Annotated in this window: 54 protein-coding genes and 1 tRNA gene (2 of these 55 running past the window's edge); 34 read left to right on the top strand and 21 right to left on the bottom strand. The window is 54.3% G+C overall.

Annotated elements, in window-relative coordinates; genetic code table 11:
• Positions 1-772, top strand: partial view of a carbamate kinase gene (gene arcC / locus ACNT1W_RS18255; RefSeq protein WP_419245973.1) — the 3' portion only. The gene continues 155 nt to the left of window position 1, outside the view; only the last 772 of its 927 coding nucleotides appear in the window; the start codon falls outside the window, past its left edge; its stop codon occupies positions 770-772.
• Positions 773-873: 101 nt separating this feature from the next.
• A complete protein-coding gene (locus ACNT1W_RS18250) occupies positions 874-2253 on the top strand; it encodes a sodium:solute symporter (protein WP_112362540.1) in 1380 nt (459 codons plus the stop codon).
• Positions 2254-2261: 8 nt separating this feature from the next.
• On the opposite strand, the gene ACNT1W_RS18245 is transcribed toward ACNT1W_RS18250, so the two are convergent.
• Complete coding sequence (locus ACNT1W_RS18245) at positions 2262-2822, bottom strand: TetR/AcrR family transcriptional regulator (RefSeq protein WP_026142447.1); 561 nt, start codon at positions 2820-2822, stop codon at positions 2262-2264.
• 185 nt (positions 2823-3007) lie between these two features.
• Here ACNT1W_RS18245 and ACNT1W_RS18240 point away from each other — a divergent pair, with 185 nt between their 5' ends.
• The 3 genes from ACNT1W_RS18240 (at position 3008) to ACNT1W_RS18230 (ending at position 5865) form a co-directional block, all read left to right on the top strand.
• On the top strand, positions 3008-3790 hold the full coding sequence (locus ACNT1W_RS18240; RefSeq protein WP_261277543.1) for an SDR family NAD(P)-dependent oxidoreductase: 783 nt from the start codon (positions 3008-3010) through the stop codon (positions 3788-3790).
• Positions 3791-3850: 60 nt separating this feature from the next.
• Entirely contained in the window at positions 3851-4870 is a 1020-nt protein-coding gene (locus ACNT1W_RS18235; protein WP_419245972.1) for an NADP-dependent oxidoreductase, read from the top strand.
• Between the two features lie 95 nt (positions 4871-4965).
• A complete protein-coding gene (locus tag ACNT1W_RS18230; RefSeq protein WP_419245971.1) occupies positions 4966-5865 on the top strand; it encodes a LysR family transcriptional regulator in 900 nt (299 codons plus the stop codon).
• On the opposite strand, the gene ACNT1W_RS18225 is transcribed toward ACNT1W_RS18230, so the two are convergent.
• From ACNT1W_RS18225 to ACNT1W_RS18215, 3 genes are all read right to left on the bottom strand, one after another.
• Positions 5840-6646, bottom strand: coding sequence for a substrate-binding domain-containing protein (locus tag ACNT1W_RS18225; protein ID WP_419245970.1), 807 nt, complete (start codon positions 6644-6646; stop codon positions 5840-5842). The two genes, ACNT1W_RS18230 and ACNT1W_RS18225, sit on opposite strands and share 26 nt — an antisense overlap.
• A gap of 15 nt (positions 6647-6661) precedes the next feature.
• Positions 6662-7957, bottom strand: a complete 1296-nt coding sequence (locus ACNT1W_RS18220; protein WP_026142446.1) for an MFS transporter — start codon at positions 7955-7957, stop codon at positions 6662-6664.
• Between the two features lie 305 nt (positions 7958-8262).
• Positions 8263-9186, bottom strand: coding sequence for a LysR family transcriptional regulator (locus ACNT1W_RS18215; protein WP_419245969.1), 924 nt, complete (start codon positions 9184-9186; stop codon positions 8263-8265).
• 101 nt (positions 9187-9287) lie between these two features.
• On the opposite strand from ACNT1W_RS18215, the gene ACNT1W_RS18210 reads away from it, so the two are divergent.
• Positions 9288-9899 (top strand): NAD(P)H oxidoreductase, encoded by a 612-nt coding sequence (locus ACNT1W_RS18210; protein ID WP_112362535.1) that lies wholly within the window; start codon positions 9288-9290, stop codon positions 9897-9899.
• A 68-nt stretch (positions 9900-9967) separates the two neighbouring features.
• Here the strand turns inward: ACNT1W_RS18210 and ACNT1W_RS18205 are convergent, their stop codons facing one another.
• The 5 genes from ACNT1W_RS18205 to ACNT1W_RS18185 form a co-directional block, all read right to left on the bottom strand.
• Positions 9968-10999: a methionine synthase gene (locus ACNT1W_RS18205; RefSeq protein ID WP_026142445.1), complete on the bottom strand. Its 1032-nt coding sequence runs from the start codon at positions 10997-10999 to the stop codon at positions 9968-9970.
• A gap of 28 nt (positions 11000-11027) precedes the next feature.
• Entirely contained in the window at positions 11028-12005 is a 978-nt protein-coding gene (locus ACNT1W_RS18200) for a DUF1852 domain-containing protein (protein WP_419245968.1), read from the bottom strand.
• A 283-nt stretch (positions 12006-12288) separates the two neighbouring features.
• The gene (locus ACNT1W_RS18195; protein WP_419245967.1) at positions 12289-13179 is read right to left on the bottom strand and encodes an oxidoreductase; all 891 of its coding nucleotides are present in this window, start codon (positions 13177-13179) and stop codon (positions 12289-12291) included.
• A gap of 20 nt (positions 13180-13199) precedes the next feature.
• A complete protein-coding gene (locus ACNT1W_RS18190) occupies positions 13200-13325 on the bottom strand; it encodes a hypothetical protein (RefSeq protein WP_017893393.1) in 126 nt (41 codons plus the stop codon).
• Between the two features lie 124 nt (positions 13326-13449).
• The gene (locus ACNT1W_RS18185; RefSeq protein ID WP_419245966.1) at positions 13450-14394 is read right to left on the bottom strand and encodes a GIY-YIG nuclease family protein; all 945 of its coding nucleotides are present in this window, start codon (positions 14392-14394) and stop codon (positions 13450-13452) included.
• 428 nt (positions 14395-14822) lie between these two features.
• On the opposite strand from ACNT1W_RS18185, the gene ACNT1W_RS18180 reads away from it, so the two are divergent.
• Positions 14823-15539: a hypothetical protein gene (locus ACNT1W_RS18180; RefSeq protein WP_419245965.1), complete on the top strand. Its 717-nt coding sequence runs from the start codon at positions 14823-14825 to the stop codon at positions 15537-15539.
• A 202-nt stretch (positions 15540-15741) separates the two neighbouring features.
• Here ACNT1W_RS18180 and ACNT1W_RS18175 read toward each other — a convergent pair.
• The 3 genes from ACNT1W_RS18175 to dpiA form a co-directional block, all read right to left on the bottom strand.
• A tRNA-Asn gene (locus ACNT1W_RS18175) sits at positions 15742-15817 on the bottom strand.
• Positions 15818-15930: 113 nt separating this feature from the next.
• On the bottom strand, positions 15931-19020 hold the full coding sequence (locus tag ACNT1W_RS18170) for a beta-galactosidase (protein WP_419245964.1): 3090 nt from the start codon (positions 19018-19020) through the stop codon (positions 15931-15933).
• Between the two features lie 314 nt (positions 19021-19334).
• Positions 19335-20021: a two-component response regulator DpiA gene (gene dpiA, locus ACNT1W_RS18165; RefSeq protein WP_261277534.1), complete on the bottom strand. Its 687-nt coding sequence runs from the start codon at positions 20019-20021 to the stop codon at positions 19335-19337.
• Positions 20022-20360: 339 nt separating this feature from the next.
• Between dpiA and citC the strand changes: the two genes are divergently transcribed.
• The 11 genes from citC (at position 20361) to ACNT1W_RS18110 (ending at position 29933) form a co-directional block, all read left to right on the top strand.
• Positions 20361-21434, top strand: coding sequence for a [citrate (pro-3S)-lyase] ligase (gene citC / locus ACNT1W_RS18160; protein ID WP_419245963.1), 1074 nt, complete (start codon positions 20361-20363; stop codon positions 21432-21434).
• Positions 21431-21739: a citrate lyase acyl carrier protein gene (gene citD / locus ACNT1W_RS18155; RefSeq protein WP_012145888.1), complete on the top strand. Its 309-nt coding sequence runs from the start codon at positions 21431-21433 to the stop codon at positions 21737-21739. Before citC ends, citD begins: the two co-directional genes overlap by 4 nt.
• Positions 21723-22643, top strand: a complete 921-nt coding sequence (citE, locus tag ACNT1W_RS18150) for a citrate (pro-3S)-lyase subunit beta (protein WP_017893387.1) — start codon at positions 21723-21725, stop codon at positions 22641-22643. Before citD ends, citE begins: the two co-directional genes overlap by 17 nt.
• Positions 22643-24148, top strand: a complete 1506-nt coding sequence (gene citF / locus ACNT1W_RS18145) for a citrate lyase subunit alpha (protein WP_012145886.1) — start codon at positions 22643-22645, stop codon at positions 24146-24148. The genes citE and citF overlap by 1 nt, the downstream gene beginning before the upstream one ends.
• Positions 24149-24152: 4 nt before the next feature.
• The gene (citX, locus tag ACNT1W_RS18140) at positions 24153-24701 is read left to right on the top strand and encodes a citrate lyase holo-[acyl-carrier protein] synthase (RefSeq protein ID WP_135344124.1); all 549 of its coding nucleotides are present in this window, start codon (positions 24153-24155) and stop codon (positions 24699-24701) included.
• Complete coding sequence (gene citG, locus ACNT1W_RS18135) at positions 24679-25563, top strand: triphosphoribosyl-dephospho-CoA synthase CitG (protein WP_419245962.1); 885 nt, start codon at positions 24679-24681, stop codon at positions 25561-25563. The genes citX and citG overlap by 23 nt, the downstream gene beginning before the upstream one ends.
• Positions 25564-25592: 29 nt before the next feature.
• The gene (locus ACNT1W_RS18130) at positions 25593-27056 is read left to right on the top strand and encodes an anion permease (protein WP_259189855.1); all 1464 of its coding nucleotides are present in this window, start codon (positions 25593-25595) and stop codon (positions 27054-27056) included.
• Positions 27057-27206: 150 nt separating this feature from the next.
• Positions 27207-28436: a bifunctional glucose-1-phosphatase/inositol phosphatase gene (gene agp, locus ACNT1W_RS18125; protein ID WP_012145882.1), complete on the top strand. Its 1230-nt coding sequence runs from the start codon at positions 27207-27209 to the stop codon at positions 28434-28436.
• A gap of 117 nt (positions 28437-28553) precedes the next feature.
• Positions 28554-28844 carry a nucleotidyltransferase family protein gene (locus tag ACNT1W_RS18120; protein ID WP_112362513.1) on the top strand — a complete coding sequence of 97 codons (291 nt, stop codon included), beginning with the start codon at positions 28554-28556 and terminating at the stop codon, positions 28842-28844.
• Complete coding sequence (locus ACNT1W_RS18115) at positions 28841-29203, top strand: DUF86 domain-containing protein (protein WP_112362512.1); 363 nt, start codon at positions 28841-28843, stop codon at positions 29201-29203. The genes ACNT1W_RS18120 and ACNT1W_RS18115 overlap by 4 nt, the downstream gene beginning before the upstream one ends.
• On the top strand, positions 29190-29933 hold the full coding sequence (locus tag ACNT1W_RS18110) for a 4'-phosphopantetheinyl transferase family protein (protein ID WP_165366737.1): 744 nt from the start codon (positions 29190-29192) through the stop codon (positions 29931-29933). Before ACNT1W_RS18115 ends, ACNT1W_RS18110 begins: the two co-directional genes overlap by 14 nt.
• Positions 29934-29967: 34 nt before the next feature.
• On the opposite strand, the gene rarD is transcribed toward ACNT1W_RS18110, so the two are convergent.
• A complete protein-coding gene (gene rarD / locus ACNT1W_RS18105; RefSeq protein WP_112362510.1) occupies positions 29968-30852 on the bottom strand; it encodes an EamA family transporter RarD in 885 nt (294 codons plus the stop codon).
• A gap of 140 nt (positions 30853-30992) precedes the next feature.
• On the opposite strand from rarD, the gene alkB reads away from it, so the two are divergent.
• Positions 30993-31640, top strand: a complete 648-nt coding sequence (gene alkB, locus ACNT1W_RS18100; protein ID WP_012145879.1) for a DNA oxidative demethylase AlkB — start codon at positions 30993-30995, stop codon at positions 31638-31640.
• On the opposite strand, the gene ACNT1W_RS18095 is transcribed toward alkB, so the two are convergent.
• Positions 31623-32558: a LysR family transcriptional regulator gene (locus tag ACNT1W_RS18095; protein WP_207213191.1), complete on the bottom strand. Its 936-nt coding sequence runs from the start codon at positions 32556-32558 to the stop codon at positions 31623-31625. The genes alkB and ACNT1W_RS18095 overlap by 18 nt on opposite strands.
• A gap of 84 nt (positions 32559-32642) precedes the next feature.
• Here ACNT1W_RS18095 and ACNT1W_RS18090 point away from each other — a divergent pair, with 84 nt between their 5' ends.
• Positions 32643-33272: an alanyl-tRNA editing protein gene (locus tag ACNT1W_RS18090; RefSeq protein WP_419245961.1), complete on the top strand. Its 630-nt coding sequence runs from the start codon at positions 32643-32645 to the stop codon at positions 33270-33272.
• Between the two features lie 17 nt (positions 33273-33289).
• Here the strand turns inward: ACNT1W_RS18090 and ACNT1W_RS18085 are convergent, their stop codons facing one another.
• Positions 33290-33538 (bottom strand): hypothetical protein, encoded by a 249-nt coding sequence (locus ACNT1W_RS18085; RefSeq protein WP_012145876.1) that lies wholly within the window; start codon positions 33536-33538, stop codon positions 33290-33292.
• A gap of 175 nt (positions 33539-33713) precedes the next feature.
• Between ACNT1W_RS18085 and ACNT1W_RS18080 the strand changes: the two genes are divergently transcribed.
• From ACNT1W_RS18080 to ACNT1W_RS18045, 8 genes are all read left to right on the top strand, one after another.
• Positions 33714-35339 (top strand): TIGR04028 family ABC transporter substrate-binding protein, encoded by a 1626-nt coding sequence (locus ACNT1W_RS18080; RefSeq protein WP_135344129.1) that lies wholly within the window; start codon positions 33714-33716, stop codon positions 35337-35339.
• A 10-nt stretch (positions 35340-35349) separates the two neighbouring features.
• Positions 35350-36294, top strand: coding sequence for an ABC transporter permease (locus ACNT1W_RS18075; RefSeq protein ID WP_017893376.1), 945 nt, complete (start codon positions 35350-35352; stop codon positions 36292-36294).
• On the top strand, positions 36291-37181 hold the full coding sequence (locus ACNT1W_RS18070) for an ABC transporter permease (RefSeq protein ID WP_419245960.1): 891 nt from the start codon (positions 36291-36293) through the stop codon (positions 37179-37181). The genes ACNT1W_RS18075 and ACNT1W_RS18070 overlap by 4 nt, the downstream gene beginning before the upstream one ends.
• Positions 37178-38851, top strand: a complete 1674-nt coding sequence (locus ACNT1W_RS18065; RefSeq protein WP_419245959.1) for a dipeptide ABC transporter ATP-binding protein — start codon at positions 37178-37180, stop codon at positions 38849-38851. Before ACNT1W_RS18070 ends, ACNT1W_RS18065 begins: the two co-directional genes overlap by 4 nt.
• Complete coding sequence (locus ACNT1W_RS18060) at positions 38841-39887, top strand: putative FMN-dependent luciferase-like monooxygenase (protein ID WP_419245958.1); 1047 nt, start codon at positions 38841-38843, stop codon at positions 39885-39887. Before ACNT1W_RS18065 ends, ACNT1W_RS18060 begins: the two co-directional genes overlap by 11 nt.
• Positions 39884-41002: an alkylhydroperoxidase domain protein gene (locus ACNT1W_RS18055; protein ID WP_419245957.1), complete on the top strand. Its 1119-nt coding sequence runs from the start codon at positions 39884-39886 to the stop codon at positions 41000-41002. Before ACNT1W_RS18060 ends, ACNT1W_RS18055 begins: the two co-directional genes overlap by 4 nt.
• Positions 41003-41264: 262 nt before the next feature.
• Complete coding sequence (locus ACNT1W_RS18050) at positions 41265-42173, top strand: sugar glycosyltransferase (protein WP_115184319.1); 909 nt, start codon at positions 41265-41267, stop codon at positions 42171-42173.
• Positions 42151-43317 (top strand): O-antigen ligase family protein, encoded by a 1167-nt coding sequence (locus tag ACNT1W_RS18045; RefSeq protein WP_419245956.1) that lies wholly within the window; start codon positions 42151-42153, stop codon positions 43315-43317. The genes ACNT1W_RS18050 and ACNT1W_RS18045 overlap by 23 nt, the downstream gene beginning before the upstream one ends.
• Here the strand turns inward: ACNT1W_RS18045 and ACNT1W_RS18040 are convergent.
• Complete coding sequence (locus ACNT1W_RS18040) at positions 43303-44403, bottom strand: glycosyltransferase family 9 protein (RefSeq protein ID WP_129939738.1); 1101 nt, start codon at positions 44401-44403, stop codon at positions 43303-43305. The two genes, ACNT1W_RS18045 and ACNT1W_RS18040, sit on opposite strands and share 15 nt — an antisense overlap.
• Before the next feature lie 147 nt (positions 44404-44550).
• The gene (locus ACNT1W_RS18035; protein WP_012145866.1) at positions 44551-45186 is read right to left on the bottom strand and encodes a flavodoxin family protein; all 636 of its coding nucleotides are present in this window, start codon (positions 45184-45186) and stop codon (positions 44551-44553) included.
• Between the two features lie 121 nt (positions 45187-45307).
• Between ACNT1W_RS18035 and ACNT1W_RS18030 the strand changes: the two genes are divergently transcribed.
• The 3 genes from ACNT1W_RS18030 (at position 45308) to ACNT1W_RS18020 (ending at position 47305) form a co-directional block, all read left to right on the top strand.
• Positions 45308-46189, top strand: a complete 882-nt coding sequence (locus tag ACNT1W_RS18030; RefSeq protein ID WP_115184321.1) for a LysR substrate-binding domain-containing protein — start codon at positions 45308-45310, stop codon at positions 46187-46189.
• 87 nt (positions 46190-46276) lie between these two features.
• Positions 46277-46864, top strand: coding sequence for a nitroreductase family protein (locus ACNT1W_RS18025; RefSeq protein WP_112362496.1), 588 nt, complete (start codon positions 46277-46279; stop codon positions 46862-46864).
• 153 nt (positions 46865-47017) lie between these two features.
• Entirely contained in the window at positions 47018-47305 is a 288-nt protein-coding gene (locus tag ACNT1W_RS18020) for a DUF2623 family protein (RefSeq protein ID WP_017893365.1), read from the top strand.
• Positions 47306-47376: 71 nt separating this feature from the next.
• On the opposite strand, the gene ACNT1W_RS18015 is transcribed toward ACNT1W_RS18020, so the two are convergent.
• The 3 genes from ACNT1W_RS18015 to ACNT1W_RS18005 form a co-directional block, all read right to left on the bottom strand.
• Entirely contained in the window at positions 47377-47976 is a 600-nt protein-coding gene (locus ACNT1W_RS18015) for a hypothetical protein (RefSeq protein ID WP_115184322.1), read from the bottom strand.
• An 18-nt stretch (positions 47977-47994) separates the two neighbouring features.
• Positions 47995-48291, bottom strand: coding sequence for a hypothetical protein (locus tag ACNT1W_RS18010; protein WP_129939739.1), 297 nt, complete (start codon positions 48289-48291; stop codon positions 47995-47997).
• A 243-nt stretch (positions 48292-48534) separates the two neighbouring features.
• Entirely contained in the window at positions 48535-50973 is a 2439-nt protein-coding gene (locus ACNT1W_RS18005; protein WP_419245955.1) for a penicillin acylase family protein, read from the bottom strand.
• Between the two features lie 514 nt (positions 50974-51487).
• Here ACNT1W_RS18005 and ACNT1W_RS18000 point away from each other — a divergent pair.
• The 3 genes from ACNT1W_RS18000 to ACNT1W_RS17990 all read left to right on the top strand — a co-directional run bounded on the left by ACNT1W_RS18000 (position 51488) and on the right by ACNT1W_RS17990 (position 56373).
• Positions 51488-52102 (top strand): TetR/AcrR family transcriptional regulator, encoded by a 615-nt coding sequence (locus tag ACNT1W_RS18000; protein WP_012145859.1) that lies wholly within the window; start codon positions 51488-51490, stop codon positions 52100-52102.
• 75 nt (positions 52103-52177) lie between these two features.
• Positions 52178-53287: an efflux RND transporter periplasmic adaptor subunit gene (locus tag ACNT1W_RS17995; RefSeq protein WP_017893361.1), complete on the top strand. Its 1110-nt coding sequence runs from the start codon at positions 52178-52180 to the stop codon at positions 53285-53287.
• The gene (locus ACNT1W_RS17990; RefSeq protein WP_419245954.1) at positions 53284-56373 is read left to right on the top strand and encodes an efflux RND transporter permease subunit; all 3090 of its coding nucleotides are present in this window, start codon (positions 53284-53286) and stop codon (positions 56371-56373) included. The genes ACNT1W_RS17995 and ACNT1W_RS17990 overlap by 4 nt, the downstream gene beginning before the upstream one ends.
• Before the next feature lie 162 nt (positions 56374-56535).
• Here ACNT1W_RS17990 and ACNT1W_RS17985 read toward each other — a convergent pair whose 3' ends face one another.
• Positions 56536-56912: the final stretch of an MFS transporter gene (locus ACNT1W_RS17985; RefSeq protein WP_419245953.1), read on the bottom strand. Its footprint extends 814 nt past the window's final position; only the last 377 of its 1191 coding nucleotides appear in the window; its start codon lies off the right edge, out of view; it ends in the stop codon at positions 56536-56538.

Raw genomic sequence — 56912 nt, 5'->3', positions numbered from 1 at the left:
ACAGGTAGGATTATTAGCACTGCAGTCTGAGTCCTACGCCGATAAAGTTGAGCCCTATCCTTTTGATGTTTTGGGCGCGGAAAGCCAGGGGATGATTGGTTACATGCTGGAGCAGGAGCTACGTAATCATATGCCCGGCAGGCAGGTTGCCTGTTTGCTGACTCAGGTAGAGGTTGATATCAACGATCCTGCAGTCAAACAACCCAATAAATTTATTGGGCCGGTCTATAACGAAGGACAGGCCAAAAAATTAATGCAGGAAAAAGGCTGGATAATAAAACCGGATGGTAAATATTACCGCCGCGTTGTTCCCAGCCCACAGCCATTGGCGATCGTCGAAATTGAGACATTACGCACGCTGGTAAACAATGACGTGATTGTTATTGCCGGCGGCGGTGGCGGTATCCCGGTCACCATCCTCAGTTCGCAAAGCCGTGGGCTGGAGGCCGTTATAGACAAAGACCGTTGCTGCAGCCTGATGGCTCAGCAGCTGGATGTTGACTTACTGATTATCGCGACCGACGTCAGCAGAGTTTTCACTGATTTTGGCACGGCGGACAGCAAAGCAATTAAAGCCGCTAATCCACACGCACTGCTTGAAATGGATTTTCCGGCAGGTTCAATGTGGCCCAAGATCCAGGCTACGTGTGAGTTTTCTATCAATAGTGGCAGATCGGCAGTGATCGGATCGCTGGAGGATATTGTTGATATGGTCGATGGACGGGCGGGAACCTTGATCAATAAAGATATTGATGGCGTGGCGTTTCACTGACGAGCACCTTAAAGCTCGTTGATTACACATGGGTGTACCAGATATTGGCACCGCGGCTATTCCGGGCCATCAGCCAAAGCGACATGGCAAAGGAGACAATTGTGGTTATTGATCTCTCCCTCATTGGGCTTTACTTGTTATTGGTGTTAGGCGTGGGGTGGCTGGGCTGGAAGCGCGCAAAAACGCGAGATGATTATGCCGTGGCGGGCAGGCGTCTCGCGCCGTTGATGTTCACCGGGACTATGGCCACGACGGTACTTGGCGGTGCGGCAACCATGGGCAGTATGGGACTCGGCTATCAATATGGTATCTCTGGGTTATGGCTGGCAACTAGCCTGGGAATGGGGCTCATTGGTCTGAGCTTGTTTCTGGTTACCCCGTTGTTGAAACTCAATTTGCACACCGTAACTCAGGTTCTGGCAATCCGTTATCGTCCCCGTGTTCGTTTGTTGGGAGCGGCTATTATGATGGTCTATGACCTAATGGTTGCGGTTACTTCCATTATCGCCATAGGCAGCATTATCGAGGTTTTGTTGGGCATCCCCTTTCTGTATGCCATCTGGATCGGTGGCGGGGTGGTGGTTATTTATGTTTTTCTGGGGGGGATGTGGTCATTAACCATGACTGATATTTTTCAGTTTATTATGATGACGGTCGGAATACTTTTTATCTTAATGCCTGCCAGTATTATTCATGCCGGTGGTTGGCAAAATATGCAGGATATTTTACCCGAGGGTTTCTTCTCTCTGAACAATATTGGCTTACCGAATATCGTTACTTATTTTTTAATCTACTGCCTGGGAATGTTTATCGGGCAGGACATCTGGCAACGCATGTTTACCGCACGAAGTGCCGGCGTTGCTCGCTGGGGAGGCTTCGTCGCCGGGGTTTATTGTATTGTCTGGGGCGTGATGGGGGCAGTTATCGGCATGAGTTGTCGGGTGTTTTTGCCCGATATTGGCAACCCGGATGCCGTATTCATGAGCGCCGTACAGACGGTGCTTCCCGTAGGCCTTCGGGGGATTGTCATTGCTGCTTCACTCGCGGCACTCATGTCTACAGCCAGCGCCTGCATGATGGCGACCTCAACCCTGTTTGTTTATGATATTTATGCCGCTTTATTTAAGAAAGAAAAATGTTCAATTAAAACAGATCGCTGCGCAACCCTAGCCTTTGGTTTCACTATACTGATCATCGCCAGTTTGATTGGCGATGTTATTACTGCGCTGACTGTCGCTTATACCATTCTGGTTGGCGTGCTGTTGGTCCCCCTGATTGGAGCCATTTGTTGGCAAAGGTCTTCAACCACCGGGGCGATATCGGCAATGGTGTCCAGTGCTGTCATCATCATCTATTTTATGGCCAGATACGGAATGCAGGCTAACAGTGTGACCTATTACGGGCTGTTGGCGAATCTGGTGACCTTCGTGACAATAAGCCTGTTATGGCCTGATTTTCGGACACCAACCCCGCAGAATTAATCGGAAACTCAATTCTCGTGGGCTTCCTTACTGAGAATTCGGGAGCGGCAAACGTCCAAAATCTCATCTGCCAGCGCGGAGTCATCAGGGCAGGCGCGGGACAGCACCAGAGCACCGACAAGATGTGCGATGGTATCGATCAGGTCGGCACGCGTTAAGTCACCCTCGCCATTTTCATTGGCTAACAGAGCCAGCTGACGTTCAATGCCAGCCGCAAACGTCGCCTTAATCGATTCAGATTGGCGCGCCGTATCAGTACCTAGTGCCGACATCACACAACCCTTGCCCATATCATCACGATGCTGACGGGAGAGATAGTTTTCAACAAATTGTTCCCGGTTCACACCCGCCGTATTTTCTGCGGATTGCGTAAAACCACAGCTCATCGCCTCCGCCATCAAATCAGCCTTGGAAGCAAAGTGCTTATAGAACCCGCCATGAGTTAAACCTGCCGCAGACATCAGCTCTGCTACACCCACGCCGTCATAGCCTCGCTCACGAAACAACGCTGAAGCTGTTTCAACAATACGTATTCGGTTTGCACGAACCTGCTCTTTAGAAACCCTCATTGCTCTGCCTCTTCTCCTAAAACTCATGTCGTAAGTATACATTGATGATGATCGTAATCAAACGGATTGACTTTTTAGATTACGATCATCATCATTACGATAGTCCCGTTAGCCACCGCAATCAGGGTTCTACAGACATCGCAGTTTGCGAATTTTATTTACTCATTGATAAAGAAGGGTATTTCATGACCAAACCAACAGTTCTGATTACAGGCGCTTCCACAGGCATTGGCGCCGTATACGCTGAACGGTTCGCACGCCGGGGCCATGACCTGGTTCTGGTCGCCCGCGACAAGACAAAACTTGATAGCCTTGCCGAGCAGTTGAGACAAGAAAGCGGTATTGCCGTCGACGTTCTGCCTGCTGACCTCACGCAAGCGGATGATTTAGCGGCTGTTGAAGCTCGTTTACGTGATGACACGCGGATAGGCATTCTTATCAATAACGCGGGTATCGCGCAGTCGGGCAGCTTTATAGAGCAGACGTCTGATTCAATTGAGCAGCTTATCGCGCTTAATGTGACGGCTTTAACCCGACTGGCTAATGCTGTGACGCCACGGTTTGTGCTGGCCGGCGAGGGCGCTATCGTCAACATCAGTTCCGTCGTCGGGCTCGCCCCTGAATTTGCAATGTCGGTTTATGGCGCAACCAAAGCCTTTGTCCTGTTCCTGTCTCAGGGCATGAATATTGAGCTGTCGCAGAAGGGGATTTATGTTCAGGCAGTGCTCCCTGCCGGGACTTATACGGAAATTTGGCAACGTGCAGGTATCGACACCAACGCTTTGCCCCAAATGATGGAAGTGGGCGAATTGGTTGATGCAGCCCTGGTTGGGTTTGATCGGCGTGAACTCGTTACCATCCCACCTTTGCAGAATGCCGCACGTTGGGACAACCTCGATGCTGCGCGTCAGACCCTGCTATCGGATATCAAACAAGATGAAGCCGCAGAGCGATATAAAACCCTTTAGACAATAAAGGGTCCTGCTCAGAACAATCGTTCAGCTGCCTGCACGGCAGGGGAAAAATAAATGAATAATAAGACGATGAAAGCCTTCACGTTTAAGCGTTACGGTAAATCTCCTGAATTAGGGTTTGATAACGTAGATTATCCTTCGCTCAAGGCTAATGAAGTCTTGGCTAAAGTTTACGCTGTGGGCCTAAATCCAATCGACAATATGATCCCAACCGGAATATTTAAGCCGGTTCTGCATTTTAAGCTTCCCGCAACATTGGGTAGCGATCTGTCTGGGGTTGTTATTGCCGTGGGAAGTCGCGTGACTCGTTTTTCCCCAGGCGATGAAATCTTCGCCAGCATCTTCGATACGGGAACGGGGTCTCTTGCCGAATTTGCCGTGGTGCCTGAGAGCGCTGTGGCTATAAAACCGGCAAATCTGGATTTTGTGCAGGCGGCTTCGCTCCCTATGGTTAGCCTTACGTCCTGGCAAGCTCTGACCGAGCGTGTCAGGCTACGGCCTGGTCAGAAGGTTTTCATCCCGGCAGGTTCTGGAGGAATAGGCACCGTTGCTATCCAACTGGCGAAGCAATTGGGCGCAACCGTGGGGACGACAACCAGTACGGGCAATATCGAATGGGTGAGGAGCCTGGGGGCTGACGAAGTCGTTGACTATAAAAAAGAAGAGTTCGAAAAAGTATTGGCTGGCTATGATGTGGTACTTGGCACCACCAGGGGAGATATGATTGAAAAATCCACCCAGATCCTTAAGCCTGGAGGAAGTATTGTTTCTCTCGTCGGGCCGTTAGATGTCAAATTTGCGCGGGCTAGAGGGTTAAATTTCTTTCTGACTTTTATCTTCAGGCTTATGAGCCGCAATATTATGCGTCTTTCAAAAAAGCGGGGCTTGACCTATACGTTTCTATTCGTTCGGCCAGAAGGTGATCAACTCAGCCAGATAGGTAAACTGGTAGAAACCGAACAAATCAAACCCGTGATCGACAAGGTATTCCCCTTTGCTCAAACAAAGGAGGCGCTTGCCTACCTTGCCCAGGGACATGCAAAGGGAAAAGTGGTTATCAAGATGCAGGATTAATTCCTTATTCTATGCTGCCGTGTTGCCGTTGTCGGATAAGTGGCTATCATCTTTCCTTTAAACCCTTGCCGCTGCCGAAAGGATTGCCTGTCACTATGCCCGTAAATTTTGATCTCAACGATCTCTACGCCTTCCGCGCGTTGGTTGAATACGGCAATTTTCGGCTTGCCGCGGAGTCCATCTGCCTTTCTCAGTCAGCATTGAGCCGCAGGATAGAGAAGCTGGAATCCGCGCTGGGCATTAAGCTGTTCGATAGAACCACCAGACGTGTCACGCTAACCCTTTATGGACAGACCTTCGCCGAGCGTTCAGATCAACTATTGATGAACGTTGAGTTGGTATTAGCAGATATCAATAAAGTCAGTCAGGACAGAACGGGCCTGGTCACCGTCGCCACGGTGCCTTCAGCGGCCTACTACTTCATGCCCGACGTGATTCGCCGCTTCCAGGCTCGCTATCCCCGCGTACGCGTTAAGCTTATCGATAGCAGTGCAGGCAATGTCATCGAAGCGGTTACCAGCGGGCAGGCCGACTTCGGCATCTGTTTTGCGAGAAACCTGCAACCCAATATCGAATTTTTGCCGTTGATTGGGGATGTTTATGTGGCCGCCTGCAGGTGCGATCACCCTCTGGCCACTAAAAAAAGCCTGACCTGGCGCGAGTTTTATCAGCAGGATTATGTGGGGCTGGATAAAACCTCCGGCAACCGCAATCTGCTCGATCAGATGCTGGCGCATATCATCCCTGAGCGTCCCAGCCTCTGCGAAACCCGCCATGTGACGACCCTGCTGGGCATGGTTGAGGCGGGTATCGGCATTGCCGCCGTACCCGCTATGTCTATGCCGGGATCGGATCATTCGGTGCTGACTCACCTGCCGCTGACCGACCCGGTTGTCAAGCGCACCGTCGGCCTGATCCGGCGCAGCGGACGTATGCAATCCTATCTTGCCGCTGAGCTGGAAAAATTGATCACTGAACAGTATCACTCTGCCTAGCCGGTTGTTCAGCCTTCACGGTTCTCATCCCGGTGGTGCGAATGGTTTTTTGCGCCTGCGGGGAAGACAGGAAATCCAGTAGCGCTTTGCCTTCCTGACGGTGTTCGGCTTTGGCAGTGACCGCACCGGCAAAACGGGTAATGTACTGGACATTGTCAGGCAGTTCGCCAATAAAGGTTACGCCCGGGACAGGGAGCAGTTCACTAACCTGCTGGAAACCTAGCGCATATTTTCCTTTTGCCACCTCGGATGCCACCGGAATGCGTTCAACCTTATGCGCTTTCTCCTTCACCTGGTCTTCAATACCCAGTTTTTGGAACAGCTGGCTGCTGACATATCTGCCGCTGGCACTGTCAGAATAGGCAATGGATTTAGCCTGCAGCAGGGTATTACGCAGCTCTGCATCATTTTTGATATTGGGTTTAGGGTCACCTTGTTTGACCACCATGCCAATCGGCGAGTCGGCCAGTTCCACGCGCGAACCCGGCTGGATCCAGTTATCCTTTTCCAACTTTTTTAGCGCATCGCCCACCATAATCACCACGTCGGCATTTTCGCCGCGAGCCAGGCGTGCTGGGATCGCCTGGGGCGTATTACCCATCGAGGGGCCGGACACCAAAATGATTTTGTCGCCACTCTTTGCTTCAAACTGTGGCGCCAGTTTTTCCAGTGCGGCTTTAAAGCCACCTGAAATCATGACGGTCACTTCTTTAGCTTGTACTCCCGTGCTGACAGAGAAAATCATCAACGTGGCGAGCAATGAACGATAGATTTTTTGCATGACGCAATCCCTGATTTAAGCGGCTGTTTGTAAAGATAATGGGCTGCGACGGTACAGATAGAATGTCGCCAGCAATGCACATAGCGCAGCAAAACTCATCCAGTAGCCGGGGGATGCCTTATCGCCGGTGTACTCGATCAGTGCGGTAGAAATGACCGGTGTAAATCCGCCAAAGACAGCGGTCGCCAGGCTGTAGGCCAGTGAGAAACCGGCAACCCGGACCTCCGTCGGCATGATCTCGGTTAACGCCGGGATCATGGCACCGTTGTAGAGCCCATAGATGAAGGAGAGCCATAACAGCACCGTGAGCATCATGGAGAAACTGGGGGCTTCAGCAAGCAGGCCAAGTGCCGGATACGCAGTGACCAGTGCCAGCAGGGCCATGGTAATCAGGACCGGTTTACGACCAAAACGGTCTGACAGAGCGCCCCCAACCGGCAGCCAGAGGAAGTTGGATATCGCTACCAGCAAGGTCACCAGCAGGCTGTCAGAGGCGCTTAGCATCAGCACTTTTTTACCGAACGTCGGTGCATACACGGTGATCAAATAAAACGCGGTGGTGGTCATGGCGACCATCAGCATGCCGGCAATAACCACCTGCCAGTTTGCCAAGAGGGTTTTAAACACCTCGCGCATCGCCAGGTGGTTGCGACGGGCGTTAAACTCCTGGGTCTCTTCCAGTTTGCGACGCAGGAAAAAGATGAAAGGGACAATCAGGCAACCGAACAGGAAAGGCAGACGCCAACCCCATTCGCGAATGGCGCTTTCTTCCATGACGGCATTCAGGGCGAAACCCATCGCCGCAGCCACCATAATGGCCACTTGCTGGCTGCCAGACTGCCAACTGGTGTAAAAGCCTTTACGGCCAGGGGTGGCAATCTCGGCCAGGTAAACGGATACGCCACCCAGTTCAGCACCGGCTGAGAAGCCTTGCAATAAACGGCCGCCCAGCACCAGCAACGGCGCCCAGATCCCGATCGTCTGATAGGACGGAATGAGTACAATCAGGAAGGTCCCGGCGGCCATGATCGACAGGGTAACAATCAGCCCTTTACGTCTGCCGACTTTATCAATGTACGCACCCAACACGATTGCACCGATAGGACGCATCAAAAAGCCCGCGCCAAAGACCGCGAAGGTCATCATCAGCGAGGCAAATTCACTGCTGGCCGGAAAAAAGGTATGGGCGATGTAGGTGGCATAGAACCCGAACAGGAAAAAATCAAACTGCTCCAGAAAGTTGCCAGAGGTAACTCGCAGTATCGCGCTGATTCTGGCCCGGCGGGTCATGGGGGCGTTAGAGGAATGCATCTTAATCTCCAGTTTGTCATTGACGCTTTTACTGCGCCTGTTTCTGCAGACTGGATCAGGTCAATAAAGTAAATAAGCGCAATAAACGCATCAGCTGATGCGTTTGCCGCATGAATCAACGTTAACAATTGAATGCGATAAGCTGTAACGGGTCGTTAACAATGATTCCCCTGCGCTGACTTGTTCGCTGGACGCTAAAACTTCATGCGCGTTTTGTGACAAGCCTCATACAGGGGAAAGGACCGAAAAATGCTGAGAGGGAGATACAGGAGGGAGCTCATAGGTTGGTAAACTCACTGCCGCGATCAGATTTGCTTATCCTGATGACTATTTTCAGCCGATCTCTGCGTCTCTTTCATGTAGTCAATAAAAGCGCGTAATGGGCCGGACATATATTGGCGATTAGGATAATAGAGTTGCAGGGATGGGCGTTCGGGGAGCCAATCGTCCAGGACCTTGGCGAGCTTGCCGCTTTGCAGATGTTCTTTCACCTGTTCGTAATAGAGATAGCCCAGCCCGGCTCCGCGCAGAACCGCCTCAAGCGCTGAATCCATATCGTCGAGCATGATATTCCCAACCGGAGCCACTTCAAGTTTCCCTGATGGGTTTTCAAATTCCCAGAGATAAGGGCGGCCGCTCTGGAAACGAAAAATGACGCTTTGGTGATGAATCAGCTCGCACGGATGCGTCGGTGCGGGATGATGCTTAAGGTATTCAGGCGTGGCGACCACCACCAGTTTGATTTTCGGCCCGATAGGGACGGTAATCATGTCTTTTTCTACCCGGTTATTCAGGCGGATCCCGGCATCGAACTCCTGTCGGACAATGTCCACCAGCTTGTCATCGGTGGTGATCTCCACTTTTATGTCCGGATATTTGCGGCTAAATCCGGCGATTATCGGCAACAGAAAGAGACGTGAGGCCAGGCGTGAAGTATTGATTTTCAGAGTGCCCATTGGGGCATCGCGAAAGCAATTCATTTCGTCGAGTATGGTATTGAATTCATCAAACACCGGGCGCAGCCGTTCAAAAAGGGTTAATCCCGCTTCAGTCAGCGCCACGCTGCGAGTAGTGCGATTGAATAAACGGACCTTTAATCTCTGCTCCAGCTGCTTGATGGAATGACTCATGGCGGAGGCGGATAACCCCAGCTCATCACCCGCCTCCCGAAAACTTTTGTAGCGTGCGACGGCAATAAACGAAGCAAAGTCTGAAAAGTTCGGCTGCATTAGTGAATTTTCCTCAATAACCCATCTCAAATACTACGTTTTACACAACTATCCTGCGGCCGTAAAGTAATAGTTCTTTCACGGATAATTAGGGTAATTATATGAAATTAAATAATATTTACTTTATCTGGGCCCATCCGCGTCCCGATTCTTTAACCGCGCAGGTGGTGGGTGAGATGCAGAGCGAAGCGGCGCGTCAGGGCTACAATGTTTCCAGCCTTGATCTCTACCGCAGCCATTTTGATCCGATACTCAGGGTGGAAGATGAGCCGGACTGGGATAATCCGCAGAAAACCTATTCTGAAGAAGTGCATCGGCTTTTCAATGAGCTGGAGGATAAGGACACACTGGTTCTGGTGTTCCCCGTATGGTGGTATGCCTTTCCGGCAATGCTTAAAGGTTATCTGGAACGCGTCTGGAACTATGGTCTGGCCTACGGCGCAGGGAGTGGCCTGAAGGATAAAAAGATCCGCTGGCTGGCTTTGGTGGGCGGTTCACAGTCAGGATTCATTAAGTACGGCTGGGAAAAGAACATGACCGATTACATTAATGGCAGCATGGCCTATCTGGGTGTGGAGGATGCAAGGATCGATTTTCTCTATAATACGATTGGCGTGGAGGAGGGGATCACCGACGGTGAAGCCCACTACCAAAAACTGTTCGCCGAAGCGCGTGAGGTTGTCAGTTCTCTGAGAGCAACCAGTGAAGCCTGAGCACTAGCGCCTGGCTAAAATACCAAAAGCAGACTTCCGGAGAAGCCTGCTTTTCTAATTTGGCGGGGTTATTTAGCGGCGAGTTCTCTGCGGATGATTTCCGCGCCTGCGCTTAACGCATTGAGCTTGCCTGTGGCTACCCGACGAGACAACGGGGCCATGCCGCAGTTGGTTGAAGGGTAGAGCTTGTCGGCGTCAACAAACTGCAGTGCCTTGCGTAAAGTATTGGCGACTTCCTCCGGTGTTTCTATGGCATTGGTTGCCACGTCAATGGCGCCTACCATTACTTTTTTACCGCGGATCAGTTCAAGCAAGTCCATTGGAACATGCGAGTTATGACATTCCAGTGAGATTATATCGATATTGGATGTCTGCAGTTTGGGGAAAGCTTCTTCATATTGCCGCCATTCTGACCCCAGCGTCTTTTTCCAATCGGTATTGGCTTTGATGCCATATCCATAGCAGATATGCACGGCCGTTTCACATTTAAGCCCTTCGATGGCTCTTTCTAAAGCGGCGATCCCCCAATCATTCACTTCATCAAAGAAAACATTAAATGCCGGCTCATCAAACTGGATAATATCGACACCGGCCGCCTCTAACTCTCGGGCTTCCTGGTTGAGAATTTTAGCGAATTCCCAGGCCAGTTTTTCGCGGCTTTTATAGTGGCTATCATAAAGCGTATCTATCATCGTCATTGGGCCTGGCAGGGCCCATTTAATCGGCTGCTTGGTTAGCTGACGTAAAAACCGGGCGTCTTCAACAAACACCGGCTTTTGACGGGCCACCGCACCGACGACTGTCGGTACACTGGCATCATAGCGATTACGAATTCTGACCGTCTGCCGTTTTTCAAAATCAACGCCGCTCAGGTGCTCAATAAAGGTAGTTACAAAGTGTTGGCGCGTTTGTTCGCCATCACTGACAATATCAATGCCTGCCCGTTGTTGATCTTCCAGGGACAAGCGCAGGGCATCTTGTTTACCCTCAATCAGTTCCTCATCCTGCAATTTCCAGGGTGACCAAAGTGTCTCTGGTTGTGCCAACCAGGAAGGCTTGGGTAAGCTGCCGGCAGTCGAAGTAGGTAATAATATTTTCAAAATGGATGACCTTTTATTTTTTGGTTAATCAAAGCGCGCAGTGAGCAGACCATTGCTCAAAAATAGTCTTATAGGGTTTGATAAAGTGTTCTTCAGTAAATTTCCCCTGCTCAATAGCCAACTGGCTACGCTCTTCACGGTCATAAACAATTTTTGTTAATGAATGATCCTGGTGATTCAGGGCCGGCTGATAGTATTGTCCGGCTGCAGAGTTTGCATTGTAAATCTCAGGGCGATAAATCTTTTGGAACGTCTCCATCGTGCTGATGGTACTGATAAGTTCAAGAACGGTGTAATCACTAAGTAAATCACCAGAAAAATAAAATGCCAAAGGCGCAACGCTATTTTTCGGCATAAAATAGCGGACCTGCAGGCCCATTTTGCTGAAGTATTTTTCAGTCAAAGAAGAATCGTTTTGCTGGTATTCAATGCCTAATACAGGATGCTGATTCCCAGTCTGGTAATAGGTGTCTTTACTTGAAACACTTAAACATATTACCGGTGATTTTTTAAAGTTATCTTTGTACTCATTTGAATTGACGAAATATTTAAATATATTCCCGTGCAAGTTGCCAAAGTCATCTGGAATGCTAAATCCGGCTTGGTTATTATTGTGCTCTAACAGCAACACACTGAAGTCATAATCTCGCACGTAAGAAGAGAAATTATTCCCTACGATACCTTCAGTGCGCTTATTGGTCTTTTTGTCAATAATGTTGGTTTTTAATATCTCAATGACGGGGAAGCTATGGTCATTGTTTTTAATATTCATCTCAACGGAAATGATTTCAAGTTCGACAGAATAACGATCGCCTTTGGGGTTATCCCAATGCGCCAGGGTATTGAAACGATTGTCAATCATCACCAGAGTATTGCGCAGGTTCTCCTGACGGTTCTTGCCTCTGGCCAAATTGGCAAAATTGGTCGTGATGCGCGTATTTTCTGAAGGGTTATAGTTTTCATCGAAACTACTGCTCTTGATAGTAAATGTAAAATCTTTGTTCATCGTGATCTTGCACCCTGATTTCTGGTATGAAAACTGAATCTAACTTTTTGATTTACCAGAAACTACTGGGTTTCTCATTCGTCAGTCTTCATGTTGTCAGTAAGTTAACATTGCATCTTTTATGCCAGAGCCACGGAATGAGTGAAAGCGACTTAATTTCATTACCACATGAGGCATATTCATGATCTGGGGTGGGGAGGGGGAAAGTGTCGGTAGTGGGGGCATTGACGGGTCAAAAAGCTTTGAGAAACGCCCCCTACAAACGCCGTTGGTGTTTACTGCTTCAACCCGGCCCTTCGCTTCCTGCCGCTAACAAAGGAACAAGGATGTCGCTAATGGGGGTAGGAATACCCTGCGCATGGCCATAACGCTGCACGACGCCGTTGCGTATCTCCCATTCCAGCGGGCGATTGGCCTGGCGATCGGCGAGAATGGAGGTACCCAAATCCGCAGGCGCACGATGAAAACCGTCAACGATCTCCTGTGGAACGTTATCGCTAAGTACCGCACCTTCGGCTCGTGCGACAGACAGACATTCATGCAGATAAGCCAGTGCCAGTTTCGTGATATCCCCGCGTGAGAACATTCCCGCACGGCGGTTTGCAAGAACCATCAGGCCCGCGACCGCATTCTGCAATAGTTTGCGCCAGGCGATCGAGAGGAAATCGGATGACAACTCAACGCTGCAGCGGCTACCGCTGAGCGCATCAACGACCCGTTTTACCTGCGGCACATCCGGGAGTGTCAAACGCGGTTTAGCCCGCAGGCGGACAGAGGAATCTGGTTCGCGCTGTGCCGGGAACCATACGACCGAAGGCAGTACCGTTGCTCCGTTAACATAGGGTTCCAACAGAGTTTTCTGTTCGACACCGTTTTGCAGCGCACACACGACAGTGTTTTCATCGCATAACGCGGCAAGCCAATGGGCGCTCTCAGCCACCTGGGTCGTTTTCACCGCCACAAAGACCAGATCGAAGGGTTGGGTGCTGGTCGGCGGCCTGCTCAATACCGGACCAGGAACCACCACTTCACCTTCATCGTGACGCAGAATTAATTGTGGGTGCGCGGTGCGCCCGCAAAGTAGTGGCGTGCGGCCGATTTCGTGCAATGCAGCAGCGATAGTGGTACCAATCGCACCGGGACCAATCAGAGCAATAGTAGGGGAGTCAGGCATTTCAAGTCCTCCTGTTATCGTCAATCCATCAACAGCGTGCCGGTAGCACTCACCGTGCTCGCCAGTATTTTGCTGAACGTGAGTATTTCACCGAGAAACAGATAACCCAGGACTGCGGCAAACAGCAAGCTGATTTCGTGTCGCACCGATAGCCAGAACGAGCATCAAAAAGTCGGCTCAAAGCGAGATTGTGTTCAAAGAGCTTTAACAGTCTGCTCTGTGCCAAGAACGGACGTTGCTTGATGAGTTTATTTCAGTCAATATGCTACGTCACAACCATCCGACGCTCTCTCGCCACTTATTATTGGTAATTTTATCATTTTCGCTTATTTTTTTAGAGATTGAGCGAGGTTCTCTTCCAAGGTAATCAGATATTTCTGTTGGGGACAGATCAAAATCTACTAGCATGACTCTTAGTTTTTCCATCTCTTTTAAAGTCCAAGGTTTGCCATGGTTTTTATAAAGAGAGATCTTATAGTCCCAAACCTCTCGCCTTTTCTGATTTTTATTTACCCTTTGAGAAATTTCACTTTCAAATTGTGAAAAAAACTCTTTACTAAAGTTGCTATCAGTCTCTTTAGTGTACAAGTTGCTAAAAATAAGTTGGGATGCCAGGTCCACATCGGGAGAATCGATAATAAAATCTCTAATCTTTTCTAAATGGGGGTGTTCAATTTTTCCTAAAATACTTAAGGGTTTAACATTAAAAAAACCTCTCAGATCAAAAGCTTTAATAATTTTTGTCTGGATTACACTTTCAATTCTAGTTGCATTTGAATAACAGTAATTAGCCATTGGAAGGGCCCATACTTTCAGTTGAGGGATATATGTTTCAAATGCAATGCTCTTCCAAGTGGCATCAAAATCCTGGTTTTTTGCTAATATATTCTTAGGTGTATCAAAATGTACTGTTGTTGATGCCCATATTTTATAGTCCTTTGCTAGTGATTTGTAGTATTTTATATGGTTGTGGATTTTATAACTTGACATAAAACGATACACGTCATCATTGTGACCTGCATTGTAAATTGTTCGGTTTCCTCTCAGGTAACCTTCAAAATGTTCATTTATCCTTCGCCCTACATTACAACTCACCCCAACATAGACAACGCGATTAAAAAGCCCTTGATGAACGATAAGATAAACTCCACTACAGCCAGACTTCCTAGCATCTGATATGGAACCTAAAAATCTCCATTCCATTTTAAAATCCATCTTTGTACTAAAAATTTTTATTTATCACTATTTGATTAAAATATCAACAAATTAAGTTAAAATTAGAGAGGTTTTATAGCTTTTCACAGTTTTATTCACTATGGTCACTGATTATATAATGTAGTGGCGCACTTAATTTGCCCACCTAAACAGAGGTGACATACTCCTCGTTGATTAACACACAAAAATGTTATTAATGCCCTTGGCAGTAATAAATTATGAACTTCCACACTTCGCTCATAGCAGTCATCATGCATCCAAGGCCACTCAGCGTCGTGCAAAAAGCAGACTTAGCTATACCCACGGTACTCAAGTTGCAGTCTCAGGAAGTCAATGTCAAACTAACGATGCCTTGGGTCTGAGTTGATATTTTTCACCTAGAAGTTAGCTTAGTATATCTAAACACGCAGATAAATATGGAGGGGAAAATGGAGTTTAAATATACCTTTATAGGTGTTGTGCTTCCTGAACGTGCACAAATGTCTTATAGCTTCTCTCTAAAAATAAATCTAATCAGCGGTAGTGAGGGGGTATTTGAGTGTTCAATTGTAAATAATCAGTTGCTTGCAATAGTGCGTTTAGAAGAGAATGTTGATATTATGACTTTGAGAAATATCACTCATAACATTATTCAGAACTATCTTTCTCTATTGGGTTTTTATTCGGGTGTATATTATGACATTAAGGTTGACCGGGTTTATAACGACGATCTCTCTGTGGATTATGTATATGGTGTTGCAAATACAGACATACAAGAATTTTGGGGTGCCGTAGACTTATTCGTAACACTTAATGAAGGTTTACCTAAGACTTATGGTCAAGCAGGCGTGTTACTTAGTCGAGCTCTTAATGACTTGATGAGCGCTTTGAGAAATGCTGATGATGCTGCATTTTACTGTTATAGAGCAATTGAAAGTTTAAAAAATCACAATTCACTTTTGAAAAATATAACTATCAAAGAAGAACGTTATCATTGGAAATCGTTTAGAGAAACATCTGACTGTTCACGAGCTGAAATTGATGAAGTAAAAATATTTTCTGATGATTTGAGGCACGGAAAACCAGTTGCCATGACTGCAGATGAGGTGAAGCATGTTTTGGTGAAAACATGGGGAATAACTCGTAAATACTTTAATAAAATTTAGCCCCAGTCAACGGTAGTACTATGATATTAATTGAGTGAGTATTTATGGGTATACTTACTTTGGGAGGAGATCATCATGGTTTCGGTAGTCAAGCCGTGGCCTTTAATGTTAAAGCCCATGTCCGTTTCTCGCTCGTAGCAGCCATCCACCAAAACAAAAGCAAAAAGCCCGCTTAAGTTTCCTTAAGCGGGCTTTTCTAATATGGCTCCTCTGACTGGACTCGAACCAGTGACATACGGATTAACAGTCCGCCGTTCTACCGACTGAACTACAGAGGAATCGTTTGAACGGCCGGAATCATAACGGGGTGTTGGCAGCATGTCAAAGGCGGATTACGCATTCTGTGACTGTTTGCTTACAGAATGCGCAACCCGTTGAGCTTTTGGCAGATTTAGCTCCGTTCTGCGCGTTTTAGACGCAGTTGATAATGGTAATGGCTGCCGCTGAGCAGGTAGTCCTGATTAACGCTCGGGCTCCAGGAGTCGTCACCGCCCACCCCCATGTGGAAACCGTCCAGGCTGAGCCAGGTACCGGCTTCCGGTTGCAGCAGGTGCTGGTGGCTGCATTCCATCAACTGGCGCAGGCCGTAGCGGCTGAGCGAAAAGTGGAACCGTCCGTCGATGTGCCAGCCACCGTACTGCAGGCTGCGGGTCTCGCAGCGTAGCCCGTTCTCGCCGGGGAAGATATACGGCGTGTGCAACGCTTCCAGCGGCTGCTGCCAACGCCCAAATTGCGCGGCGAGGCGGCGGTCCGGGTAATTCTCATGTGGGCCCAGCCCCAACCATTGCGCCTGTGGATGAATTTCTTTCAGTTGGCAGCTCAGGCCAATACGTGCCGGTGGCGGCAGACTGGCGGCAATATCGACGTCGACGCTGATGCTGACGGCGCCCTCGCTGTCGAACAGCCACTGTTTGCGACTGCGCAGCAGCGTTTGCCCATCGGCTTCGAACAGGTGTTCGCTCACCACCCGCACGCCGTCGCTCAATTGATCGGCCTGCAACAGCGTGCAGCGCTCCTCCAGCCGATACATGCCCGCCAGCTTCCAGCGTTCTACCCAGGCGTTGGGATCGATGCGCTCGACTTCGCTGATGCCGATGTCGTTATCCAGCGGCGCACGGATAAAGTTATCGCGCAGTGGCGTCAGCAGTTGAGAGTGGTCATGTTGCCACCATTGGCTCAGGCAGCCGTCGTGGCGCGTAAACTGCCAGCGTTGATGGCCACGGGTTATGTCGATAGTTTGGTTATTTTGGCTCAGCTGTGGCGCTGAACCGGCCACTGCTGGTGGTGCAAAATGCAGCGTGCGTGGCACCAACCATTGGTCCCAGGCGCAGCGATGGTTGGCTTCGGACCAGTCGGTGGCCAGCGGTTGCACCACTTCGACATTCAGCCACAGTTCGCCGGGTTGATGGAGCATCGGCAAGCGTTCGAGCAGTGGGAAGCTGGCGCTACTCTGCGGTAGCAGGTTGAGATCGAAGCTGCCGCTGGCGCGCTCCGTGCCATCGAGTTCCAGCCGCCAGTTCAGCCGTTCATTATCGGTTTGGCGGAACAGATACTCGCTGTTGACGGTCAGCGTCAGCGTTTCGGCGTCGAAGGTAAACTGGAAAAATTGCTGTGCGCGTTGCGCTTCAAACAGCGCTGGGTGGGGTGTGCGGTCGGGGAATACCAGACCGTTAAGGCAGAATTGTCGATCGTTCGGCGTGTCGCCAAAGTCGCCACCGTAAGCCCAGTAAGGGTTGCCGTTTTCATCACTGCGGGTCAGTGCCTGATCGACCCAGTCCCAGACGAAGCCACCCTGCAGGCGCGGATACTGACGGAAGGCCTGCCAGTAGCGGTCAAAACCCCCGAAGCTGTTGCCCATCGCATGAGCGTATTCACACAGGATCAGCGGGCGATGCTCATCCGGCAGGCCGATCCACTTTTTGATTGACCACTTGGGCACGGCGGGGAACGGCTGATCCTGATCCACCCGCGCATACATCGGGCAGATAATATCGGTGGCGGCGCTGTTGGCCCCGCCGCCTTCGTACTGAACCGGGCGGGTAGGCTCCTGAGTTTTCACCCAGCGATACAGCGCGTCGTGGTTGCAGCCGTGACCGGATTCGTTACCCAGCGACCAGATAATAATACAAGGGTGGTTGCGGTCACGCTGCACCATGCGGGTTACGCGTTCGCTCATTGCCGGCAACCATAGCGGATCGTCAGACAACCGGTTCATCGGCTGCATGCCGTGGGTTTCAATATTGGCTTCATCCACCACATACAGCCCGTAGCGATCGCATAGCCGGTACCACAATGGATGGTTCGGGTAGTGTGAGCAGCGCACCGCGTTGAAGTTGTGTTGCTTCATCAGCAGGATGTCATGGCGCATGGTGGCCTCGTCCATCACCTGGCCGTGCTGTGGATGATGTTCGTGGCGGTTGGTACCGCGGATCAACAAGGGCTGGCCGTTAAGCTTCAGCAGTCCATTGCTGATTTCCACCTGGCGGAAGCCGACGTCATAGGCCTCCACCTCAATAATTTTTCCTTCCGGCGACAGCAAGGTGACGGTTGCGCGGTACAGCGTGGGTGTTTCCGCGCTCCACAACGCTGGTTGTTCCACCGGCAGGCGCAGGGTAGTGCGATCCTCATAGGCACCGCGTTCGTCGATAATTTCACTGCCGAATGCCTGAGTTTTTTCCCCAACCAGTTGACCATCACGCCATAACTGCAACTGTACCCGGTGCTGCGTGGGCTGGTTGATGTGAACTTCCGCCACCAGTTCGCCACGGCGGAAACTGTCATACAGCGGGGTGGTGATGCGGATATCGCTCAGATGCGTGGCGGGTTTATGCAGCAGGCTGACGTCGCGGAAAATACCGCTCATGCGCCACATATCCTGATCTTCCAGATAGCTGCCATCGCACCAGCGCAGCACCATCACCGCCAGTCGGTTCTCACCGGCCTGCAACCAGGGGCTGAGATCAAACTCGGCGGGCAGGCGGCTGTCCTGTGAATAACCGACCCAGTGGCCGTTGCACCACAGATAAAACGCCGAGTTGACGCCGTCAAAAATGATGCGCGTCTGGCCTTCCGCCAGCCAGGCAGGGTCGACGGTAAACTGCCGCGAATAGCAGCCGGTCGGGTTTTCCTCTGGTACCTGTGGCGGATTGACCGGGATCGGGTAGCGGACGTTGGTGTAGATCGGCGCGTCATAACCGGCAAGTTGCCAGTTGGACGGCACCGCAAGAGTATCTGCGTCGGCCAGGTCCTGTTGTAACCAACCGTCGGGTACCGCCTGGGGCTTATCGAAATAGCTGAACTGCCAGTCGCCGTTCAATATTTGCCGGCTCTCGCTGCTCTTGTCATCACGGGCGGCATTCAGGTTGCGCCAGCTCGAGAAAGGCGGATGTGCAGCCAGCCGCTGATAATGGGTACAGGCCGGATTTTGCCAGTCCCGGCGGGCGAGGAGGTCTTTCAGGGAAGGATAGGGCAGGCTACTCATCGGCGATCGTCCTGTCGGCAGATTATAGAGGCATCATGCCGAATAAGATGCTGATGAGTACCAAAAAAGTAAAGCGGTTATACCCGTCATCTTTCAAGCCGCAGCGTTGTTACCTGCACTCAGTTATGTGGCCCGTCCATGGGCCACACCCCTTCGGGGCCGCTGCAAGCAGCGTTCAAATCTGCTCCTGGCAGATTTGTCACCCCAGTAACTTACTCGAGTAAGCGCCTGGGGATGAGCGAGCTGGGCGCCTAGCTGCGACTTGAAAGCTATAGGGTATACATTCAAGCTTGCAGGGGCGATCAAATAACCGCTTATTCTGGCAGGTTGGGGCGATAAATCCGCTGCGGACGGCCCACTTTGCCGTAAATGATTTCTGCACGCAGCTGCTGGGCGGCGGTACAAAACTCCAGATAGCGGCGTGCGGTGGTACGGCTTAGCCCCATTTTTTGCGCAACGCTTTCAGCGGTGTGGCTGCTGGAGGCGTGATCGAACAAGGCGCGGACTTTTACCAGCGTCAGTTCATCAATGCCCGCTGGTAGCGCAGCCTGCTGTTCACCGCGTGCGTAGGTGTTGAACATCTGATCGATGCGGTGCTGGCTAAGTCGCGCTTTGTCTTTCAGCGCCAGACGCCGCTGGCTAAAGCGCAGCAGCGTGTGGGCCAGACGATCATAGGCCAAGGGTTTGATCAGGTAATCGAACACCCCGTAACGCAGCGCTTCGGCCACGGTATCCATATCGCTGGCGGCGGTTATAAACACGATGCCGCCGACATAACCACTCAGGGTCAGCTCACGCAGCAGCTCAATGCCCTGGCCATCGGGCAGGAAGTTATCCAGCAGGATCAGATCCGGTTTGAAGCGCTCAGTCATCATACGGGCTTGCGCCAGGGTACCGGCCAGCCAGATTTGCCGACAACCGCCGTTCTGCCGGATAAACTCCGCATGCATCTCCGCCAGCGGCGTCTCATCTTCGACGATCAGTATATTCAACCATTCCATAGTGAATCTCGTCTCCCCATCGTCTTTAAATATGCAATCAACATGCTAATAAAATGTAAGTTAATTGCCGCGTAAAATAAAGATTATCTCAATAATAAACACCATAAAAATAATTAAGTAAATAAAGAACATTAAATAACTTATTAACCAGAGGTGGTTTGTGAAACAGGTCAATAATTGGCTATTTTTTTCTGATTACTATCGTTTAATCAAATGCGGGCCATGATTTTAACTGTTTTATCTTTATGGTTTTTAAGGTTTTAATTCCCCGTCGGAATGTTAATTGATGTTCGTTTTCTGTTTTATTTGTTATTTATTAGTTAACCCAGAGAGTGTGATATGTTGGGCGATGCCATATTTGACCGAGTGAAAAGATCAGATCATAAAAATATTGCGCAGATTAATACCTTCCTGCGGAGTAACGATCTGAATATTGATACGACGGTTGAAATATTTATTACCGTTACGCAAAACGATAAGTTGGTCGCCTGCGGCGGCATAGCAGACAATATTATCAAGTGCGTCGCTATCAGCCCACAAATGCGTGGCGAAGGCTTGGCACTGCGGCTGGCGACCGAACTGGTGAATCTGGCGTATGAACGCCACCACACCCAGCTATTTATCTATACCAAAATCCAAAATGAACCGCTGTTCCGCCAGTGTGGTTTTTATCCGATAGCCCAGGTGCCGGGCATCGTGGTGCTGATGGAAAACAGCCCGTGCCGCCTGAAGCGCTATGCCGCCCAACTGGCGGGTCAGCGGCAGCCGGGCAAGCGCATTGGCAGCATTGTGATGAATGCCAACCCCTTTACCCGTGGTCACCAATATCTGGTGCGCCAGGCGGCCGAAAAGTGCGACTGGCTGCACCTGTTTTTGGTCAAGGAAAACACCTCGCGTTTCAGCTATGAAGACCGGCGGCGACTGGTGCTGGCAGGCACGGCAGACATTGCCAACCTGACGGTGCATGAAGGCTCGCAATACGTCATTTCCCGCGCCACTTTCCCTTGTTACTTCATTAAAGATCAGGGCATTGCCGACGACTGCTACACCGAGATCGATCTGAAGATCTTTCGTCAGTATCTGGCACCCGCGCTGAGCATCACCCACCGTTTTGTCGGCAACGAACCGTTCTGCGCGGTCACCGCGAAGTACAACCGCGATATGCGTTATTGGCTGGAAACCCCGGCATTATCCAGCCCGCCAATCGCGCTGGTAGAAATTGAGCGTTTGCAATATCAGGGCACGGCAATCTCCGCCTCCTGGGTGCGCAAGCTGTTGGCCGCGGGTGATTTTCACGCCGCCGCGCCGCTGGTGCCACCGGACACCCTGTATTACCTGCAAGATTTGCAAACGCAGCGCCGGGCCAAACCGGCGGCCACCCCCTTTGAATCCGCACAATCAGGTGAAAGATGAAAATTATCCGAGAAGCAATGGCCGGCACGCTGGAATCCAGCGATGTCATGGTGCGCATCGCCCCCGCCGAGGGGCCGGAACACGACCTGCTGATCGCCAGCAGCGTGGAAAAACAGTTTGGCGAAGCCATCCGCCAGACGCTGTTGCAGGTGCTGCAGCACTACCAGGTGGAGCCGGTGCAGGTGATGGTGGACGACAAAGGGGCGCTCGACTGCGTACTGCGGGCCCGACTGGAAACCGCGCTGATGCGTGCCTGCGACAATGGCCAACTGCCTTGGGGAGCGCCTAATGAAAACGCTGAATAAACACCGCCTGCGTCGCAGCATGCTGTTCGTGCCCGGTGCCAACGCGGCGATGGTAAGCAACGCCTTTATTTATCAGGCCGATGCGCTGATGTTCGATCTGGAAGACTCGGTGATCCTGCGTGAGAAAGACGCGGCGCGGCGGCTGGTTTACCACGCACTGCAACATCCGCTGTATCAGGAAGTGGAAACCATTGTGCGGGTTAACGCGCTGGATTCCGCCTACGGCCTGGCAGATCTGCAGGCGGTGGTGCGGGGCGGTGCGGACATTGTGCGCCTGCCGAAAACCGACAGTGCGCAGGACGTGGTGGACATGGATCGCGAGATTGCCGCCATTGAAGCCGACTGCGGACGCCCGGTCGGCAGCACCGGCCTGCTGGCGGCGATTGAGTCGGCGGCGGGTATTACCCAGGCGGTGGCGATTGCCCATGCCTCACCACGGCTGATCGGCATTGCGCTGGGAGCGGAAGACTACGTGCGCAACCTGCGTACCGAGCGTTCTCCGGAAGGCATCGAACTGTTGTTCGCACGTTGTTCATTGCTGCAGGCGGCTCGGGCGGCTGGCATTCAGGCGTTCGACACGGTTTATTCCGATGCCAATAACGAAGCCGGTTTCCTGCAGGAGGCGGCGCTGATCAAACAGCTCGGCTTCGACGGCAAATCCCTGATTAACCCCCGGCAGATCGAACTGTTGCACAACCTGTATGCACCCACCGCCAAAGAGGTGGCCCATGCCCAGCGGGTGGTGGATGCCGCGGCGGCGGCGGAGCAGGAGGGGCGCGGCGTGGTGTCGCTCAACGGCAAGATGGTCGACAGCCCGGTGATTGAACGCGCACGGTTGGTGCTGCAGCGTGCAGCGCTTTCCGGCATCCGCGAAGCCTCGGTTCAGCATGGAGAGGAAGCATAATGAAACGCCAACAACGACTGATGACCCTGAATAATTTGGCGGAGTTGCGCTGCTATCAGGCGTCCTCCAAGGCTAACCAGCAGGCGAGCAAACCCCGTGATATCAAACGCTGCGACACGCTGGAACAGGCGGTGCGCCGCAGCGGATTGCAGGATGGCATGACCATTTCTTTCCACCATGCGTTTCGCGGTGGCGATCTGGCGCTAAATCAGGTGATGGAAACGCTGGCGGCGATGGGGTTCCGTAACCTGACGCTGGCTTCCAGCTCGCTGAGCGAATGCCATGCGCCGCTGGTCGGCCATATCCGCAACGGGGTGGTGAGCCGTATTTATACCTCCGGCGTGCGCGGCCCGCTGGCGGACGCCATCTCACGCGGCCTGTTGGCCGAACCGGTACAAATCCACTCCCACGGCGGTCGGGTCAACCTGATCGAATCCGGCGAATTGAGCATCGACGTTGCCTTCCTCGGGGTACCGGCCTGCGATGAGTTCGGTAATGCCAATGGCTACAGCGGCGAAGCCTGCTGCGGCTCGCTGGGTTACGCCAAAGTGGATGCCGACGCGGCGGGCACCGTGGTGCTGCTGACCGAGGCGATTGTGCCTTATCCGCATCATCCGGCCAGCCTGGCGCAGGATCGGGTGGATCTGATCGTTCAACTGGCAAGGGTGGGCGACGCCGACAAGATTGGTGCCGACGCCACGCGCATGACCTCCAACCCGCGTGAACTGCTGATTGCCCGTCGGGCCGCCGAAGTGATCGCCGGTTCCGGCTACTTTACCGAAGGTTTCTCGCTGCAGACCGGCACCGGCGGCGCCTCACTGGCGGTGACGCGTTTTCTGGAAGACAAAATGCGCGCGCGCGGTATCCGCGCCGGTTTCGCACTCGGTGGCATTACTTCGACCATGGTGGATTTGCATGAAAAAGGGCTGATCACCCGGCTGCTGGACGTGCAGAGCTTCGACCGTGCGGCGGCGATGTCGCTGGCGCGTAACCCCAATCACATAGAAATCAGTGCCAATCAATACGCCAACTTCAGCTCGAAGGGGGCTTCAGTCGACAGGCTTGACGTGGTGGTGCTGAGCGCGTTGGAAATCGACACCGGTTTTAACGTTAACGTGCTGACCGGTTCCGATGGTCTGCTGCGCGGAGCTTCCGGTGGCCACTGTGACACCGCAGCCGCGGCGCGGCTGGCGATCATCGTGGCACCGCTGGTGCGCGGGCGTATCCCAACGCTGGTCGAGCAGGTCACCACCTGTGTCACGCCCGGCTCCAGCATCGACATTCTGGTTACCGATCATGGTATTGCCGTCAATCCTGCTCGGCCGGAATTGGCGCAGCGGCTGCAAGAAGCCGGTTTGCCGGTGGTCAGCATCGACTGGCTGCGCCAGCGCGCGCTGCTACTGACCGGTGAACCTGAGCCGATCGTCTTTACCGACAAGGTGGTGGCGGTAGTGCGCTATCGCGACGGTTCGGTGATCGACGTGGTGCATCAGGTGGCGGAGTAATCCCATGGCTAACGTCCCTCCCGAACTGGCCGCCAACCGCGCAGTCAGCCTGCCGGAATTGCTCACCAGCCGTGAATGCCGTCAGGCCCGGCAACAGGCGTGGCTGGCGCAGCATCAGTCCACCTTGCTGGTGTTGACGCTGGTGGTGCCCGGCGCGGTAAAAGACAGCGCGCTGACGCGCAATATCTTCAACCTGGGCTGGCAGGCGCTGCAGCAAATGTGGGGCGAGCAGGGCTGGCACTGCCTGCAGGCCGAAACGCTGGCGCTGTCCACCGGCTGCGAGGGTTTTGTGGCGTTGCAGGCAGACGCACAGCGGGTGAAAGACTGCGCTATCCAGTTGGAAGTGCAGCAGCCGATTGGCCGACTGTGGGATATCGACGTGCTGGACTCACAGGGGCGCATTTTGTCGCGCCGCGATCTGGGGTTGGCGGAGCGTCGCTGTCTGCTGTGCAGCCAACCGGCCAAACTCTGCGCCCGTCAACGGCAGCACGGCAGTGAACAGCTACTGCAGGAAATGGAAAGGATGCTCAATGATGCACTCGCTACCCGCTGAGCCGGTCAGCTATGCGCCACAAACGAAGATCGGTGACTTCGCCCACGCCGCCTACCGCGCGCTGTTGGTGGAAGTGAATCTGACCCCCAAACCGGGGCTGGTGGATCGTCACAACAACGGGGCTCATCGGGATATGAACCTCGGGCATTTCTACCGTAGCGCCCGCGCCATTGGCATCTGGCTGCCGCGCTTTGTCCGCCAGGGCCGCGACGATGCCTTCCGCCCGGTGGCCGAGCAGCTATTGCGGCTGCGGCCGCTGGGGCTGGCCTGTGAAACCCATATGTTCCAGGCCACCGGCGGCGTCAACACCCATAAAGGCAGCGTGTTTTCTCTCGGCCTGTTGTGTGCCGCCTTCGGCCGTCGTTACCAGCGACAACACCCTATTAACGCCAAAACCTTGTGCGCCGAGGTGGCGGCAATGTGTCACGGGTTGGTAGCGCGTGAGCTGCAACAGCACAACGCGTTACAGACTGCCGGTCAGCGGCTGTTTGCCGAACATGGCCTGAGCGGCGCTCGCGGCGAGGCCGAGTCCGGCTTCGAGCGGGTGATCAACGGCGCGCTGCCGCTGTATCGACAACGGCTGAACGCCGGCTGTGATGAGCAGACGGCGCTGATGGACAGCCTGCTGTGGCTGATGGCTCACAACGACGACACCAACGTCGCGTCACGCGGCGGCATCGAAGGCTTGCGCTGGTTGCAGCAACGCGCCGCAGAGTTGTTGGCTAAGGGCGGGGCGCAGGGCGAGCAGGGCATTGATCGCCTGCGGCAGTTCGACGCCGAATGCATCAGGCGCAATCTCAGCCCCGGCGGTAGCGCCGACCTGTTAATCGTCACCTGGCTGCTGGCGCAGTTAGCGAACTAAAAACAATAACCCGTCTTCAGGAGAATTTTATGTCCGAAACCAAGGAAAAAGTCTGGAAAACGCTGGCACCGCTGCTGGTGTTGGCGATCCTGCTCTGGATACCCGCCCCGGAAGGGATGCCGCCGCAGGCCTGGCGTTACTTTGCTATTTTTGTGGCAATGATTGTCGGCATGATCCTGGAGCCGATCCCGGCGACGGCGATCAGTTTTATCGCCGTGACCCTCAGCGTGTTGAGCGCCAACTGGGTGCTGTTTGGTGCGCAGGAACTGGCAGAACCGGGCTTTAAGGCCGGTAAAGAGGCGCTGAAATGGGGGCTGGCGGGGTTCTCCAGCACTACCGTGTGGCTGGTGTTCGGTGCATTTATTTTCGCGCTTGGCTACGAGGCTACCGGGCTGGGGCGGCGTATCGCGCTATTTATGGTGAAGTTTATGGGTAAGCGTACCCTGACGCTCGGCTATGCGGTGGTGATCATCGATATCTTGCTGGCGCCGTTTACCCCGTCCAATACCGCGCGTACCGGCGGTACCGTGTTCCCGGTGGTGAAAAACCTGCCGCCGTTGTTCGACTCGTTCCCCAATGACCCTTCCTCGCGCCGTATTGGCGGCTACCTGATGTGGATGATGGTAGTGGGGACCAGCATCAGCTCCTCAATGTTCGTCACCGGTGCCGCGCCCAACGTACTGGGGATCGAGTTCGTCAGCAAGATTGCCGGCGTGCATATCAGTTGGATGCAGTGGTTCCTGGCCTTCCTGCCGGTTGGGCTGTTGCTGTTGATTATCGCGCCGTTGATCTCCTATTACCTGTACAAACCGGGCGTGACCCACAGCAGTGAAGTGGCGACCTGGGCCAATACCGCGCTGAACGAGATGGGCAAGCTGACGCGTCAGGAAATCAAGCTGATTGGTCTGGTGCTGCTTAGCCTGTGTCTGTGGGTGTTTGGCGGTAAGGTGGTGAATGCCACCACGGTCTGCCTGCTGGCGGTATCGCTGATGCTGGCGTTGAATGTGGTGTCGTGGAAGGCGATCACCCAATATTCCAGCGCCTGGAACACGCTGGTTAACCTGGCGACGCTGGTGGTGATGGCCAACGGCCTGACGCGCTCCGGCTTTATCGACTGGTTCGCCGAGACCATGAGCACCCATCTGGACGGTTTCTCACCGGAGATGACGGTGGCGGCGCTGGTGTTGGTGTTCTACTTTGCCCACTATCTGTTCGCCAGCCTTTCGGCGCACACCGCTACCATGCTGCCGGTGATCCTGGCGGTCGGCAAGGGGCTGCCGGGGGTGCCGATGGAGGAACTCTCGATGTTATTGGTGCTGTCGATCGGCATCATGGGCGTGCTGACGCCTTACGCCACTGGTCCGGGGGTGATCATCTACGGCTGCGGCTATGTGAAATCGAAAGACTACTGGCGCATGGGCGGCATTCTCGGCGTGGTGTATATCGCCGCGCTGCTGATGATCGGTTGGCCAATCATGCGTTTGTGGCTGTAAGTTTTTGAGTTAATGGCGGCCATCTGCGGATGGCCGCTGGGCAGACCTTTCCTTGTGATATCCATCACACACTTTCCCCGTTAACCTCTCCATCATAGCGAGGCAAACGCTAACACACTAAAAATAATCATATTCCTGGAGCCTCTGCGGATGAAAAGAAAAGCCTTATTGCTGTGCTTGCCGTTATTAATCACCGGGACTGCCCTGGCAGAAACCAACGACTATCAATTGGATCAGGTGCTGGTGATGAGTCGCCATAACCTGCGTGCGCCGCTGGCCAATAACGGCAGCGTGCTGGCACAGTCCACGCCTAAAGCCTGGCCGGCCTGGGACACGCCGGGTGGCCTGCTGACCACCAAGGGCGGGGTTCTGGAAGTCTATATGGGCCACTATTTTAACGCCTGGCTCAAGCAAACCGGCGTTCTGCCGCAGGAAGGCTGCCCAACGGCCGGCAGCGTTTACGTTTATGCCAACAGCCTGCAGCGCACGGTAGCGACCGCGCAGTTCTTTACCAACGGCGCTTTCCCGGGTTGCGACATCAGCGTGCATCATCAGGACAAAATGGGGGAGATGGATCCGACCTTTAACCCGATCATCACCGACAACAGCGACGCTTTCAATCAGCAGGCGCTGGGGGCGATGAATAAAGAGCTGGCCTCGCTGAAGCTGGATGCGGCCTATAAACAGCTGGCGAAAATCATCGATTACAAAGACTCCAACAGTTGTAAGACCGACAAGCGCTGCGATCTGACCAAAGAAGCCAGCAAAATGAGCGCAGTGCCGGGCAAAGAGCCGGGCGTCGCCGGCCCGTTACGGGTGGGGAACTCGCTGGTGGATGCCTTTATGCTGCAATATTACGAAGGTTTCCCGATGAAGGACGTGGCCTGGGGCAAAATCACCACGCCGCAGCAGTGGAAGCAGTTGGCGCAGTTGAAAGACGGCTATCAGGATTCGCTATTCACCTCGCCGGTGGTGGCGCAGAACGTGGCCAAGCCGCTGCTGACTTACATCAACGGCGCATTGATTGGTGAGCGCAAGCCGGACTCCCCGAAAGTGACGGTGTTGGTCGGTCACGATTCCAACATTGCTTCGCTGCTGTCGGCGATGGAGTTCCAGCCATATCAACTGCCGCATCAATACGAGAAAACGCCGATTGGCGGCAAGCTGGTGTTCCAACGCTGGCACGACAAGAAAAACGATCGTGACCTGCTGAAGATTGAGTACGTGTATCAATCGACCGACCAGTTGCGCAATGCCAGCCCGTTGACGCTGAAAACCCCGCCGCAGCGCGTGACGCTGGCGCTGAAAGGCTGCCCGGTGGATAAGCAGGGCTACTGCGCCTGGAGCGACTTCGAAAAAACCATGAAAGACATTCTGTAATCCCGCCATTCCTCTCTCCCGGTTGCGGGGGAGAGGATCCTGTTTGGATGATTACGCTTGAAACACCCCCGCCAATCACCTAGCATTTAAGTAAGTCTTGCCTGGGAGGGTTAACCGATGCGGCCATCAATCGTATTAGCTGAAAAACGTCATGCTGTTCGCGAAGCGGTAGGGCTGTTTCATTCTGCAAATCCGCGCGTCTTTGGGTCGGTGCTAAATGGAACTGACAGAGACGGCAGCGATCTTGATCTGCTTGTGGATGCACTACCCGGTGCGACAATGTTTGACTTGGGTGGCTTGCAGGCCGAACTCGAGGCGTTGTTGGGGATTCAGGTTGACCTATTGACACCTGCCGACTTGCCGGTCAAATTTCGGGCTAAGATTCTTGCCGAGGCAAGACCAGTATGAACGAGAATCGGCTTGGCGATTACCTCGATCATATGGTACGGGCCGCTTCAGATGCATGCAACTTTGTTGATGGTGTGAGCCAGGAAGATTTTCTTGACGATAAACGCACCCAACAGGCAGTAATAATGAGTCTGATCATCATAGGTGAAGCCGCCACCAAAGTGATGGACAATAATGAGCTATTTACTCAACAGCACCCGGAAGTGCCTTGGCGCAGTATGCGAGGCATGCGTAACCGAATTGCACATGGCTATTTTGATATTAACCTCGATGTGGTTTGGGCTACGGTGCAAACGGCCCTACCTGAGTTATTGATCCAGTTACGTGCCTTACGTCATGAGGTTGATGACAAAAACTGAAGCGTCATTGCTACGCTCCCAACATGGACAACCTGTGTTCTCTTCTTTTATCCCCAGCATTGAATGGCTGAACCTGGATGATTACCCAGGACGGGTTGCCCGTTGCCGCTTTTCTTTGGCGAACTATCAGGATGGCTGTTTCGACGCCATTGGCATGAGCATCCCCGAACATCTGGCCCGTGCCGTGCCGAAGCGGCGGGCGGAGTATCTGGCCGGGCGTTACCTGGCGCGGGAGTTGCTGGCTACGCTGGGGCTTGCTGATTTCACGTTGTTGCGCGGGGAAGACCGTGCGCCGCAGTGGCCGCAGGGCATCGCAGGGGCAATCAGCCATAATGCGGATACCGCGCTCTGCGCCGTACACCGGGAGAGCGGGCTGGGTGGCGTGGGGCTGGACGTTGAAACGTTAATCCCCACGGCACGGGCGGAGGAGCTATGGGGGGCTATCATCAGCGAGACGGAATATGAATACCTGCGCGCCCAACCGCAGGCATTCAACTGGCTGCTGACGCTAGTGTTCTCCGCCAAAGAAAGCCTGTTCAAAGCCTTGTACACACAGGTACGTAGCTATTTTGATTTTCTCGATGCACGCCTGGTGGCGGTTGATATACAGCAACAAACCTTTGCATTCGAACTGCTAAAACATCTCACGCCGCATTGCCACGCTGGCCGCCGTTTTGGCGGTCGTTATTGGCAACAAGGTGACGATGTCACAACTTTTATCTGTTTATAATCAATGAAATGAAAAAGTTGCACTGTCACATTAATCACAAGGCCCGTCGCCGTCGAACCAGGTGACGGGCGCCCTCCGATACCAGTAACAGCACCGCCAGCCAGATCGGAATATAGGTCAGCCATTCATCCCGGCCGATGCTTTCGCCAAGTAGCAGCGCCACGATCACCAGTAGCACCGGCTCTACGTAGCTCAGCAGGCCGAACAGGCTGAACGGCAGCAGGCGGCTGGCCAGGATATAACACACCAGCGCGGCGGCGCTGATTATCCCCAGCAGCGGAACTTGCCAATAGAGCGCCGGGCTGATGCTCAGCGCCGCCAGCGGCCCGTTGCCACCGAAGGCGAACCAGGCGGCCACCGGTAACATCAATGTCAATTCACACCACAGCCCACCGAGGTTGTCGGTGCCGAAACGGCGGCGCAAAATAAAGTAAACCGGATAGCCCAGCGCCACCACCAGCGTGGTCCAGGAGACGCCGCCCACCTGATACAGCTCATTACCAACGCCGATAATGGCGCAGGTAACCGCCAGTTTTTGCAGCAATGAAAGCCTGTCGCGGAAGATCAAACGCCCCGCCAGCACCATGGTCAGCGGCAGCAGGAAATAGCCCAGTGACACCTCCAGCGCTTTGCCGTGCAGCGGCGCCCACAGGAACAACCACAGCTGAACCCCCAGCAGCGCCGAGCTCAGCGGCAGAAACAGCAGGCGGCGCGGTCGTTGTTTTATCCAGCACAGCGTCTCGCTGACCTTGCGCCAGTCGGCGGAAAACAGCATAAACAGCGTCAAAAACGGCACGGTCAGCAGGGTGCGCCAGCCAAACACTTGCTCACCGTCGAGCGGCGTCAGAGTGGAAGTGTAGTAATACATCACGCCGAACAATATTGAGGCGATAACGGAAAGCGCTATTCCTTTAATCACGGGCTGTCCTGAAAAGTTATTGATTTTATTGCCGCCCACTCTAGTGAAGTTTGGTGCTGACAACAATGCCGCGTATCACACTGGACAATCGGCAGTGGCGAGTTAAAATAAATACTGTGTATTAATACAGGTGTTATGCGATGACCCTCGATCTTTTTGAAGACTCCGTACCGCCGCCATGGCGGGAACAGATTGCTCCCGGCGCGGTGGTGATGCACGGTTTTGTGCGCGATCACGGTCCGGAGTTGCTGGCGGCAGTGAATGGGGTGATCGCTCAGGTGCCGTGGCGGCATATGACCACGCCGGGCGGTCACGTGATGTCGGTGGCGATGAGCTGGTGCGGCAACGGCTGGAGCAGCGACAGCCGCGGCTACCGTTACTCGGAGCGCGACTCGCGCAGCGGCAAACGCTGGCCACCGATCCCGGCTATCCTGATGGCGCTGGCGGATGAGGCGGCGCAGCAGGCGGGTTTTGCCCCTTTCGTGCCGGATTCCTGCCTGATGAACCGCTACGATCCGGGCAGCAAGCTCTCGTTGCATCAGGATAAGGACGAGCATGATTTCGGCTCGCCGATCGTTTCCGTCTCACTGGGACTGCCGGCGGTGTTCCAGTTCGGCGGCATGCAACGCAGCGATCGCGCCCAGCGCATACCCTTGGCACACGGCGATGTGGTGGTGTGGGGCGGCCCGTCGCGCCTGTGCTTCCACGGGATTATGCCAATTAAAGAGGGTTACCATTCGCTGGTGGGGCCACACCGCATTAACATCACGCTACGTAAGGCGCTTTAACTGCGGCTCTTTTGCCAAACAGGCAACCAGATAGTCGATAAACACCCGCAGCTTGGGCGGCAAGTGCTGGTTGGGGCCATACAGCAGCCACAGGCCGCCGTGGTAACTGCTGAGAAAGTCCCATTCCGGCAACACTTGCACCACTTCACCGCTGTCCAGCGCCTGCCGGGCAGTAAAGTACGGCAGGCTGCCAATGCCAATGTGCTGTTTTACTGCATCCAGCCGCACGCCGGTGTGGTTGGCGGCATAGCGTCCGTGTACGTTCACCGTCACCGTTTTACCCTCTCGCCGGAATTTCCAGCGGGCGTCGTTGGGCGTTTCCCCCAGATAAATGCAGCTGTGCTGCGCCAAATCCTGCGGATGCTGTGGCGTGCCGTGCTGCGCCAGATAACCGGGGGTGGCGCACAGCAGGTGTTCGATAGTCATCAATTGGCGGCCAATCAAGCCGGGAGAAGGGCGCTCGGTAATACGCAGCGCCAGATCGACCCGATCGTCAATCAGATCCATATAGCGATCTTCCAGCCGCAGGCGAACGTCTACCTTGGGGTAACGGCGTAAAAACTCCGGTATGTGCGGGTGCAACACAAAGCGACCCACCGCCTTGGGGACGCTGACGCTGACCAGCCCTTCGGGTTCCACCGCCCCACGGCCGCTGAACGCCATGACCGAGTTCGCGGTGTCCAACATGCTGCGACAGCGCAGAAACACCTCTTCGCCTTGTTCACTCAGGCGCAGCTTACGCGTGGTGCGGTGCAGCAGTTGCAATGCCAGCGCCTGTTCGAGTTTGGCCACGCTGCGGCTGGCAGCAGAAGGGGAAGTGCCCAGCCGACGGGCAGCGGCGGAAAAACTGCCGCTCTCAACGACCTGAACAAAAACGGCCATTTCGGCCAGCAGCGAATGAGAGAGATTTGTGCTCACAGCGCAAAGGTCCATTGTATCTTTGATGGATTATGCTTTGATTATGGCATGAATATAATGGAGCCACTAACCAGGAGAAAAACCATGACCGAACGGCTTTATTATTATAGCGATGACTTACAGGGCGAAGCACAGGTGCTGGCCTGTACTCCGGTTGAAGACGGCGGATACGCGATAGAGCTGAACGCCACGCTGTTCCACCCGCAGGGCGGCGGACAACCGGCCGACGGCGGCCTGCTCGGTACTATCCCGGTGCTGCGTGTGGCACAACAGGGCGAAAAAGTGCTGCATTTTACCGCCGAACCGCTGCCCGAAGGGCCGGTGAGCGTAACGGTTGATGGCGAACTGCGCCGCTTGCATACCCGTTGGCATTCCGCCGGACATCTGATTGGCTGGTTGGGTGAAACGCGCGGCTGGCAGCCGGTCAAGGCGCACCACTGGCCGGGTGAAGGACGTATTACCTTCGTGCCGGACGCAGAACCTCAAACCCTGGATCAGGATTTCCTGCATGCGGAGTTGGCGCGGCTGATTGCGGCGGATTTCCCACGCAAACAACTGACGGTTGACGGCCTGCGTCAGGTAGGTTTTGGTGAATTGCCTACATATGGTTGCGGCGGTACCCATGTCCCTTCCCTGGCTGAACTGGGTAGGATAAATATTACCGCGCTCAAGATGAAAAAAGGGCAGTTGATCGTGCAGTATGAGCTGGGCTGAGGTTTGATCCGGACCGATTATTTCGTCGGCCCGGCCTGTCGCAGCATGGTGCAGAAAGCACACTGGCATCCCGCCTGCGGCAGCGCTGCGCAGGTGCCGATGTTGACCGCTTGCGCGTCCAGCGCGTGAAATCCGTAAAACAGATTCTCCAGGCTGTTTTCCGCTGAGCGCGTCTGTTCCGGTTGCGTCTCGGGCACTTTGGACTGAAACGCGGCGGCGCGTCCGGCTAACAAGCCAAGGAACAACAGCGAGAGCTGAATTTTCATTTTCGTCTTCCCGGTTTGATTTCTGATACGTTATAACAAAACATCTCTTCTGCCAACCACCGATGCCTTGTGCATTTTCCGCCATTGGTTAGCGAAATTAGTTCGTTCAACTCCCCGCCGATTTGGTTTGTTATCTAACCCATAACATTCCGAAATAAAGAAGGCGTGGCACACAATGTTTAATTTCTCTTTCAATCGATTAACCAGCGGGATAACAGTGGCATTGGGACTGGCGGCGGCGATGAATCCGGCGCTGGCGTCGGTGCAGGGCGGCACGCTTGTCTACCTGGAACAGCAGGCTCACACCAACCTTTATCCGCCTTCCGGCGGTTTCTACCCCAACGGCGGTATCCTCAATCAAATCACCGACAAACTGACCTACCAGAACCCGCAAACGCTGGAGATTGAGCCGTGGATTGCCGAGTCCTGGAGCAGCAACGCCGATAAAACCGAATACACCTTCAAGCTGCGGCCTGGCGTGACTTTCTCCGACGGTACACCGCTGGATGCCAATGCAGTGGCGAAAAACTTCGATACCTATGGCCTGGGCAATAAAGAGAAACGTCTGCCGGTGTCCGAAGTCATCAATAACTACGACCACAGCGAAGTGATCGACCCGTTAACCGTCAAGTTTTACTTCAAGCACTCGTCTCCCGGCTTCCTGCAGGGCACCGCCACCATTGGTTCTGGCCTGGTTTCGCTCAGCACCCTGAACCGCAGCTATGACCAACTCGGTGATGCGCGCCATATCATCGGTTCCGGCCCGTTTGTGGTCAGCGCCGAGACGCTGGGGCGTGAGGTCAGCCTGAGCGTTCGCAAGGATTATCACTGGGGTCCGGCCAAATTGGCTCAGCAAGGGCGCGCTAATCTGGATGGCATCAAGGTGATTGTCACCGGCGAAGACAGCGTGCGCATCGGCGCACTGCAGGCCGGGCAGGCGGACTTTATTCGCCAGATCCAGGCCTACGACGAGAAGCAGACGCAGGAACAGGGCTTCACGATTTACGCGGCCCCCACGCGTGGCGTCAATGATAGCGTCGCCTTCCGGCCGGATAACCCGCTGGTGAGCGACCTGCGCGTGCGTCAGGCACTGCTGCACGCCACCGACAGCAAGCAAATTGTCGATACGCTGTTCTCGGTTAATTACCCGCAGGCCAAATCGGTGATTGCTTCTTCCGCCGCCGGTTTCGTCGATTTGTCCGCCAAGCTGAAATTCGACCCGGAGCTGGCCAACCGTCTGCTGGATGAGGCGGGCTGGAAAAAGGGCAGTGACGGCCTGCGCGAGAAGGACGGCAAAAAATTGCTGCTGAATGTCTATGAATCTCTGCCGCAGCCGCAGAACAAGGCGGTGCTGCAGCTGGTTTCGCAGCAGTGGGGCAAGGTCGGCGCGCGCTTGAACATTCTGGCGGGCGACGCCGGCAGCAAGGTGGCGGATAACCTCGATCCGCAGAAAACCCCGGCGGCGGTGGTGGAGGTGGGACGGGCGGATCCGGACGTGATTAAGAGCCAGTTCTACCCGACCAACCGCGATGCGCTGTTGCAGCAGGGCGGGACGGGCAAAAACAGCGCATTCAAAGATGACAAGCTGAACGCGCTGCTGCTGGGCATCGCCTCTGAGGTGGACCCGAAAAAACGCCTGCAGATTGCCGGTGAGGCGCAGAATTACCTGCTTGATCAGGCCTATGTGATCCCGTTCTTCGAGGAGCCGCAGGTGTTTGCCGGTGCACCTTATCTGAAGGGGGTTAGTTTCGAAGCGGTCGGTCGCCCGAGTTTCTACGGCGCCTGGTTAGAGAAACACTGAGGAGGCGATGATGAGCCGATATCTGGCGCGGCGCATCGGGCAGGCGCTGCTGGTGCTGTGGGCGACCTTTAGCCTGTCGTTTCTTCTGCTGCAGGTGCTGCCCGGCGATGCGATCCTGATTAAGTTCCAGAACCCGGACATGGGGCTAAGCCCGGCGCAGATCGCCGATATGCGCGCAGCCTATGGCGCTGATGTGTCGCTGTGGCAGCAGTATCTGCATGCGTTGGGTAACGTGCTGCGTGGGGATCTGGGGTATTCCATTCAGGCCGGGGTGCCGGTCACCGAACTGTTGGCCACCAACCTGCCCGCCACGCTGCAACTGGCAGTGCTGGGCTTCACGCTGGCGCTGCTTCTGGCATTGGCAATTGCCTTTATCTCCAACCTGACCGGTTTTGGCTGGCTGAGAGCGGCGCTGCAGTCGCTGCCGTCATTGTTTGTCTCGGTGCCGACCTTCTGGCTGGGGATTGTGCTTATTCAGGTGTTTTCGTTCCAGCTCAAGCTGATCCCGGTGATCAACCCGGGTGAATGGCAGGGGCTGATCTTGCCGATTGTGACGCTGGCGGTACCGATCTCCGCCCCCTTGGCGCAGATCCTGATCCGCAGCATTGATCAGGTGCAGACTCAGCCGTTTGTTGCCGTAGCTCGGGCTAAAGGTGCCAGCCGTAGCGGGGTGCTGTGGCGGCATGTGGCGCGTAACGCCATGCTGCCTGCGCTGACCATCGCCGGCATTCTGCTGGGTGAGTTGATCGCCGGGGCGTTGATTACCGAAACCGTATTTGGCCGTAGCGGGCTGGGACAACTCACCTTACAGGCGGTGCTGAACCAGGATGTGGCGGTGTTGCAGGCGATAGTCGTCATTTCCGCCGCCGCTTTCGTCACTCTCAACCTGCTGGTCGATCTGCTGTTCCCACTGTTGGATCCACGGCTGAAAACCCATACAGGAGCCGCCGTATGAGCAGTATTTCCTTTGAAAAAACTGTCGTGCCTGAGCGTGACCTGGGGGGCGTGGAAAGTGAAGGCACGTTACCGACCAGCCGTTCACGTCGTCGACGCGTGCCGCTGACGTTGCTGCTGGCCTGGGCAGTGATCTCCATCGCGGTGCTATGGGCGCTGGCCCCTCAGTTATTCACCGCTTACAGCGGCACTGAAGGCATCGCCGGGGCGCAGCGCCTGGCACCGGGTGGCGCACACTGGCTGGGTACCGATCAACTGGGTCGCGACCTGTACGCACGCATCGTTTATGGCGCCTCGCAAACGCTGTCTGCGGCGCTGGTGGCGGTCGCATTGGGTTTGCTGCTGGGCACGGCACTGGGGCTGATTGCCGGTGCGGTGGGGGGCATTGCGGACGAGGCGGTGATGCGCTTTGTCGACGTCTTGCTGTCGATCCCCGGCCTGCTGCTGTCGCTGAGCATCATTATTTTACTGGGATTTGGCACGGTTAACGCCGCCATCGCCGTCGGTATTACCTCGGTTGCCAACTTTGCCCGCCTGGCGCGTGCCGAGGTGGTGCGGGTGCGCCACAGTGATTACGTCGAGGCGGCCTATGGCAGCGGCGGCACCTTCTGGGCGGTGCTGTGGCGGCACATCCTGCCGAACTCTCTGACGTCGGTGGTCGCCTTCTCGGCGCTGCAGTTCGGCAGCGCTATTTTGGCGATCGCTACCCTGAGTTTTCTGGGCTATGGCACTCCGCCGCCGACGCCGGAGTGGGGGCTGTTGATTGCCGAAGGGCGCAACTATATTTCCACCGCCTGGTGGTTGACCACTTTTCCGGGGTTGGCGGTAGTGGCGGTGGTGCTGGCGGCCAATCGCATTAGCCGTGCGCTGGGGAGAGGGCAACCATGAGTATTCAGACGGCATTACAACGGGCGGCGGCCACGCCGGTGCTGGAGCTGGAGCAGGTGTCGATAGCCTATCAGGGGGCAACCGGCAGCCAACGGGTGGTGCATCAGGTGTCCTTCACCATTCAACCGGGGGAAGTGGTGGCGCTGGTCGGGGAGTCCGGTTCGGGCAAAACCACTACCGCGCAGGCGATCATTGGCCTGCTGACGGAAAACGGCCGTCTGGAGCAGGGCGCCATCCGTCTCAACGGCACCGATATCAGCCGCTGGTCGTCCCGACGGCTGGACGCGGTGCGCGGCGCGCAAATCAGTTTGATCCCACAAGATCCGTCCAGCTCGCTCAATCCGGTGAAAACCATTGGCGAACAGGTGGCGGAGATCCTCAATATTCATCACAGGTTACCGCGTAAGCAGGTGCAACAGCGGGTGGTGGCCCTGTTGACCCGTGTAGGTCTGACGCACCCGGAGCTGCGGGCTCGTCAGTATCCACATGAGCTTTCCGGTGGCATGAAACAACGGGTATTGATCGCTATTGCTATCGCGCTGCAACCGGCGCTGATTATCGCCGATGAGCCGACCAGCGCGCTGGATGTCACGGTGCAAAAGCGCATTCTCGATCTGATCGACGAGTTGCGGCAGGAATTTGGTACCGCGGTGCTGCTGGTGACCCACGATCTGGCGGTGGCGGCAGAGCGTGCCGACCGGCTGCTGGTGTTTCGCCATGGTCGGGTGCAGGAGCAGGGCGTGACCGCCGAAGTGCTGCGTGCACCTACCAGCGACTACACCCGTCGGCTGTTTGCCGACGTGCCATCGTTGACCCGTGTCGCCGTGCCAAAACCTAGCGAGGGCTTGCAAGAGTTGGCGATCCAGGTGAATGGGCTGGTGAAAGATTTCCGCCTGGCTGGTGTCGGGGGAAAAACTTACCGCGCGCTGGATCAGGTGTCGTTCAGCGTGCCGCGCGGCACCACCCATGCGCTGGTGGGGGAGTCTGGTTCCGGCAAGACCACTTTGGCGCGCTGCCTGCTCGGTTTCCAACGGCCGGATGCCGGACAAATCATCATCGACGGCGTCGACTTCACTCAGTTGAAGGGCGAGGCGCTGCGGCAGTTCCGTCGCCGTATTCAGTTGGTGTACCAGAACCCGTTCGGCTCGCTTGACCCGTCGCAGACGCTGTATCAGGTGATTGAAGAGCCGTTGCTGAACTTTGAGCCGCTGGGCAAAGCCGAGCGCTATCGCCGGGTACGTGAGCTGTTTGAGCGTGTGGCGCTGCCGGACGAGCTGCTGAGCCGTAAACCCCGCGAACTGTCTGGCGGCCAGCGCCAACGGGTAGCGATTGCCCGGGCACTGGTGCTGCAACCCCGGGTGCTGGTGCTGGACGAAGCGACCTCGGCATTGGATGTTACGGTGCAGGCGCAGATCCTGCGGCTGTTGCAGGATTTGCAGCAGGAACTGGGGCTGACCTATTTGTTTATCTCACACGATCTGGCCACGGTGCGGCAGATTTCACACAGCGTTTCGGTATTGCACCGGGGGATACAGGTGGACAGCGGCGCGACCGGCGAGCTGTTCGCCATGCCGGGCAGCGATTACACCCGTCAGTTGATTGAGGCCATTCCCGGCCGTCAGTTTTATGCCGAACAGCCCAAGAGTGAGGACGTATTCTATGAGCAGTAAAAGACTGGGGTTTTTCACCCGCCTGTTGGATCAGGGCAGCGCGCAACAGCGCTACCGGTTGGCGACAGAGCAAATCCTGCATGCCGAGCGGGCCGGGTTTGATAGTGCCTGGGTGGCGCAGCACCATTTTCATGAAGATGAAGGCGGTTTGCCCTCACCATTGGTGTTCCTGGCGCAGGTGGCGGCACGAACTCGTCATATCCGGCTGGGCACCGGGGTGATCACGCTGCCGATGGAGTCGGCCATTCGGGTGGCGGAGGATACCGCGGTGCTGGATCTGCTATCCGACGGCAGGCTGGAGGTAGGGATTGCCGCCGGGGGGACACCGTCTGCGTTTGGCGCCTTCGGTTTGGATGCCCAACAGCGCCATGCGGTGTTTGCCGACAACTTCAGTACCTTGCTGCGCGCCTGGCGCGGTGAGGCATTGGGTGGCGAAGATAACCGGTTGTACCCGGCAGCGCCACAGTTGGCAGAGCGGGTGTGGCAGGCGACCTTTTCTGTCGAGGGGGGCGAACGCGCGGGGCGGGCCGGTGATGGTTTAATGCTGTCGCGCACGCAACCGCGCCCGACGGATGCGCCAGATCTGCCGCTGGACGAATTGCAGAACCCGATTATTGATGCCTATCTGGCGGCGCTGCCGCCTGGCATCGCGCCGCGCATTATGGGCTCACGTACTGCATTAGTGACCGATAATAGCCAACAGGCGCGGGATTTTGCCGCACAGGGGCTGGGCCGGGGGCTTGAACGTCTGCGTGCCAGCGGCCACCGACCGGCTGACGAATCGCTCGATGGGCTGATCCGCGCCTTTGATGTGCATCTTGGCACTCCGGATCAGGTGATTGCTTCGTTGCAGAAAGACAGCGCGTTGGCGCGCGTGACCGACTTGGCCTTCCAGGTGCATTCCATCGATCCGCCGCATGCCCACATTCTGCGTTCTATTGAGCTGATTGCCCGCCATGTTGCCCCAGAACTGGGTTGGCAACGTCGCACTCCTGTTTCGAACTCCTACGAATATCACGCTGAGGAAAAGGTATGACTGCAACATTGAATAATGACGACCTGCTGGCCGTGCTGGCAGAGATCGCACCCGATTCCGCATTGGCGCAGGCTAGAGTGACGCGGCAGGCGGCGACGGATGCGATTCAGGCCAGCTATCTGGCGTTGTTCGCACCCGCCGATGCCGGCGATTTTCCGATAGCGCAGCGGCTGCAGACAGCGCAGCGCATCAGCGAATGGCATGCGGACAAACCCCTGGCGGCCCATTATGCGGCGTTGCTGCAACAGCAGGGCGGCGCAGAGGATAGTCCGCGTTTGCAGGCGGCGCTGGATCATGCCGAACGGCTGGCGTTCAAACCCGCCAGTGCTGACGCGCAGCATTTGCAGGCATTGCAGCAGGCCGGTTGGTCACTGGATGATATTGTCACCCTGTCGCAACTGATCGCTTTTGTCAGCTTCCAAAGCCGTTTGCTGACGGGCTATCGGCTGCTGGGTGGCAAGCCGGTCGAAAGTGGCAGTGCCTCATCCGTCAGAGCCGGCAGTTGGCGTACCGAGTCCGCTACCCTGAGCGGCCGCCATGCTCCGCCAAAGTTCACCCGTCAGGAGTTGGGTTGGGAACCGTGGATCGCCGCCAAACCGCTGGCGGAGTTTGATGCATCAGGTCAGGCGTTGTTAACGCGTTTCGGGCATAGCGACTCGGATTATTTTCGCCTGTTGGCACGTAACCATCCGGTACTGGAACAGCGAACGCTGGCGGACCGAGCCATTTTCTATACTCCGGGCGGGTTGGAACGTAAGGATCGCGAACTGGCGGCGACGGTCGCCAGCAAGGTGAACGGTTGTATCTATTGTGCCTCTGTACATGCACGCAAGGCGGCGCAGTTGTCCAAGAAAACGGACGAGGTGCAGCGCCTGCTGGACGTGGCTCCGGGCGGTGTATTGAGTGAGGGGCAAGGGGAAGCGTGGCGCGCACAGATCGATTTTGCCGCGGCGTTGTCCGCCACGCCGCCGCAGGCTAATGCCGATCATCTGGTAGCGCTGCGTGCGCAGGGCCTCGACGAGCTGGCGCTGCTGGACCTGGTGCAGTCGACGGCGTTCTTTGCCTGGGCAAATCGGCTGATGCTGACCCTGGGTGAACCCTTCGACGACCAATAAGCCTGCTGCCAACCACCGCTATATAAACCGGGGCGAAAGTTTTCGCCCCTAAGCAATTTAAGATAATAATTACCTTTTCAGGCATATCTTTAACGTTATTAACAAAGCGACATAACTCTTTTCGAAATTATAACGAAGAATTCAAACTGCATAAATTGCTCGCCGTCATGAATGCTCCGATACTGATTCCATCAATGAATTTAATTTATATCAGATAAATTTTTGTTGGCGTGGATGCATTTTTTGATGGGAAATTGGCTCGATGGGAAGTTTTTTTAAGCAGATATATCGTTATTCTCATTCTCGCCCTTACAGGCATAATGAAAATCTCTGGCCCTATGTAAAAATAGAACGTGCAGCCAGTGGAGAGATTGCCGTATTCCATTATAAAAAACAGCTTATTCCTACAGTGACGTTGTCAGCGCTGAAAGACAGTTGCCAGGGACCGATACTGTTGACGGCGACTGGGCCATCGGTGAACACCATTTGCTTTGGCGATATTCCTGAAATGCCGGCTCTCGGGGTCAATGGTGCTTATTACTTAAGCTCGAAGGTGAGTTTTCGCTTTTATGTTATTGTCGATATGGGATTTATCGATCAACGACCGGATATTATAAAAGAGATCATTCTGGCAACGGGTTTAATCCTGTTCACCACGGTCCACGGCGTGGCGAAAATAATTGACAGGTTCTCGCTGGCTGGCGTGAAGTGCCAGTTCGCCGTAATCGAAGATGCGACCTTCAAAATCTATCGCCCAAAAATAAGTCCGTCGGCACTCTGGGATCATTACCGCCACGACGGCAACGTTCATTTTTCTTCTGTCTGTAAATCCATCGCCTTTAGCCATGATATTCGGCATGGCATCTTCGATGCGGGGACGGTAGTTTATTGGGCCTTGCAGATCATTTCCTTCCTGGGGTTTAAACAACTTTTCATTGCCGGGCTGGATATGAACAATTTCCATTTACCGCGCTTTTATGAAACGCCAGAGAATAAATTGCCGACACTTTTGCCTGAGAAAGTGGATGACCTGATCATTCCGGCTTTTAGCCATGCGAGTGAAAGAATGAAAATCAACAATATCGCTATAAAGAATTTTTCATTGGCGAGCGCCATAGACACCCGCATTTTTGAAAAGGTTGATTGCAGTGATTTTTTCAAAGAAAACTGATGCCACCAACCTGATCGCTGTTTACGCTTTTTTTGCCTTTTCATTTTTTAGCGCCATTTATTGCGGCCACACCCGGGTGAATAATTTATTCCATATCTCGGCGATTTTTTTCCTGCTGACGCTGGCCACCCGACCGGAATTCCGTCAGGCCTGGCTTGGCAGGCGTGCTGCACTCATCGGTATAGCCTTGGCAGCGTATTTTTTGGCGTACTACTCCGCCAGTAATTTCTGGGGAGGCACGCCGGAAGATGCGCTGTCTGCCCTGACGCACAGCGTCTATATTCTGATTTATCTCGGCCTGTTGGTCTCGGTGTTGGATAGCCCTCGCCGCAATCTGTTACTTTGCGCCGTGATTGCCGGTATCACTTTGCTTTGTCTGTATCTGACATGGAGGGATTACCACGAAATTTATACCCTCAGAGAAACGTCTGACGCCAATCCCGGCCCGCGCAACGTGATCGATCTTGCCGGTTATGCTGCATTGGGCATTATTTTAAGCCTGATGGTTTTCCGTGAAACCCAACAAAAAAAGGTCCTGCTGACGATCCCGTTGCTTTTTGCCTTTATGGTGCTGACACAAAGCCGCGGGCCTTTGATTGCCTTAATGGTGGCGCTGGTGTTAACCACGCATTACCGAGCGCTGAATAAAAAGTCGGCAATGCTCATTGTGGCGATGATGATATTTACTGTAGGCATGGTGCTATGGTCGTCCATTGGTGAAATGCTGATAACGCGCTTTGCCGAGTTGTATCAGCAGAGCTTTGTGCGGATGAGCATTTGGCGACACAGCCTGGCGTTGGTAGAGCAGGCGCCGTTTTTTGGCTATGGGTTTGATAGGGAGCTGACTTTTACCAACTATACCGGCGAGTTGATTCATACGACTCACAGCCTGTATCTGGGCGCGTTGCTCAAAGGCGGGTTGGTGGGCTTTTGCCTGTTCATCGCGTTGCTGACGTTTGGCGCGCGGCTTGCCGTGGTTCACCTTAAGGCAGGGCGACGTCTGGAGGCTGCGTTATACCTGTTTATGCTGATCTTCTACTGCTCACAGGGCATGTTTGTTATCGCGAATCCGGCCGAATTTTGGTACCTGTTTTGGTTCCCCTTGGCTGTGGTGTTCGCCCAACCCACCTCAAATGCGCGTTAGTGCCAACGCGATCGTCACTTTTTCAAACACCTGACTTTCAGTGATGATGCTGAGGGGTTGGCGGCGTTGAGCCGTAGTGAGCGTTTGTGCATCAACCGACACGTTCATTACCTGATGCAGTTCGCGATTTTGATAAGGGCCGGTGTGCTGCGGATTGGCGGTGACAAACAGGCTGATGGTCGGGGTTTTCAGGGCAATGGCCAGATGCAAAGGGCCGGTGTCGCCAGTGACCAATACCTGCAGGTTCGACATCACCGCCAGCAGTTGCGGCAGGGTGGTTTTGCCGATATGACTGACCACGCGTTGCCGTTCGGCCTCTGTCAGCCCCGCGATAAATTCTCGTTCTATGGACAGCTCTTTCGGCGAGCCGATTAATTCGATTTGATGGTGCGGCGACTGCGCCAGCAGCAGTTTTGCCAGGCGAATAAACTGACCGACGGGCCAGCAACGCAGCGTTTCAGAAGCCCCCATTTGAAAACCGATCGGGATTTTATCCGCGTTTTTATTCATCGTTGCAAACTCAACGGGAATAAACATTTCGCTGTTATCGGTGTTGCAACCCAACTGTGCCACTAAATCCAGCTTACGCTGAATTAAATGGCCGCCGGTACTTTGGCTCACGCCGCTCAACCAGGGTTCCATGCCGGTGGCCTTGTTGCCATAGGCGTCCTTGAACACATATTGGCAACCGGCAGTAATGGCGACAATCACGTCGTAAGGGGATTTGGAGTGCAGGATGATCGCCAGTTGCGGCTTATATTTACGCAACTGGTGAATAACGCTGAGCATGTCTTTGGCTTTATGATCCCAATAAATGACGGCATTAAAGTAACGGCTGGTCGCGACCAGCTGTTTATTTTTATGGCTGGAAATCAGGGTGATACTGGCCGTTGGGTAGCGTTCGCGCACCGCGCGGATGGCCGGCGTATTAAACATCAGGTCGCCAAGGGCAGTGGTAGAAAAAATAACGATACGCTCAAAGGCCAGTTCCGGCTTGAAACTGGCTTTCTGCTGGAAGTTGCCGCCCAAGCGGGTGTACATCTTAAGACAGGCGTTTGCCGCTGTTATTTTCCACTGTTTCGACATCTTGTTTCACTTCGAGTTAATTGGCGCGCCGGTCTGGCATCTGCATCATATGATGTTTGTCCTGGTGGGCCAATGGTCGGCAATAGTTTGCTACATATGCTTGCGCAACCTTGATAAAGGGGCAGCAGACGTGCCCCACGTATTGAGTCAATCTTGCCAAACCTGTGGGCTACGTGGCGTATCCATCCGGTAATCAGAATAGTGACGCGTGAAAATTTCGCGGCCCAGATCGCGGGCGGCCTGTAGCGGATTACGCGGATCACGGCTGACTTCACCCCGATTGTTGCCCGCACCCTGAACCATCCCGACGAACTCGCAATGCGAGTAACGGCTGAATTCCTGAATTTGATGCACGATCCCCATAGCTCCTCCGGGGTAGGTTTCCTCCGAGGCTACCGTCAGCCCGATGCGTTTGCCACTCATACGCTGATGTACCTGTTCGGCATCAGGGTAGGCGTTGGAGTAATAGCTGAAAGAGCGATCGAAAAAGGCTTTGGTTTGCGCCGACATGCCGTACCAGTAGAGCGGGGTACAAAATACCGCCGCATCCGCCGGCAAGAAATGCTCCAGAAACAGTTCGCCATAGCGATCGGCTGGTGGCACGGCATGACGTTCATCCGTCAGAAAACCGCTGATGTAATCATCCAAAAAATGCAGACTGGCTTCGGTGCCGGCTTCGGCGGCTCCTGCCATCACGGCCTGTGCCAATGCTGCACTGTTGCCGTCACGCCGTGGGCTTCCGACCAGGACGATAAGGCGCTTGGGTTGTTGAGATGAATTCATGTCACTCTCCGTTTTATTGGTCATGGGTATACGATTGCCAATTTACGGTGCACAAAGAGTCAGTGACAAATGACGGCTATTCTTTCAGGATGAGTTAAATTCATCTGTATGGGATTTAATCATGTTTGCCACGCTTCCGGTTACTGCATTGCGCACCTTTGAATCCGCCGCCCGCCTGCGCAGTTTTAAACAGGCTGCACTGGAGCTGGCTGTAACCCCGACGGCGGTATCGCATCAGATCAAGGCGCTTGAGCAGCAACTGGGTTTTGCCTTGTTCGATCGGGTGCCGCGCGGTGTGCGGTTAACGCAGAAGGGCGAGCGTTTGTTCGCTGGGGTGCATACCGCTTTGCTCGATGTGGCAACCACGCTGGATGCGCTACGACCGGTTCCCAGTACCGGCTCACTGTGTGTTTCCGTCACCCATTCTTTCGCTGCATTGTGGCTGGTCCCGCGCCTGGGGCGCTTTTATCAAGCTTATCCGCACTACCTGGTACGCCTGGAGGCCTGCGGTGAGGTGATTGATCTGCAGCAGGACGCCAGCGTGGACATTGCCATTCGCTACAGCCGCACTGACTATCCGCAGTTGCATCGGGCAGCGCGGTTGGAAGAGAGCTTTGGCGTTTACGGCGCCCCGGATTTGTGTGCAACTGAGCAACAAGCGCCCACGCTGATCACCGTTCACTGGCATGACTCCACTCTTTATGAAACCGGCTGGCGCGAGTGGTGCCAGGCTGCGGGTGTCGACTGGTGGCAACGGCATACCGCGTTGCGGGCTTATGACGAAGAGCATTATGCTTTGCAGGCAGCGGTGGCCGGGCAGGGGCTGGTACTGGCCAGTTCGGTGATGGTGTCGGATCTGGTGCGTAACGGGTTGCTGGCATCCTATCGGCCGGAAATTTGCGTACCGGGTGCGGCTTATAGCGCACTTTGCGTGCCTGGGCGCGAACGGCACCCGCCGGTACGGGCGTTCCTGGCCTGGTTGCAACAGGAGATCTTGCGCTGAACCACAGCACAAAATAGAAATTCTTCTGGCGTGAGGCATGGGAATATCAGATAACTTTGTTATTCCCTTCCCATGAGAGAGATGTCCATGAGCCAGCCAAGAGTTTCTGATTACCCCATTGATGCACAGTTTATTGAACGTTGGTCGCCGCGCGCGCTGGCAAATGATGCTATCGACGATGAGACCCTGCTGAGCTTCTTTGAAGCGGCGCGCTGGTCACCTTCGGCCTATAACATTCAGCCGTGGCGCTTTGCCTACAGCAAGCACGGCTCTTCCAGTTGGGACAGCTATCTGGATTTCCTGGTTGAGTTCAACCGCGGTTGGGCGCAGCACGCTTCGGCGCTGGTGGTGGTGATATCCAAAACCACCAGTCTGAACGGTGACAAGGAAGTCAGTAACCCGAGCCATGCCTTTGATGCCGGGGCTGCCTGGGCCAACCTGGCGCTGCAGGCGCATCTGAAAGGTTGGCTGACCCACTGCATGGGCGGTGTTCATCACGACAAAATCAAGGCTGCGTTAAACCTGCCGGACAACTATCAGGTACATGGCATGGTGGCGATCGGCAAAGCGGGTGATAAATCCCTGCTGCCGGAGTTTCTGCAGCAAAAAGAGATCCCTTCAGGGCGCTTGCCGCTGGAGCAGACGGTGGTGGAAGGGCTGAACTTTACCCTGTAATCATCCGGATTTAAGGCTTACAGGCCCGCTGAGTTTCGCTCTGCGGGTTTTTTTATGCGCTAACATAACGAGGTAAAACTTTGTGAGTATGTCCAGTGGCGCAACAATCGTTATATAATTATCTATATAACGATTGTTGAAAGAGGGGATGTCATGAACAATCACTTCGGCAAGGGGCTGATGGCCGGTTTGGCCGCGCAGAACGCCGGACCGGCTTCGGAGCTTTCCCGGTTTTGTTGTGACTACAAACGTGGCTTCGTGCTGGGATATGCACACCATTTGGCGGAAAGCCTGGGTGACGAAAATCAGGCCGCATTCGAAGCAGGCTTGCTGTGCCGGGCGTACAGTCTCAATGGGGAAGTGATGAGCGAGTTCTTTTCTGGCGGCGCTAATCGTCTGGCCGAAAAGTTTTTCTGCGCCGGATATAACCGCGAGCAGTAAAACCAGGCCTGACTATCTTACTTATGGCCTGACGGCTCAGGCCATATTCAGTGCTGGGGCGAACGCAAGTTTCAGGATAAGGCAGCGGCAACATTGCGTAGCTCCGGCAAAATCCCCAGGTTTTTTTCCTGCACCAGATCCTGGTAAATTTTAAGGATCACCGCTTTCACCACATCAGAATTCCGTGTCAGGCTCTGTTGTTCCATTATGCTATTTAATTCAGCCAGTTGCTTTTGACTGACTTTCATCGACAAGCGCTTCGATGATTTTGCATTCGCCAACTCGCTGCCTAACAGCGTTTTCAGTTCTTGCTGCCGATAGCGGCCGGTGGTGAGCGCATGGAGGTAGTAAAGGATCAGCGTTTTATGAAAGTTTTCATCCAGCGAATCATCTATTTTCTGCGTGGCAACGTTCAGAATGTCGAGATAGTGCGCCGGAACTCGCACTTCCAGCGCTGATTTAGCCTGCTCAAACTCGCTTTTAATGCGCGGCGTGGACTGGGCAGGGACACTGACCACCGCATTACACTGGTTGCAGACAGCCGCTAGAATATTTCTTACTGTGCCGCAGCGATCGCTGAAGTCCACATCACGTAAACGATAAGTTGCCATTGTTCGGCCGCAGTTTTGGCACAGAACGCTGCGCGTATCGCCTTCTTTAACAATCCTCATTGTGAGCTCCTTGCTGAGTTATTGATGCACGCTGATAAAGATGATGTCGGGTTCTATGAAATAAAATTTCACGTACCAATAGCAACCTGACCTCCAGGGGCGAAGAATGTGGACATCAGTAGTGGCATCTTGATGATGCGGGCAGCACTGATACGCATCTCCACCCGTTTTCCTGATAAGTTCAATCACCCAGTTTTCATCAACCTGGCCGGTAGCGAACAGGTTTTTTACATCGATATTGCCACGTACCTCATGGTCATACGCCCCTTGCTGAAGACAGCGTATGGCGAGTTGTTTTACGTCCTTGAATCCCATCTTGCCTCCCTATTGTGTACGATAACTTGCGTACATGCAAGCCGTTAGAAGAATTTCATCGCAGCCAAGTGTACTGAGGGAAGAGGCAGGACAGCCAAGCAATGTGGGTGAATAACCGGAGAAAAAGATGAAAAGGCGGGATGCCTCGCAGACTAATGTAACGGGTATTTTCCTGCATACTCAGTTTGACGGGCAACAACAGCCCAGTTCAAACATGAACTGGGCTGCAAACACTATCTGGCGTCAATAACTGATGGTTTCCTGGGAGACCGAATTGGCCTGGACATCAGTGTCGCTGAGCCATGTACGTTTGTTTTTCAAATCACTGAACAATGACAGCTGATCGTCAAAATGTTTTGAGCGTTTCCCGTCTGGAGCAATAAAACCGGACTGGCCTGGAGGTGTCACCTCGACACCGGTAACTCCTTCATGGGTAAAGACCACCATGTCATTTTCGGTCCCGCGGTTCATGGCAAGACGATTCTGAAGGTGTTCGTCTGAGCCTGCTTGCGGAACATTCAGGAAGTTTTTGGTTTGATAAGTGGTGTTTGACACCCTGGTCTGCCACGCAGACATCTTCCCGCCTTGTGATTTGTTCAGATCGTTAACGGCGAGCCGCAGTGCTTCCATCATCAGGCTATCGACGTCCCTGCCTTTGAAGATATCAAAGCCCGAGCTCTTGCTGCCGGCGGTCATGCCCTGATACAGAATTTTGGTACCCACCGAAATATTCTGGCTGCCCGTGGTGCTCTCTCCCGGCGTCATATAGCCGGTATCAAGGAACCACGAGGCCTGTTCCGCAGGCAATATTCCGCCCAGCGACAGAGTCAGCATATGTTGCAGCCAGGCACGGAAGATCGGTGTCGCCGGGGTATCGTAATAACCATCGTTATTCAGATCCCGCTCCTCATAGTCCCATTTACCGAGGATAGCGGCAGCTTCGCGTAGTTTCGGGTTATCACTTTTGCCGGCGACCTTGACCAGGCGGGGCACAAAAAAGCGCGCGTTAGGATCTTCGAATGCGGCATCCATCAGCAAATTCCATAACTGCGTGGGGGTAAAGCGCGGCTGACTATCAATACGGGTGAATAACGACTGGATACGGTCGGCGGTATTCCAGGAGTACCACCATTCGTCCGGATTGGGGAAGCCTTCCGCCGGGCGGTTGTTCCAGTTGGCGATGTAACCCGTTTTGGGATTGTAAACCTGAGGATTGGTGGAAAAGGGCATGAAACCTTGCCATTCGGAGCTGCCGTCGCCAGGCATAGGTAGCCGGTTATCGTGCCCCTTAAGGCGTATTGGATAACGTCCGCCCAAGGCATAACCGATGTTGCCTTTTTTATCGGCGTAGTACCAGTTGACGTTGATGGCGGAATGTTGGACCTGATCGAGCCATTGTTGATGGTTTTTCGCTTTGCCAACTTTATTCCAGGCCAGTAAAGTGGCGACTTCCTCGCCTTCCCAGCCACGACGTTTGGCATAGGCCAGACCCTGCCTGGGATTGTAGTCGATGACGGCACCTTGCACGCTACGGTACACCGTCAAATGCCGGGTTTCGCCATCCTTCACCGCGATGGTCTCAATGCGTTTTTCCAGAGGGCGGTATTTCCCCTGATAGAAGTACTCTTCAGGGTTTTTAGGGTTCAATTTCAACTGGTATATGTCGACATTATCACCAGCCCCCCAGGTACTTCCCCAACTGATGTCGCGGTTGTAGCCGAACTCCACCATCGGATAGCCGAAAGGACTGTTTCCCACCGCGTCATAACCCGCGCCATGTAACCCAACAGAATAGGTGTAAGCGGGTTGATAGAAACCGAACTGAGGCCCGTTTAACAGAATGCTTTCGGCACCTTCAGATTTACGGGAGCCCAGGACGATGATGTTACTGAAGGCTTTTTCCTTCGGTGGCTTCCAGCGGGGCGTTTGTTCGTTGGTTGCGGTCTCTGTCGGGAGCGTTGCATGGTTCAGAGCGGTTGTCGCCGGCGGGGCAGAAACGTAGGCTCCATCGCGTACCGAAGGCTGCCATTCCCCCTTGGGGACTGTGGTGGGTGCGCCTGCGTTGTCTTGAGAAAGCAATAGGTTAAATATCGCTTTGCCTTGCGTCTCGCCATCCTTTTTTATCAGCCCGGCGAGTAATTGCTGGTTTTCCAACTCGGTGTTGTAGTCTCCGAATCGGTTGACCATGGACCCGATGAACACCATGGCTACATCGAAGTCCGTCCAGGGAGCCGGTTTAAAATTATGGTCAATAAACTGTTTTGGCATCAATTGCTGCGGGTTGGCATCGATTTTCTTCAGCCATGCATTAATGCCCTGGGCATAACCATCGAGAATATCGCGATCGCTTTGGGGCAGCGCGGCCAACTGAGCTTTTATTTTGGCAGGGGAATACTGTTGGCGAATGCCTATATCAAACGACAGATAGTCTTTGCCCAACACTTCGGCGACACGCCCCTCAGTACTACGCCGGGACATTTCCAACTGGTATAGACGGTCCTGGGCGATGGCATAACCATAGCCATAAAACAGTCCGTAAACGTCATTGGCGTAAATGTGAGGGGTACCATAGGTGTCTCGTTTTATCGTCACATCGGCGGCAAAAGTTTGGGCTATCACCAGGTTGCAGCCCAACCCAAGGGCCAGTAGCAAAGCAGAACGCGTTTGAAATAACAATTTCATGCAGTTTCCTCGTCAACTCGCTGTTATCGCGGCGGTGGTTTGTTCGCTCAGGGAGGGCGAGCCTGCCGTGAGAGTTCAGTTAGCTTGCTACATAAAATCAACAAAGTGATACATAATTTTAACTTTAATGTTGTTTTGTGTGTCCAAAATCACTGTTCAAGGAATGCTCTATTTATCGGGGTGGCCATTAATCTCATTATTAATTCGCTGATTTATGCTGAGGTTTTGTGATGGCTGCGGGTTATTGAGAGTTGAAGGGATACTTGATTTTAATTTTTACCTTGAAGAGTAAATCATGACTTAAACATAGCTACTGAGGTGGCAATAGGGTAAGCGGGATGGTTTGGTTTCTTTCCGTGATATCGGCCATATGAGGTATCTTGTAACCCTATATGGCCCGTCATCTGTTTTGTTAAGGGGAGCTTTGATATTCTCTGGGCCAACTCCGAGCTGTGACCTAATTACCAAATGGTCACTCGTTGTTAATCAGGGCTCATTGAGCTAAGCTGGAAAAATGACTAAACATATAAATGAAAATCCCCCCAGGGGACCCTCGGATCACAGCGTCCGCGATCAGGTCGTCGAAGCTGCCACAGAGCATTTCGGGCATTTTGGTTATGAGAAAACCACCGTATCGGAACTGGCTAAATCAATAGGTTTTTCAAAATCTTATATCTATAAGTTTTTCGATTCCAAGCAGGCGATCGGTGAGGTTATCTGCGCCAATCGGCTGGCAATGATCATGGCGATTGTCAATTCAGCGATTGCAGATGCACCGTCGGCCTCCGAAAAATTGCGGCGTTTATTCAGAGCACTGACCGAAGCCGGCAGTGATTTGTTTTTTCACGATCGCAAGCTTTATGACATTGCTGCCGTTGCGGCGCGGGATAAGTGGCCTTCGGCAGAGGCCCATGAAGAGCGTCTGAGAAAACTGATTGAGCACATCATTGTAGAAGGGCGGCAGGCGGGAGAGTTTGAACGGAAAACGCCGCTGGATGAGGCCGCGCATGCGATATATCTGGTCATGCGGCCTTACATCAATCCGGTTCAACTGCAATACAATCTGGAAACGGCATCGGCGGCTGCTGCGCTGCTGTCCTCACTGATACTGAGGAGTTTATCACCCTGAGTTGTGACTATTGACAATATTGGTCACTAGTCTGAGAATGCGGTTACTGTCCTGCCAAATTAATTAAGGGAACCCATGCTCAGGCTTAATCCTGCCACCTTTGCTGTTTGCCTGTTGCCGCTTGCCCTTGTGGCCTGCGGTGACTCTTCCAGCACCGAAGATCCCCGTACTCAGCCTCCTCTGGTAAGGTCTGCGACCGTGGTGAGTGCTGTCGATGCTTCCCGCGCATTTACCGGCGTTGTCGTAGCCCGAACTCAAAGTGACCTCGGTTTTAGAGTACAAGGCAAAATCCTTGAACGTCTGGTCGATACCGGCCAGACCGTTAAACGCGGCCAGCCATTGATGCGTCTGGATCCGGTTGACCTGAGCCTGCAGGCACAGGCTCAGCAACAGGCCGTCGCGGCGGCAAGGGCCCGTACAAGACAAGCTGCTGATGACGAGGCGCGTTACCGCAGTCTGGTCACTACGGGGGCTGTGTCGGCATCGGCCTACGGTCAGATAAAGGCCGCAGCCGATACGGCCAAAGCGGAACTCAGTGCTGCACAGGCACAGGCGAATGTGGCACAAAATGCGACTGGCTACGCCGTGCTGCTGGCCGACGCCGACGGAGTGGTCATGGATACGCTGGCTGAACCCGGACAGGTTGTCAGTGCCGGGCAAGCGGTCATCCGGCTGGCCAGAGCAGGGCAGCGCGAGGCCATCGTGCAGTTGCCTGAGACACTACGTCCGGCTACCGGAAGCGAGGCCGAGGCAACGTTGTACGGTACCGATAAACAGTCAGTCCCTGCGAAACTGCGGCTCCTTTCCGATGCGGCCGATCCCGTAACGCGCACCTTCGAGGCGAGATATGTGCTGGAGGGGGCACTGGCGAGCGCGCCTCTGGGATCCACCGTTACGCTTCATATTACTGACGAAAAATTACCGGGCCAGATGATGCAGGTGCCTTTAGCGGCAATCTATGATCCGGGGAAAGGGCCGGGTGTCTGGGCGATTTCGGGTAAGCCGGCCAAAGTGTCATGGCGGCCTGTTCAACTGCAGGGGTTGGGTGACGATGTTGCAAGGGTGACCGGTACCCTTAAGCCGGGTGAACAGGTGGTCGCACTGGGGGCGCATCTGCTGCATGACGGTGAGGCGGTACGTCTGGCTGAACAGAGCGATACCCGCATCGCCGGGAGCCGGCCATGAGCGCGGGTCGATTCAATCTTTCAGCGCTTGCCGTTCGTGAGCGCTCGATCACACTGTTCCTTATTATTCTGATCACGGTCGCGGGTATTCTCTCGTTTTTCGAACTGGGGCGGGCTGAAGATCCCCCCTTTACCGTTAAGCAGATGACGATTATTACTGCCTGGCCGGGTGCCACCGCGCAGGAGATGCAGGATCAGGTTGCCGAACCGCTTGAAAAGCGTATGCAGGAGCTGAAGTGGTATGACCGTAGTGAGACCTACACGCGTCCCGGTCTGGCCTTTACCATGCTGTCACTGCAGGACCGCACACCGCCCGCACAGGTGCAGGAAGAATTTTATCAGGCGCGCAAGAAGCTCGGTGATGAGGTTAAAAACCTGCCGGCAGGCGTGATAGGGCCGATGATCAATGATGAATTCTCCGACGTAACCTTTGCCCTCTTTGCGCTGAAGGCGAAAGGGGAGCCACAGCGACTGCTGGTGCGTGATGCGGAATCTTTGCGTCAGCGTCTTTTACATGTGCCGGGGGTCAAGAAGGTCAATATCATCGGCGAACAGGCCGAACGCATCTTTGTCTCGTTCTCGCATGACCGGCTGGCCACGCTGGGCATTTCTCCACAGGATATTTTCTCCGCCCTCAACAGCCAGAACGTACTGACGCCCGCAGGTTCGATTGACACCAAAGGGCCGCAGGTCTTTATCCGCCTTGACGGTGCCTTCGACGAACTGGAGAAAATCCGCGAAACGCCCATTGTTGTACAGGGCAGAACCCTACAGCTTTCTGACGTGGCAACGGTTGAGCGTGGTTATGAAGACCCTGCAACCTTCTTGATCCGCAACCAGAGTGAACCGGCGCTGCTGCTGGGGATCGTTATGCGTGACGGCTGGAACGGCCTGGATCTGGGGAAGGCGCTGGATGCGGAAACCGCCAAAATTAATGAGAGCATGCCGCTCGGCATGAACCTGACGAAAATAACCGATCAATCAGTCAACATCAGCTCCGCCGTTGACGAGTTTATGATCAAGTTCTTTGTCGCGCTGCTGGTGGTCATGGTGGTGTGCTTCGTCAGTATGGGATGGCGCGTGGGCGTGGTGGTCGCCGCTGCCGTGCCCTTGACGCTGGCTATCGTTTTTGTGGTGATGGAGGCTTCCGGCAAAAACTTTGACCGCATTACCCTGGGGTCGCTGATCCTGGCGCTCGGGTTGCTGGTGGATGATGCCATCATCGCCATCGAAATGATGGTGGTAAAAATGGAAGAGGGCTACGACCGCATCAAAGCCTCGGCCTATGCCTGGAGCCACACGGCGGCTCCGATGCTGGCGGGCACGCTGGTCACTGCAGTCGGTTTCATGCCCAACGGTTTCGCGCAATCCACCGCCGGCGAGTACACCAGCAACATGTTTTGGATTGTGGGGATTGCCCTGATTGCTTCCTGGGTCGTGGCGGTGGTGTTTACGCCTTATCTGGGGGTGAAAATGCTACCGAAAATCAAAACGGTGGAGGGAGGACATGCGGCGATTTACGACACCCGCCATTACAACCGTTTTCGCCGGGTACTAACCCGCGTTATCGCGCGAAAATGGATAGTGGCCGCTACCGTTATTGCCGTTTTTATTGTCGCTATTCTCGGTATGGGGCTGGTAAAAAAACAGTTCTTCCCCACTTCCGATCGGCCTGAGGTATTGGTTGAAGTCCAGATGCCTTATGGCACCGCCATTGAGCAGACCAGCGCCACAACGGCGAAAATTGAAGCCTGGCTGAAAAAGCAGAAAGAGGCAAAAATCATTACGGCCTATATCGGGCAGGGGTCGCCGCGCTTTTATCTGGCCATGGCACCAGAACTGCCCGATCCGTCGTTTGCGAAGATTGTCGTGCTGACGGACAGTCAGGAAGCGCGTGAGGCGCTCAAATTCAGACTGCGTGAAGCAGTGGCCAGCGGCCTGGCGCCTGAAGCGCGCGTGCGCGTGACTCAACTGGTGTTTGGTCCGTATTCACCTTATCCGGTGGCTTACCGAGTCATGGGGCCGGATCCCACCAAACTGCGCGAAATTGCAGACGAGGTAGAAAGGGTGATGCAGGCCAGCCCGATGATGAGGACCGTCAACACCGACTGGGGACCGCGGGTGCCGGCGCTGCATTTCACGCTCAATCAGGACCGCCTGCAGGCGGTAGGGTTGACATCGAACGCAGTTGCCCAGCAGCTTCAATTCCTGCTTTCAGGGGTTCCGATCACCTTTGTGCGTGAAGATATCCGTTCGGTGCAGGTCATGGGACGCGCGGCGGGAGATATCCGGCTTGATCCGGCAAAAATAGCCGGTTTTACCTTAGTGGGCTCTTCCGGCCAACGCATTCCACTATCTCAGATAGGCAAGGTTGAAGTGCAAATGGAAGATCCTGTTCTGCGTCGTCGCGATCGCACCCCGACGATTACCGTGCGGGGGGACATTGCCGAAAATCTGCAACCGCCGGATGTCTCCACAGCAATCATCAAGGCGTTGCAGCCGGTCATCAATCAACTTCCGACGGGTTACCGCATTGAACAGGCTGGTTCGATTGAAGAATCCGGCAAAGCCACCCAGGCTATGGCTCCGCTGTTCCCTATCATGATTGCCATGACGCTGTTGATTATTATTCTGCAGGTGCGGTCGATGTCGGCGATGGTAATGGTATTCCTCACCGCGCCACTGGGGCTGATTGGGGTAGTGCCAACACTGCTGCTCTTCAACCAGCCGTTTGGCATCAATGCGCTGGTAGGATTAATCGCGTTATCGGGGATCCTGATGCGTAACACCCTGATCCTGATAGGGCAGATCCATCACAACGAACAGGAAGGGCTGGCACCATTCCATGCCGTTGTGGAGGCGACGGTGCAGCGAGCCAGGCCGGTGTTGCTCACGGCAATGGCCGCCATCCTGGCGTTTATCCCGCTGACGCATTCGGTTTTCTGGGGAACGCTGGCCTATACCCTGATTGGCGGAACCTTTGGCGGCACCATCATCACGCTGGTCTTTCTGCCGGCAATGTATGCCATCTGGTTCAGGATACGGCCTGACAATCAGCCGCAGAGTGAAAGGCCTGCATCCGCCTAGGTCTGTTTCTGACGAGAAAAAATGAACCGCGTTTTTGTCACTTAGTCTCACCACAGATCATTGTCATTGGGAAATGGTCTGTGGTTTTTACAGTATCGACTGAGAAATTAAGGAACCGGATAAGAGGGGGCTGTGCGCCCAAACATTTCCTCACATCGTGTTTTAGGCCTTTTGCGATAACGCCCTGTTCATTGCGAGAATCGTGCCTAACAACGAGAGGAGTAGAAGTCCGATAACACCCCATGCAAAGGACGCCAAGCCTGTTCGATCCAGCAAAATACCTCCCACAATCCCGCCGGCGGCAACGGCGGTGTTCCAACCAGTCGTATACATAGATTGCGCGACATCGACCGATTCACCGGCAAAACGAGACAATGCCGTTTGGGTGATCGTAGCAAATCCACCCATGGCCATTCCCCAGATCACGACGGAAGAATAAACCATCTTTGGAAGGCTCCCCCAAAAAGCAAGTAGCAGGGAAGCAAGAGCGAAGACCACGATGCTTGCAACAGCAAGGAGTTGCAGTCGGCGATCAACCA

This window comes from Serratia sp. NFX21, assembly GCF_048517035.1.
GTDB lineage: Bacteria > Pseudomonadota > Gammaproteobacteria > Enterobacterales > Enterobacteriaceae > Serratia > Serratia quinivorans.
This window is presented reverse-complemented; position numbering and strand designations above follow the sequence as displayed.

Bases quoted from the DNA above. Each gene is read 5' to 3' on its own strand.
- citG (WP_419245962.1), top strand. From the start codon at position 24,679: ATGATGCACTCGCTACCCGCTGAGCCGGTCAGCTATGCGCCACAAACG.
- ACNT1W_RS18075 (WP_017893376.1), top strand. From the start codon at position 35,350: ATGAGCCGATATCTGGCGCGGCGCATCGGGCAGGCGCTGCTGGTGCTG.
- ACNT1W_RS18200 (WP_419245968.1), bottom strand. From the start codon at position 12,005: ATGAACAAAGATTTTACATTTACTATCAAGAGCAGTAGTTTCGATGAA.
- ACNT1W_RS18065 (WP_419245959.1), top strand. From the start codon at position 37,178: ATGAGTATTCAGACGGCATTACAACGGGCGGCGGCCACGCCGGTGCTG.
- citX (WP_135344124.1), top strand. From the start codon at position 24,153: ATGGCTAACGTCCCTCCCGAACTGGCCGCCAACCGCGCAGTCAGCCTG.
- ACNT1W_RS18000 (WP_012145859.1), top strand. From the start codon at position 51,488: ATGACTAAACATATAAATGAAAATCCCCCCAGGGGACCCTCGGATCAC.
- ACNT1W_RS18230 (WP_419245971.1), top strand. From the start codon at position 4,966: ATGCCCGTAAATTTTGATCTCAACGATCTCTACGCCTTCCGCGCGTTG.
- ACNT1W_RS18070 (WP_419245960.1), top strand. From the start codon at position 36,291: ATGAGCAGTATTTCCTTTGAAAAAACTGTCGTGCCTGAGCGTGACCTG.
- ACNT1W_RS18035 (WP_012145866.1), bottom strand. From the start codon at position 45,186: ATGAATTCATCTCAACAACCCAAGCGCCTTATCGTCCTGGTCGGAAGC.
- citC (WP_419245963.1), top strand. From the start codon at position 20,361: ATGTTGGGCGATGCCATATTTGACCGAGTGAAAAGATCAGATCATAAA.
- citD (WP_012145888.1), top strand. From the start codon at position 21,431: ATGAAAATTATCCGAGAAGCAATGGCCGGCACGCTGGAATCCAGCGAT.
- ACNT1W_RS18110 (WP_165366737.1), top strand. From the start codon at position 29,190: ATGACAAAAACTGAAGCGTCATTGCTACGCTCCCAACATGGACAACCT.
- ACNT1W_RS18055 (WP_419245957.1), top strand. From the start codon at position 39,884: ATGACTGCAACATTGAATAATGACGACCTGCTGGCCGTGCTGGCAGAG.
- ACNT1W_RS17990 (WP_419245954.1), top strand. From the start codon at position 53,284: ATGAGCGCGGGTCGATTCAATCTTTCAGCGCTTGCCGTTCGTGAGCGC.
- ACNT1W_RS18180 (WP_419245965.1), top strand. From the start codon at position 14,823: ATGGAGTTTAAATATACCTTTATAGGTGTTGTGCTTCCTGAACGTGCA.
- ACNT1W_RS18120 (WP_112362513.1), top strand. From the start codon at position 28,554: ATGCGGCCATCAATCGTATTAGCTGAAAAACGTCATGCTGTTCGCGAA.
- ACNT1W_RS18050 (WP_115184319.1), top strand. From the start codon at position 41,265: ATGGGAAGTTTTTTTAAGCAGATATATCGTTATTCTCATTCTCGCCCT.
- ACNT1W_RS17995 (WP_017893361.1), top strand. From the start codon at position 52,178: ATGCTCAGGCTTAATCCTGCCACCTTTGCTGTTTGCCTGTTGCCGCTT.
- ACNT1W_RS18080 (WP_135344129.1), top strand. From the start codon at position 33,714: ATGTTTAATTTCTCTTTCAATCGATTAACCAGCGGGATAACAGTGGCA.
- ACNT1W_RS18025 (WP_112362496.1), top strand. From the start codon at position 46,277: ATGAGCCAGCCAAGAGTTTCTGATTACCCCATTGATGCACAGTTTATT.
- ACNT1W_RS18170 (WP_419245964.1), bottom strand. From the start codon at position 19,020: ATGAGTAGCCTGCCCTATCCTTCCCTGAAAGACCTCCTCGCCCGCCGG.
- ACNT1W_RS18115 (WP_112362512.1), top strand. From the start codon at position 28,841: ATGAACGAGAATCGGCTTGGCGATTACCTCGATCATATGGTACGGGCC.
- ACNT1W_RS18225 (WP_419245970.1), bottom strand. From the start codon at position 6,646: ATGCAAAAAATCTATCGTTCATTGCTCGCCACGTTGATGATTTTCTCT.
- dpiA (WP_261277534.1), bottom strand. From the start codon at position 20,021: ATGGAATGGTTGAATATACTGATCGTCGAAGATGAGACGCCGCTGGCG.
- ACNT1W_RS18020 (WP_017893365.1), top strand. From the start codon at position 47,018: ATGAACAATCACTTCGGCAAGGGGCTGATGGCCGGTTTGGCCGCGCAG.
- ACNT1W_RS18240 (WP_261277543.1), top strand. From the start codon at position 3,008: ATGACCAAACCAACAGTTCTGATTACAGGCGCTTCCACAGGCATTGGC.
- ACNT1W_RS18015 (WP_115184322.1), bottom strand. From the start codon at position 47,976: ATGAGGATTGTTAAAGAAGGCGATACGCGCAGCGTTCTGTGCCAAAAC.
- ACNT1W_RS18040 (WP_129939738.1), bottom strand. From the start codon at position 44,403: ATGTCGAAACAGTGGAAAATAACAGCGGCAAACGCCTGTCTTAAGATG.
- alkB (WP_012145879.1), top strand. From the start codon at position 30,993: ATGACCCTCGATCTTTTTGAAGACTCCGTACCGCCGCCATGGCGGGAA.
- ACNT1W_RS18005 (WP_419245955.1), bottom strand. From the start codon at position 50,973: ATGAAATTGTTATTTCAAACGCGTTCTGCTTTGCTACTGGCCCTTGGG.
- ACNT1W_RS18090 (WP_419245961.1), top strand. From the start codon at position 32,643: ATGACCGAACGGCTTTATTATTATAGCGATGACTTACAGGGCGAAGCA.
- ACNT1W_RS18210 (WP_112362535.1), top strand. From the start codon at position 9,288: ATGAAATTAAATAATATTTACTTTATCTGGGCCCATCCGCGTCCCGAT.
- citE (WP_017893387.1), top strand. From the start codon at position 21,723: ATGAAAACGCTGAATAAACACCGCCTGCGTCGCAGCATGCTGTTCGTG.
- ACNT1W_RS18245 (WP_026142447.1), bottom strand. From the start codon at position 2,822: ATGAGGGTTTCTAAAGAGCAGGTTCGTGCAAACCGAATACGTATTGTT.
- ACNT1W_RS18195 (WP_419245967.1), bottom strand. From the start codon at position 13,179: ATGCCTGACTCCCCTACTATTGCTCTGATTGGTCCCGGTGCGATTGGT.
- ACNT1W_RS18010 (WP_129939739.1), bottom strand. From the start codon at position 48,291: ATGGGATTCAAGGACGTAAAACAACTCGCCATACGCTGTCTTCAGCAA.
- ACNT1W_RS18215 (WP_419245969.1), bottom strand. From the start codon at position 9,186: ATGCAGCCGAACTTTTCAGACTTTGCTTCGTTTATTGCCGTCGCACGC.
- citF (WP_012145886.1), top strand. From the start codon at position 22,643: ATGAAACGCCAACAACGACTGATGACCCTGAATAATTTGGCGGAGTTG.
- ACNT1W_RS18185 (WP_419245966.1), bottom strand. From the start codon at position 14,394: ATGGATTTTAAAATGGAATGGAGATTTTTAGGTTCCATATCAGATGCT.
- ACNT1W_RS18030 (WP_115184321.1), top strand. From the start codon at position 45,308: ATGTTTGCCACGCTTCCGGTTACTGCATTGCGCACCTTTGAATCCGCC.
- ACNT1W_RS18220 (WP_026142446.1), bottom strand. From the start codon at position 7,957: ATGCATTCCTCTAACGCCCCCATGACCCGCCGGGCCAGAATCAGCGCG.
- ACNT1W_RS18130 (WP_259189855.1), top strand. From the start codon at position 25,593: ATGTCCGAAACCAAGGAAAAAGTCTGGAAAACGCTGGCACCGCTGCTG.
- ACNT1W_RS18085 (WP_012145876.1), bottom strand. From the start codon at position 33,538: ATGAAAATTCAGCTCTCGCTGTTGTTCCTTGGCTTGTTAGCCGGACGC.
- ACNT1W_RS18060 (WP_419245958.1), top strand. From the start codon at position 38,841: ATGAGCAGTAAAAGACTGGGGTTTTTCACCCGCCTGTTGGATCAGGGC.
- ACNT1W_RS18235 (WP_419245972.1), top strand. From the start codon at position 3,851: ATGAATAATAAGACGATGAAAGCCTTCACGTTTAAGCGTTACGGTAAA.
- agp (WP_012145882.1), top strand. From the start codon at position 27,207: ATGAAAAGAAAAGCCTTATTGCTGTGCTTGCCGTTATTAATCACCGGG.